Here is a 57,671-nt window from a genome sequence, read left to right on the forward strand (position 1 = left end):
TCAGTAAATGTATAGTCTGTGACTCGATCATTATTAATCAATAATTCATTTAAAATAATCTGTAAACAAAATATAAATAAAGACTCCTGATTTACTCTGGAGGCTTCTAATATTTAAGGTAACATCACTTTGATATGATCGGGATACAATCCCTGCATTCCATGAAAAGTCTGAAGTTACGCTATCGTTAAACTCCATACAGCGGGGTGCCATAATTATTCTTTCAAATGATAACCCCTTTCAAGTCACAGGTAAAAAATTATTTATCACTAAAACCTTCCTATGGACAAGGGTCGAAAAAAGCCATTAATGCAAGTTTAGAAAAACTTTTAAGCAAAATAAGTCAAAGATCAAAATGTACTTTACGGTCATTAAATATTTGATTTAGCAACAATCTCAATCAAATTGTTTCTTGAAAAGCTTTTTTTTAAACAATTGCTGATCACACTAGTTTTAACCTAACAGTTGAGAATATATAGAGAATACTTTCAACTACTTTTTTAATTTAGATTAAAACGAAAGACCATTTTTTAACTAACTTTTATACCTCATGTTATCACACATAGTTTACTTAAGCTCAAGAAAACCGAATTGTACTTCCGAAGAAATTGAAAAAATCCTTCAGTCATGTAATAAAAATAATAAAGACTTTGATCTAACAGGGGTCTTATTATATTCTGACAAGCAATTTGTGCAGTATTTAGAGGGAGATTACAACAACATTATTTCGCTATATGATAAGATCAAGGGCGATACAAGACATGATAAAATATTCATGATTGCCAGTGGACCAATTGAGAACCGAGCATTCCCAAGCTGGCAAATGGGATCTAAAAAGATTGATTTCCAATCCATTGAATTTAATACAAAAATGTCCCGGGAAGAGCAGGAAGATTTTAAAAACATCTTAAATGGCAAAGAAAATAATAATGCTATGTCCCTGGTAAAAAAGTTTTTTAAATAGGCTTATTGGCCTGGTGAGATTGGTTGTCCTGCAATTTGAAGTATTTCGCAGGACAACTTCAAACTTATCATGAAATGGTGAGTCAGTGACTCAGTCATTTTATACCAATTATTGATTTAGTAAAAATCAGTTTACAGAAATATCACTCTTCAGTAATTGTAATCCGGAAGCTTTATATATGGCTTTAAATTTATCTAAATAAAAAAAGGCCTTGTAGTTACACAAGGCCTTTAGTCGGGGTGGCAGGATTGCAACCCTACTCTTAAACCCGTTTATTTTCAATGACTTATAAACTTTTCAAAATACTAACTCACCGAATTACTCACTTATAATTTGATATTATTTGATATATCTAATTTAAATAGATGAGATTGATTATTAAAATTTAAGTTTAATTAAATATATCTTTCAAAAATCAAACTGAACAACAGAATAGCTAGATTTTTATTTTTATTACAACTATTCTCAAAACTGCCAAAAAAATTAATTCTATACTAATCTAATTATTTTAACCAGAAAAACTTTTCAATGATTAGTATTTCACTTGAATATATCACCAATTATACTGTCCAATGAGAGTAAATAAGTGTATTAAAAATCTCAATTAACCAAAATAAAACTTTTGATTTATAAATTACAATTTATCTAAGTGTTGACTTTTATTTCTTTGGTATTTACTGCATCCTAAATCAGAATACTGATTATCAATCACTTAACCAACCAAAGAGTCTTTTAGGAGTAAAAATTTCTACGATATTTCAATTTTAACTTCTGATTTATAAATACAAAAGCAGATTTAATAAAAGTTACCAATATTGTGGTTGCATTTTTATGTTTATTAAGGGTAAAGTCATTCAATTATTGAATGGCTTTTATTTTAACTCAATTGAAGATATGGAAACCACAAAAGAATTTAAGTATGTAGATTATTTATGGGATGACAAAAAAGCATATGCGCTAAAGTCTAATGAAATCGCATTACTACTTTATAGATCTAATATTCTTGGTGCAGATCTGAGAATCACAAATTATGGTGGTGGAAACACCAGTTGTAAAACAATAGAAAAGGATCCATTAACCGGTGAAGAGGTGGAAGTTATGTGGGTAAAAGGGTCTGGAGGAGATATCGGTACACTAACAAGAAGTGGCTTAGCAGGATTATATGTAGATAAGCTACGTTCTCTAAAAAATGTTTATCGTGGTTTAGAGTATGAAGATGAGATGGTTGAACTATTTAATCATTGTATTTACGATTTATCATCAAAGGCTCCATCAATAGATACACCTTTACATGCATTATTACCATACAAGCATATAGATCACCTTCATCCGGATGCTGCCATAGCCATTGCAGCTGCAAAAGATGGTGAAAAAATAATGAAAGAAATTTACGGGGAAGACTTTGCATGGATTCCCTGGCAGCGTCCAGGATTTGACCTTTCTCTTAAACTTGAAGAAGCAATAAATAAAAACCCAAACTTAAAAGGTCTATATCTTGGTGGCCATGGGTTATTTACCTGGGGTGAAACGAGTTATGAATGTTATCTCAATAGCCTGGAAGCTATAGAAAAAGCCAGCGAATATATTAAGTCGAAAGAAGGTAAAGAAAGGCCGGTATTTGGCGGAGAAAAGATTTTATCGATCGAAGAATCAAAGCGAAAAGATCAAGCTTCCAAAATTGCTCCTTTACTAAGAGGATTAGCTTCGGGATATAGAAGAATGATCGGTCATTTTACAGATGACGAGCGTGTATTAGAGTTCGTAAACAGTAATGATCTTGAAAAACTGGCACCTCTGGGAACAAGTTGCCCGGATCATTTTTTAAGGACTAAAATTCGACCATTAGTTCTTACCTTAGACAAAGATACCGACCTAAGTAATTTAGAAATTATAAAGCCTCAGATTGAAGAACAATTCAGAAGCTACAGAGAAATGTATAAGGACTATTACACTAATCACAAACGTGATAATAGTCCTGCAATGAGAGATCCTAATCCGGTAGTAATACTTTGGCCCGGAGTAGGAATGTTCACTTTTGCTAAAAATAAGCAAACAGCCCGTGTAGCGAGTGAATTTTATATTAACGCGATTAATGTAATGCGGGGTGCAGAAGCAATTAGTGAGTATCAGGCTTTACCTACTCAAGAAGCATTTGATATCGAATACTGGCTGCTGGAAGAGGCAAAACTTCAGCGAATGCCAAAAGAAAAACCACTCTCAGCAAAAGTAGCGTTAGTTTCGGGAAGTGCTGGCGGTATTGGGAAAGCGATAGCGGATAAATTAGCTGCTGAAGGAGCCAACGTTGTAATTACAGACATCGATGAACCCAGATTAATCGAAGCAAATAGCACCTTTGCTAAAGATGTTTCAACCTACTCAATTTTAGATGTTACTGATCCTGAAAGTGTGCAGAAAGCATTCGATAAAGCATGTCATGAATTTGGCGGTGTGGATATCGTCGTACATTCTGCAGGGTTGGCAATTTCAAAACCAATTGAAGAAACTACAGAAAAGGATTATGATTTATTGATGAATGTGTTGGCCAAGGGTCAGTTCAATTTGGCACAAAAAGCGGCTGAAGTGTTGAAAATACAAGGTTTAGGAGGTGATCTGATCAATATTGTCAGTAAAAATGCATTAGTATCCGGACCAAATAATGTCGTATATGGGTCAGCTAAAGCAGCACAAACCCATATGACTCGATTACTTGCAGCCGAATTAGGTGCAGCAAAAATCAGAGTCAATACGGTCAATCCTGATGCAGTAATTGAAGGGTCAAAAATTTGGGAAGGAAAATGGGCTGAAGGCCGTGCTAAAGCTTATGGAATTGATGTAAAAGACCTTCCTACTCATTACGCTAAAAGAACAATTTTAAATGAAATAATCTCAACAGAAGATATTGCAAATGGTGTGTTTGCTTTTACTAGTGGTCTGTTAAATAAAACTACTGGTAACATCATTAACGTCGATGGAGGTGTAGCAGCTGCGTTTCCAAGGTAAAAAAAACTCACTAAACCGAGTTTATAACCCAAAAACCTAAATAAATCATGAAAATAACTAGTGATCAAATTAATGATCTGAATAATAAACATGCGTCTCGTTTAAATGAGGAATATGATCAGTTGGCGAACCGACTGGTTAGTAGAAATATTGATTTAAATGATCTGGATGATAAATTATCAACCTTTCAGATTGCTATTCCCAGCTGGGCATTGGGCACCGGAGGAACACGGTTTGGTCGATTTTCAGGTGGTGGTGAACCAGGATCCCTGGAAGAAAAGATTAATGACATTGGCTTGTTACATAAATTAAATAATTCCAGTGGTTTTATTAGTCTTCATATTCCGTGGGATATTCCAGAAAACTATGACCATATTAATCAATTAGCAGCTGATCTTCATTTGAAATTTGATTCTGTTAATTCAAACACTTTCCAGGATCAACCCGACTCAATTCATTCATATAAGTTCGGTTCTTTAGATCATCATGATAATGACACTAGGCAACTGGCTGTTGATCACAATAAAGAGGTAATCGACCATGGTGAACGTCTGGGAGCTAAATCACTTACGGTCTGGCTGGCTGACGGAGCATCTTTCCCGGGACAAAAAAATTTCAGAAAGGCTTTTCAAAATTTATCCCTTTCATTGCAGGAAATATATAATCATCTTCCTGAAGACTGGAAACTATTAATTGAATACAAGCCTTATGAACCTAATTTTTACTCAATGACCATTCCTGATTGGGGAACCTCTCACCTACTGGCTCAACAACTTGGTAAGAAGGCATATTCATTGGTTGATTTAGGTCATCACCTACCCAATACAAATATTGAACAAATCGTTGCAATTTTAATGCATCAGAATAAATTAGGTGGCTTCCATTTCAATGATAGCAAATATGGCGATGATGACTTAACAGTAGGGAGTTTAAAACCCTATCAGTTATTCCTTATTTTCAATGAACTGGTTGAAGGCATTACTAATACAGATAATATCACTCCCGCATGGATGATTGATGCCAGCCATAATTTAAAAGATCCTCTGGAGGATTTGATTCAGTCTGTCGAAGCCATATTAATAGCCTATTGTAGGGCTCTCATTATTGATCAGAATGCATTAGCCTATGCTCAACAAAACAACGACGTAGCTGGCTGCCAGGAAATTCTTCAGGATGCCTTCATGACTGATGTCAGACCTTTAATTGCTAAAAATAGGTTGAATAATCATGCTTCAGTTAATCCATTAGAGGCATACCGAAATCTAAATGTCAGAGAAACTCTGATCAAAGAAAGAGGATCGAAGCAAATCAGTTCAGGCTTATGAGAATGGATGTAACTGCCATATTCGATATTGGGAAAACCAATAAGAAATTCTTCCTTTTTGATGAAAACCATATGGAAATTCATCATGAATACGCACGATTTGATGAGGTTGTAGATGATGATGGTTTTCCATGTGATGATTTGAAGGCGATTGAAAAATGGGTGGAAGAAACATTGAATAAATACCTGCTGAATGAAGATTTTAATATTATAAATCTGAATTTTTCCACTTATGGAGCTTCATTGGTTCACATCGATGAAAATGGCGACCTGGCTTGTCCATTGTACAACTATCTGAAACCGTTTCCGGAAGATTTATTGGAAAAGTTTATTTCTGATTATGGACCTGTTAATGAATTCTGCAAAAATACATCAAGCCCGATGCTTGGTATGTTAAACTCAGGATTGCAACTTTACTGGATAAAACATTGTAAACCAGAATTATATAATAGAATTAAATATTCTTTACACCTTCCTCAATATTTCAGTTATCGATTTACAGGTCAACCAGTATCCGACTTCACCAGTATAGGCTGTCATACATTTTTCTGGGATTATAAAAATAACGATTACCATTCGTGGGTGCAAAAAGAGGGTTTAATGCAAAAAATGGCGCCGACAGTTTCAGCTAACAAAAGTTTTAAACGAACTATAGGTGGACAGGAAGTAAACATTGGCGTCGGAATACATGACAGCTCTTCGGCACTTTTACCTTATATTAAATCAATAGAAAAAGAATTTATACTGATTTCAACCGGTACCTGGAGTATCAGTTTGAATCCTTTCAACAACTCATTATTAACAGAAAAAGAATTGCTCAGAGATTGTCTTCACTACCAATCTATTGAGGGAATCCCGATTAAAGCATCTCGGTTATTTTTAGGTGAGGAGTTTAAACACCAGGTAAAGAAATTACTGGATCGATTTGATAAACCTGCAAATTATCATAAAGAATTACTGTTTGATCCTGACCTCTATTCAAAATTAAATTCCATTAAATCATTTCAATTTGATTATAAATTCATCAAACTAAACCACTATAACTTTAAAAAGGACTCAACTGAAGTAGCTTCAGAATTTGAATCATTTGAGCAGGCATATTATAAACTTGTTGATGAACTGACCGATGTTCAAATCGCTAGTACCAAATTAATCATGACTGACAATATAAAAAGAATTTATGTTGATGGTGGTTTTGGATCAAATGAAATATTTATTCAAATGCTTACTCATAAATTGAAAGGATTCAAGATTTATACAACATCATTTTCTTTAGGAACGGCTTTAGGAGCAAACTTGGTTTTAAGTAATCAACAAGTAAATAAAAAGATATTAAAGAAAAAATATCAGCTTAAAAGACACTACCCTATGGAAAGAAAAGTCAACACTTAATCCATTTACAATATTTGTTATGAATGAATATAATAGAAATTACCCTGATATCCCTGATTTAAGGCTTAGAGCATCTAAGCGAGTACCTAAATTTGCATTTGAATACCTTGATGGAGGTTGTAATCAGGATATAAACCTGAAAAAAAACATGACTGATATTCAGGAAATTGAATTGATGCCAAAGTATATCGCAAATTTTGACTTTCCTGATACTAGTGTTGAATTGTTTGGTCACCGATATGACGCTCCGTTTGGAATTTCTCCAATCGGCCTACAAGGATTAATTTGGCCCAAGGCTCCTGAGATATTGGCTAAATCTGCTTTAGAACATAATGTCCCTTTTATATTAAGTACCGTTTCAACAGCCAGTATTGAAAATATTGCAGAAATCACTGAAGGTAGGTTTTGGTTTCAACTGTATCATCCGAAAGATAATAAACTACGTGATGATCTTCTTGAAAGAGCATGGGAATCCGGATGTAGGGTATTAGTAATTCTGGCAGATGTTCCGACTTTTGGCTATCGTCCAAGAGACATTAGAAATGGTTTGTCATTGCCACCGAAAATGACTCTTAAAAATGTTATGCAGATCGTCACCAAACCGACCTGGGCTCTTAAGACACTTTCTGCGGGTAAGCCTTCTTTTGCCTCTATTAATCCATATATACCAAAAAACTTAAATCTTTCCCAACTGGGTAATTTTATGAATTATACTTTTGATGGGCGATTGACAATGGATAAAATCAAAGAATTACGAGATAAATGGAAAGGGAAACTGGTAATCAAAGGATTAGTTAATGAAGAAGATATTGAAAGTTCGATAAGTATTGGCATCGATGGTGCAATCGTATCAAATCATGGCGGAAGACAACTTGATGCTGGACAATCTTCCATAAAGCCTCTTCAAAAACTTGCTCCTGAGTTTGGAGACAAAATAACATTAATGATAGATAGTGGTTTGCGATCCGGCCCTGATATCGCTCGATGCATTGCAGCCGGAGCTCAGTTTACTTTTATGGGAAGACCCTTTATGTATGGCGTAGGAGCTTTAGGAAATGAAGGTGGAAATCATACGATTGCCATATTAAAAACACAGTTTAAACAAGTAATGGAACAGCTTTGCTGTGAAAATGTAGCAGATCTACCCCAGCATTTGATTCAATAATTAATAATTGGAACTTTAATTTTTTTTTAGTGAGACAGATCAGACCAAAATTAAATTCACTTTATACATCCTCATTTGTATGTTTAACTGTTCTTACCATTTGGTTTTTAACTTCCTGTGATTATCAAAAACCTGAGGAAAAGGAAATACAATTAACAGATTATGTAGATCCTTTTATTGGCACTGATGATGAAGGAAATACCAACCCTGGTGCTGTATTACCCTGGGGACTCGTTTCTGTAAGTCCACATACCTTTGATTTTACCAGGCAAATAAGTCCTACCAGTTACCGAAGCGACTCAACCCACATCTATGCATTTAGTTTTATTAATTTATCAGGTATCGGTTGTCCGGCTGGAGGAAGTGTTCCGGTAAAGCTGGTCAAAGGAAGTTTTTCAACGGATGTGGACCAAGTGAAATCTACCTTCAGTGAGGAAAAAGCAAAACCAGGATATTACAGTGTTATTCTTGACAAGCAACGCACGAAAGTAGAGGCAACGAGTACATTACGATCTGGGATATTAAAATTTTCTTTACCTGCCGGTGAGTCTCATATTTATATTGATTTAACAGCCAACCAAGGTCATTTTAAAGGTGGGTTGGTAAACCTCGATGCATCCGGAGGTGTTTCCGGATTTCAGTTAGATGGTAATTTCTGTGGCTCACCAACAAAGCAAAAAATATATTTTTACGCCAAAACAGACCTGGAACCGGATTCCATTATGCTTTTAAATAATGATCCTCAGGATACGAAAGAAGTTAACAATAAATCCATTGGAAACAATGGAGCAGTGTTTAGCTTTAATTTGACTCAAGCTACGCAAATAAGTCTACGTGTTGGATTATCATTTGTATCAGCCGATAATGCTCGTGATAATTTAATGAAAGAACAGAAAGATCTCACTTTTGAAGACATAAAGCAAAATGCGAATGATCAATGGATCAAACAACTTGAAAAAATAAATGTATCAGGTAGTAATAAAAACAATAAAATAAAATTTTATACGGCACTATACCATTCATTGCTTCTACCCCAAACCTATTCGGACTACAATGGTCAATACAAGGTGATGGGATCAGACAGTGTTGCGTCAGCAGATTATACACGATACACCACCTATTCATTGTGGGATACTTATCGTACTGTCCATCCACTTTTAACATTAGTCTATCCTGAGATTCAAACAGACATGATGAAATCGATGATCGGGATGTATCAGGAAAGCGGATGGCTGCCAAAATGGGAACTTTTCGGACAGGAAGCCGGTGTAATGGTGGGTGACCCAGGCATACCAGTCATTGTCGATTCATATATGAAAGGTTTGACCGATATTGATGCAAATGTAGCATTGGAAGCGATGATCAAACATAGCGATCAGGAAATTGGAAATTTCATTCGCCCCGGTATAAGACAGTATAATCATTATGGTTACATTCCTATGGACGACCGAGGTGGTGACCCTATGAAATTCAAATGGTTTACGGATATGGTCTGGGGACCAGTAAGCACAACACAGGAATATAATCTTGCAGATTACAATATCAGTGTATTAGCTAATGCTCTTGGTAAAAAAGACGTAAGTAGTCGCTACCTTAATAAAAGCCATAGTTTTCTTACACTTTTTGATACGACAACACAATTTTTAAGGCCTAAGAATAAAGATGGCAGCTGGATGGATCCATTTAACCCAACTGACAGATACTTTGATATCAGATGGAAAAAAAGTGGTGGAAAAGGTTATGTTGAAGGAACAGCGTGGCAATATTTATTTTTTGTACCTCATGCATTGGATACATTAAAAAGTGTTATGGGAAAGGAAACTTTTTATAACAAACTAACAGCAGTATTTGATGAAGGTCACTTTGATATGACTAATGAACCGGATATAAGCTACCCATATATTTTCAATTATATTGAGGGAAAAGAAGATTTAACCGCTCAACATATCCATAAGTTAATAGAGGAACACTTTACCCTGGATAAAAATGGAATTCCTGGTAATGATGATGCAGGCACTCTGTCAGCCTGGCTGGTTTTTTCAATGATGGGAATATATCCGGATGTACCGGGGAAACCACATTACCAAATAACTACTCCAACATTTGACACAATTAAAATAAAATTAAACCCTGCCTATTACACAGGTGAATCACTAATCATAAACAAACAGGGAAATAATGTAACGTTGAATGAAATTTTATTTAACGGAGAATCACTGGATAGTTATAAAATTGATCACCAGACAATAACTAAAGGAGGCGAACTTATATTAAATACCGGAAAATGAAAGCATTAAGAGGCCTTATCCTACTAACTATATTCAGCTGTTCAGCAGATAAAGAAAAACATGAAATAACAATTTCGAATGAAAAGATCGTCATTACTCAATCATTGCAAAACTCTGCGATCACTGAATTACGGTTAAAAGATGATAGCCTTAATGTTTACAGTTGGTCTTTACCTATGGACCGAATGCCTGAAACCCATACAGTTCCATTTAAAGGTCATTTTATCGCGCTGGGCAATTGGGGTTTCCCAACTGAAAATGAACAAAAATCAGGTCAGGTATTTTATGGCGAAGTAAACACTAAAAATTGGGAATTATTAACTGCTGAAAATAAAACAGATTCGACTTTATCAGCTGAGGTTCATTTTAAAAGTGACATTTCAAAACTGGATGTATCTAGAGAAATAACTCTTTTTAAAACTAAAAATTATATTAAAATATCCGAAAAAATAACCAATACACTTCCGGTAATCAGGCCCTTCCAGCTTTTACAACATCCAACGCTGGGAACACCGTTTATCTCTGAAAAAACGATTGTTAATTCAAATGCCGGAATAGGATTCTTTAATAATGGTCCATTCAAGAAAGATACCTTCCCACCTGTCCAGACCTATTCATGGCCTGTTGCTATTCTTCCCACCGGATCATCGAACTTAAAACATACTGATAAAACCTTTGGTAAATACCTTTCATCGCACATCTTTCCGGATAGTGTGAAAAATGGATGGGTAACTGCTTATAATCCGGAATTTGATTTATTAATAGGATATTTTTTCTCCACAGACGATTATCCATGGATAAATTTTTGGCAAAGTATAAATGGCAGTGATTTAGAGGCAAGGGCATTTGAATTTTCGAATGTTGGTATATCGGAACCCTTAAATGAACTAATTCTTAAAGATCTTAGATTTAATGACGTAAATTCTTTTGAAATAATTGATGCAGAAAGCTCAATAAAGAAAGAATATTATGTCTTCCTGATCAAAGTGCCAGAAGACTTCAGTGAAACAACTACCATAAAAAAACACAGCAAGGGATTTTCTCTAAGATATGAATCACAATCTGGGAAAATTAAGGAATTAAATTTCTAAGCAACAACAATACTTTTTAAACAGGAATATTTCAATTTATAATACCGCTACTTAAAATTTGTAAACTAAAATTCGTGCTTATATTTTTTAGTAAATAAAGGAGGGGCATAATTGCCCCTCCCAACTCAACCAAACTATCAGGATTTATTACCCATCTAAACCCTAACCCTATTTATCATATTTTAATATCACTTCAACTGATTCGCTTTCTTTATAACCGTATCGTTGTGCTTTTATAACATTCATTGAATCACTTTTCTTCAAAGGCGTGGTATAGATATGCCATCGATCATCATTTGACTTCTGGTATGCGATGGTCGCACCAGGTGTCGATGATTTAAGAACCAGCTTATCCTGATCCAGCTGATATGTTGGTGTGGCCGTCACCGGTTGTTCACCACCGGGCCACATTTCCTCAGCCTGAATTGTTTCAGGTTTATTCTCAAGGTCACCTACCTCCTCTTGCCAGGTTAATAATGCCTGATGCATCTCTGATTTCACATTTTCATAATCAGAATCCATCGCCAGATTTATTAACTCGTATGGATCATTTTTAAGATCATATAATTCTTCCTTAGGTTTAGCATTTGCCAGCCAGCTACTTTGTTCATCAGTAAGGGTTCCTTTTTCATTCATTGACAAAATCTGTCTCATAAGCGGCATTTGCTCAAGAAAAGTAATTTGCTGCTGATAGGGTTTATCCGGATCATAATTATAAATGTATTTATAATCTTTACTTCTCACAGCTCGCCTTGTATCGTAGCGATTATCCATACGATCACGTGCTGCATATACATAATCACGAGGTTTGTCCTTTAATTCAGTGAAAATAGGTTTGCCATGCATCCATTCGGGCACTTCAACTCCTGCAAATTCTAACACGGTAGGAACCAGATCTATATAGCTAACCAGGTCTGTAATACGATGAGGTTGAGCCACATTTTCAGGTAAATATTTTTCAGGTATGTAAATAGCTAATGGTACTTTTATACCTGAGTCATATATCCATCGCTTGCTACGGGGAAGGCAGTCTCCGTGATCGGTCATGATAAATATTATTGTATTTTCCAGCAAATTATCTTCACGAAGATCCATCATTAACTCACCGATTTGCCTGTCCATTCTTGAAATATTATCGTACAATCGAGCGATATGCCCTCTGCTTATCTCTGTATCAGGCAAAAATGGCGGTACGGTAACATCCTTAGGGTCAACCATAAATGAAGAATCTAAAGGCGGTCTGTTTTTCACATCAGGAGCGACATTCTCCATATTAATACCAAATTCTTTAAAAAATCTTTCTTTGGTGCTGTCTGGCCAAATGTTTATTTCATGAGTAATCTCATAAGTACTGTAAATAAAAAATGGACGTTCTTTATCCTTCTCTTTTCTATTTCTCCAATGCGGATAGTAGGTTACTTCATCCCAAATAGTAAAAGGATCACCAAACTGATAATCTAATTTAGTATAACTGGAAGTCCAATATCCATTCGCTCTGAGCAACTCAGGAAAAGCCTTTACCTCAGGTGGAGGAACAGCATTATACATTGGAAAACCAGGCATGCTGATTACACTTTTCTTTTGACGCATATGTTGAGTACCAATACTACTCGGATAACATCCGGTAATCATGCTTGACCTGCTGGGAGCACATACACCGGAAACAGTAAAGGCATTATCAAAAACGATGGCCTTTGATGCTATTGAATCTATATTTGGTGTGTGTGCTAAGGAATCTCCATTAAATGAAAACCGCGGACCCAAATCTTCAGCAACCAACCAGATTATGTTAGGTGGTGTGTTTGGTTTCTGAGCTTCATTACCTTCATTATCCTTTTTAGCGCAGGCCATGAAGAGAATTAAAAATATTAAAAAAGTTATGTTAGATATTTTCATGAATTAAGGTTATTGAATGTGGCGGAATTACTAATATTTGTTCGCTTAAAGCCTCTTTATTGATGTTGATTGATCGGGCACCATTAATATATTCTGATAAAGGTGCAGAATATTGACTCATATTTCCGTTCGATATTCCTAATTCAGATAAATCAACGCTGGTCTCATCGTAACCATAATTTATAATTAATACTGACGTTTCTTCATTTTCATTAACCGTGACCCATCCGGATAGCGATGGAACTGAATTACCTCTGTCATCAATTAACATGTACTCAGAATCGAAGTTAAGATGACTAATTGTTGTATTATTTTTTATTGATTCAGCTGTAAATTTTGTTGCTAAACCCGCAGCTGATAGTTGCCAGGGAATAGATGAAACATTTTTAAATTTCACATGATTTAATCCTGTGGAATCTGTATAAATCAATGGGAATTTATCTCCGATTAAATTGTGAATCGTTACGACCTCAAAAGGATTTTCTAAAAACGTCTGGTAATACATCATTATATATAATGTATTTGCCCATGTTCCTCTGATCGCAGAATTATCAGCCCGCACATTAAATTCAGTACACCATATTGGTAAATTTCTATGAGGACCGATTTTGTCATAATTCAACACACTATTCCTGGCTGTGGTGAGCATGTTAGCCAATACGGCCTGATCATCTAATTGCTTTATTTCCCATACCTGCTTTTCCAATAGATCGTCCGGACTTTTTCTAAGAGCGGTTTTCGAATCAGTTGTCCCTTCCGTTCCGGCAGTGATTTTTTTCTTTTCCTGCTGCCCGTCAAGCCCAAAAGGACTGTATTTATGGTAAATTACTGCATCAGCATTTGAGCAATTACTCAATGCCCTTTCGGTCCAATCAGTATGTCGTGGATTTTTTCTAAGGTAATTTGCCAAAATAGCACATTTTGCCTCCGGAAAGGCTGATTTGATACTATCTATCCAGATTGAACAGGTCTTACCATAATCTTCGGGCGTAGGATAAACGCTCATTTCATAGGGTAACCCAAAATAGAGTTCATTACCTAATTCAATATATTTTATGTCAAGACCAAGTTCTTTTGCTCGTCGTAAGTTTCTCATGGTGTGATTCAGGTCTTTACTAAGCATATTGACCATAAATACAGGAGTAGTTCCTGTGGCTTTAATTCCTTTAGCAAAATTTTCCAAACTATATCGGTTCGGACTTTCCTTAAGATTATTAGCGACCACCCACTTGATCATCAGACTGTCCGGCACCTCACTATCAATCCAACCCTTATCCCAATCCCAGTAATTTCCAATGGTACCTCCGGGATATCGTATAGTTGATAAAGACAACTGGTTTACTGATTCAACTAAATCAGAATTGTCCCAGGGATTATCAATACCAACCAGATTTGCATTCGTCCCTAGAAAATGCTGGCTCAAAGGTTTAGCATTTAACTTACTGACTTTGATTGGTTTATTACCAGAAGAACCGCAACTTGTCAATAAAATTATCGCGAATATGTATATACAGTATTTCATGTTAGTTTTCATCAGGTTCATTAATAAGTACCTTTGGTTTTCCAATTAAAATGCTGATTTCTATCTTTTCTGACAGGAATGGCATTGCCCTCCGATTTATACATCCAGTTTAATAAAGCCGTATTTAAATTTTTCGCAACTTCCTGGTGTTCCTTATTCTTGATAAGATTATTCAATTCTTCGGGATCATTTTCAAGATCATATAATTCATTAAGATCCCATATCCCATGGTAACGGACGTATTTCCATTTTTTTGTCCGGATGGCATGTATTGTTGGAGTTTGAGGAAAAATACGCTCCCAATAATATTCATAATACATAGTATCTCTGTGAGTTGTAGCCTGGTCAGTATAAAGAATCTCTTTAAATGACTTTCCATCATAGTATTGAGGTATTTCCTTTTTAGCTAATGACAATATAGTAGGAGCAATATCTATGTTTAACAACATGTCATCTACTGTTTCTTTTCTGATGCCAGGTCCGGAGATTATTAACGGCACACGGATTGATGCTTCATAAGCTGTTCGTTTATCAATGAGTCCATGTTCACCCATCTGATAACCATTATCGCCCATGTAAATAATAATGGTATTGTCTATTAAGTTGTTTTCATAAAGAAACTTATACACTCTCCCTACACTTTCGTCAACGGATAGTAGCGTTTCAGCATATTGTTTATAAACCTCTTCAAAAGATATTCTGCCATGATACAACGAATCTACCCCGTGCCAGCTCTTCCTTTGTTCTTTTACCCATCGCGGAACTAATTCATAATTATACCCTGCATGCAGATATTTTTGATCGCCACTAAAACTTTTCGGGTAAACGACCTGTGCATCCCCATATTTATTTTCATGTCTTTTGGCTGGTTCAAACGGACTATGAACTCCCCAATGCGACAAGTATAAAAAGAAGGGATTTTCATTTCCCTTTTGTTCTTGTAAAAATTCTAATGAAAGGTCAGTCAGAATATCAGTTAAATAGCTGGAATCTGAATATTGAACTCTTTCTCCATCGATGTTAAGTAAAGGACTGTAATATTTTCCTTGTCCCTTAAAACTCACCCACTTGTCAAAGCCCTTTTTTGGTGAATCATCGTGTCCTCCCATATGCCATTTTCCCAAGAAAGCAGTGTTATATCCTACTTCTTGCAATAATTCAGGAAAAAACCTTAGCGTATCACTTAATGGAGACTTATTATCAATGATACCATGATTATGCATATATAATCCAGTCAATATTGACGCCCTGCTGGGTGAACAAAGGGAAGTAGTTACCATTGCATTTTTGGATACGACCCCATTTTCAGCAAGAAAATCAATATTAGGTGTTTCTAATTCAGGGATTTTATCAAGAAAACCTAAATAATCATATCGATGATCATCCGCTAAAATAAAAACGATATTTGGTCTTTCAGAAGATTTATTTTTTTGATCTTCAGGCGGTGAATTTTCAAATACCGAAAGAAATACGAAAATTAATATTGGCACGAAGTATTTCATTTCAACTTTCGATTAATCCAAAAAGGAGCGGTAAATAACCAGATCAGGGTTCCTGCTAATATTAAATTTTTATATTGCTGCATATCCATTATATCATAAAACACACAAAATGCAGGTATCAGAGTTAACATTAATCCCAAATAGGATAATGCCTTCAAAGAAATATATAGATGCTTGTTCATTGGTTATCGGGCTTAAAAGATTTAACAATAGACACTTCCTGCAGCTTAGCTAACAATGGATATGTTATGGCAGCGATAATCCAACCAGGAATAGCCATGAAAAAGTAAAAATCAGCATCAAAATACTTGTAGAGCAAATACGATGCGAGAACGGCAATAATCCAGGTAAATAACACTGCCCAGTTAAACCGAATATTTGTTTTTGATGCAATGTTCCTCGTCAGGCCTAATTTAGGGAATAGGTAAACATCGACTAAAACAACTGCTCCAACCGGTGAGGCAAGCAATGCATAAAAACCTAAAAATTGGTCAAGTTTACTAACAATTGCCGGAGAGCAAGCCAGTAGAGTAGCAGTAACACCAACGATAAGTGTAACTTTCCACCGTTTCACCCTCGGCATAAGGCCCTGTATGGCTAATCCGGCACGGTAAATCGTCGGGTTTGCGGTAGTCCACCCGGCGGTAACAACACAAATAGCTCCTGCTATTCCAGCACCCATAAAAGCAATTTCACCTGGTGAAGGATTTGAATTTCCGGCTTGCAAAGCCACTGCACATAAAATTCCTGAAGCTAACCACGCCATGAAATGACCGATAAACATTCCAAATGCACTAGCCAATCCGTAATTAGCTTTCTTAGCATAGCGGTAAATAGACATATCCGATAAACCAATATGCATAGCGCTATTACATAACCAGGCAAAGATCATTATGTGCCAGAATGTATATTTTGTTTGGCCATCAACAGGAACTCCTGTCCAGATCTTCTGCTTTGCGACTGTGCTAAAATCTGCCCAAGAGGTTACACCCAGTTCGGGTAACATGGCAATACCAGCTGCAAGAAATATGAGCGGCATCCAGGGGGCAAAAATGTTTGCAAACTTACTTACCCTGTCAAATCCAAAAGTTGCAACAATGGCGATTACCATCCCAATGACAATAATGATTAGCACCCAGGATGTACTGGAGGGATAAAGATCGGTCAGACCAGGGCCATTGATATCAAAAAGAAGCCCTACTGCCGAAGCAGATACACCAATCATCGCAGAAGCGGTAACGCAAAAAAGCAAACCATTAATTATATTGTATATACTTACCAACCCTACTCCACTTATTTTTTCGAGTTGATAAAAAATTGTCAATCGTGTTTTTACAGCAATGGGAGCACAAACGAAAGTCCAGCTTAATGTAGCCAGCAGATTACCAATTAGTAATCCCCACATCACATCATAGAATGCTGCACCATGAAGAACGAATAGTGGGCCGATTACAAACTCTGTGCCTGCAATGTGTTCACCCGCAACCATTCCTACAAAACTTCTAAATCCTTTTACCTTCGATTCGGGAACTTTCTCCCGTTCAAATTCATCAACTGAATTGAGCTTTTGGTTAATCTTGTTTTTCTGGGTCATGTTAAAAAATTTTTCAAAACCAATCTGCAAAATTTGACAATTGAAACACTTCGGTTTCATAAAAAAAGAGAATTTTGGTCTTTGAAAATTAAATTTCAAAGGTCATTTATCATTTCTTTGATAATTCAGATGGGTTAGGTATTATTGAGAAAATTTTTGATTCTTAATTTTAAAGAACCGGAGCAGCAGAGACGAATATGAAAGAAGCAATTTTTACCTGGGCGTTTATTCAAAGTTTTTTGGTTGGGGCAATAATATTTTTTGTAAAACGTGCCAAAATCAATACCTATCTTTCTTTATTATTTATTTCAATCGGGTTCAAAATTCTCACTCAATATTTAATGCGGTTTACCCCGCTTCGAGAAACTTTTCCTGAAATCATTTTCCTGCCAGATGTCTTTGATTTGATCGAACCGGTACTTCTGTTCTTCTATTTTAAAAGTATATGTGGAAAAAATATTGATAGATCGCAATACCTGTTTTTTCTCCCGGCTATTATCGTTCTTATTTCAGGGACTATCTATGTTTTATCGGGGAATTTCAATTCCATGTTTTCATATATTCACTCGTCATTACACCTGACCAATCTAACTACAATCCTAATTTGGAAAATAGGATTCTTTTATAAGATATTTTATGAATTCAAAAACATCAAAAGTGAAGTTTTAAAGCAGAAACAACAAAACCTGCTTAGCTGGCCTAAGATTTTGACTATTTTTATGGGATTTACCGTTTTTGTCGCACTTATTCTATGGATTTATCACATTTTGATTGTACCTAATTTCAATGTAGAGACAAAAGAATACATAAGAATCAGTTTCGAAATGATTTTTATATTATTTAATTGTTCGATAATCTTAATTACAGGTTATTTCTTCCTCAGAAACCCAAAAATATTTTCAGGAATACCACTAATTAAAACTGTCGATGAAAAGGATTTTCCAGAGGGTAAATATTATGTGGAAAAACTGGATAAGCTGTTAGCTGAGACAAATATCCATTTAGAAACAGATTTGAATGAGAAAAAATTAGCTGAAAAGTTAGAAATTCAACCTTATTTATTATCTCGTCTACTAAATGATTACCTTGGTAAATCATTTAGTGAGTTCATTAATGAAAAAAGAGTCATCCATGCAAAGGGGTTGTTACAAAATGAATCCTCCAAAAAATTAACTATTTTCTCTATTGGTGTTGACAGTGGATTTAATTCAGAATCAGTTTTTTATGTAAATTTTAAAAAACATACCGGATTTACCCCTGCTCAATATCGAAAGCATTATAATAAAAAGGATTAATCTAGTAAGTCAATCGGATTGTCTTTATTTCAAAGGGATTAAAATTTAGTTCAATCTCACTATTAGTAATATTTATTTTTTGATTCTCTGATTCATTTATTTTATTGAGTGATGCCGAAGTAAAACGCCTGTTCAATTTTAATTTAACCGTGGCTTTCTCCTTGTTCTTTTCTGACATTCTAACGATTATACCCTCTCCATCTTCGGCCATTTTAATTGACTCAATAATAATATCATCAGACTCTGAAAGGATTAAATATGGATCGATATCATCATTGCTGTTTTCTGGTATTAACCTTGCCCGTGTGATAGAATTGAGTGCTCTGGCTTTATTAATAATCTTTGATTTTACAAAATCAGCGGAATGAGGCATAAAGCTATAAGTAAAATTTTCTCCTCCTATATCCCCGGAGGCTTTTTGATTCCATTCTACATCTGCTAATTCCTGGTAGTTATGTTTTCTCAATCCATAAGCAAGATTTAGAAAAACACCTCCCCCTTTTATATCATATGCATATCTTCCATTATCGAGTAAGCTATACCCATAATTTTCACCTGAAATATTCACCCATTGATAGGCTGCGAATGGAATAAAAAGTGAATCATTCGGATTACTTATAGCTGTGGATAAAGAGTCAAAACCAAACTGGAGTCCATATGTTCCCATTTTATTTATATTGTTTATCGGAAAATCAACTCCTAATCGGTATTCTTCTTTCCAATCAACATAAGAATCGAATTTTATTTCTCTACTTCCTTTTTCTAAAATAATCTTTTGAACAATCCTGGAATCACCTATGCTTTTTTCAAATGTGAGCCCCCCGGTTAAATCGTTTTGAAAGGCATTAATAAACTTACTATCCAAAGTGATCAATTCTCTCTTATCATTTTTATAATCAACTTTATAGAAAACATTAAATTTCCTGCCGGAAGAAACAAGCTCTTTTTTTAATTCTTTATCAAATAAACTTATTATTTCTCCTTGATCATTTATTTTAAGAATTAAAAACTGGTTTTCTATTTCATTAGCAGATACATTTACACCTGTCTGAATTGATGAGGTATTATCACTCAAGTAATACTTTATAAAAGTAAAAGGTTTTAGATCATTAGCTTTTAAAAGCAGGTTACCCTCATCTGAATAAGTGAATTCAATTTCCTTATCCCCTTCATCAACTAAGCTTTTACCTTTAAGATCAATATTTCCTAAATCAATTACACCATTGAAATTTACCCCACTTGAATTAAAAAGCAACAGTCCATCACTTTTCATAGTTAACTTCTCAGCAATAAAATTCATTGCATCGGTTGAAATGATATCCACACTCAGGCTGATTGAATCCAGATCTTGCTTCGCTTTCATTAACACTTCCGGAACACCTTGACCAGTAATTATATCATGAAAATGCTGGATTAATAACTTTTTCCAAAGCGCCCTCAATTCTTCAGCAGGGTATTCAAATCCGTGTAAACTAGCAAAAGAGCACAGTGCTTCACATTCTTTAAGTTGAGATTCTACCATTCTGTTAGCCACCTTTAAGCCACTAGCCATCATAAATGTTTTTTGAATCCACTTTTCAGGCATAATCTTATGACTAAACCCGGGATAATTATCACTTACACTTTTCTGACTATTCACATAATCTACCAAATTAGTCCATTCCAGCTTCGGGATTCCTGGTAAGGATGCCCCATAATGCATTAACTCAAGATGATCTTCAGTAGCACCTCCCCCGCCATCACCCCAGCCAATAAGCATCAATTGATTGTCGGTAATATCTTTATTTTTAAATTGTTGCCAGGTACCAAAACTTCTTCGAGGCCCCGGGTCTGGTGCATTGTAAGTAGTTCTCAGGTATCCTTTTTTCCCTGCACCTCTGTGCATTTCATAAATGTATGGATATTCCCAGGCTGGCGTACTTAATCCAAAAACCAAAATTGAAGAACCATCAACACCTTTCCAATCGTAGATCGTCCGGTCAATTTCTGGTGTGTTGACACGCATGGCGATCAAATGATCTAATCCAAATTGTTTGACTATTTGCGGAAAAAATGCAGGGTAACCAAAAGTATCAGGAAGGAACAATGCATTTTCAGTAACACCTAATTCATTTTCATAAAAAGCTAATCCATACAAAAATTGACGAATAACACTTTCTCCACCCGGTAGATTCAAATCCCCTTCCAAATAGGTAGCACCATTAGCGATCCATTGTCCTGATTTAATTTTTTCCAGCACACGGTCGTACAACTTAGGGTAAAGCTTTTTTAAACGTTCATAATGATAGGGTGATGTAAATACATACCTAAGTTGAGGATAACGATCCATCAAATACAAATTATTTAAGACGAGTCGCTGAATTTTTTCATCAGTCTGGGTCAATGTCCACCTCCAAGCACTATCCAAATGTCCGTGGATAAGCACAGACAATACCGGATTATTTTTTGCTACCTTTTCAATTTCAAGGAAGTCTTTTCTCAAATTATCCAGGGTGATCTCTGCCTGACTTTGAAAACTCGTCGCGGAAGATAAATTCAGGTCGAGGGTATTCATGACCTTTTTTACTGCTGAACTTATAGGTTGATAACCACTCGAATCTTCTGGTAAGATTGATAAGGCTTCGATTAGCACTCTAACCCGCCAATAGAGTTCATCAATTATCGGATTTCTCTCGACGACACTAATTTCTCGATATCCACGGGGTTTATCAAATACACCAAAGCTCTTAAGACAGACTAATTTTGGTTCACTATCCTTTTTGATCTGGTCAAAAGACCAATAGAAATGTTGTCTGAGAAGTGCTGCTTTTGGCTGGTTGTCAATAAAAATAGTGGTTTCAGGCCACCCCACCAATGACATATCAAGTGGTTTTATACACAAAAATTTCTCCCTTTCTGATGTCAAATTGATGGCAGGCAGATTAAACCAAATGGTACTTTCAGTATGTCTTTTTCCAAATTTATGACTTGAAGGAACTTTTATAACATCTTTGGATTTTGGAATTTTTTCAGGGAAATCATCTTCCCAGCTATCAGAAAAATAAATACTATCAGCTTTCCAGATCACCTCATGCCTGATTTGACTCAAACGAAATAAATACATGATTTCATGAGGCTCGAAAAACATGTAGGGCATCACATGCCCATCAAGAGCCAGGTGTCCACCTTCTAAGGCTAAATGATCGCCTTCTGCTGCTTTTTTTATATATTCTATTGTTTGAGGATCTGTAAATTCCATTCCATCCTGAGCAGAACATAGGATAGTAATAGAAAAACACCCAACAAATACAAATAACCTCAAGTAATTAATGGCAATCATTCTCAATAGCTTAAAATAAATAAAGCCCATTCAAAACGAATTGAATGGGCTCATAACCTATATAAACATTAATAATTTGGATTCTGGACTAAATTCGGATTTCTCAAAATTTCTTCCTGAGGAATCGGTAAAAGTTCATTTTTACCTGCAACAAATCCTGGCATTTGAGTTGGTGAAGCGATATCAGGAGTATTCGCTCTGCGACCCCATCTTACAAGGTCGAAAAATCGTTGAAACTCAAAAGTTAATTCCAAACGTCTTTCAATTACGATTTGTTCAAAGAATTCTTCTTTCGATAGTCCTGCAGGAATATCAGATACTTGAGCCCTGGTTCTAACTTCATTGATTGCATCATATGCTTCAGCTGTCGGACCATTTACTTCATTTTCTGCTTCCGCGAAAAGTAACAATACTTCGGCATATCGCATTACTCTGAAATTCATTGGATCCTGAACAAAACCTACTCTTCCACCTGTATTATGCTTTCGACATCCTAAAAACACACCAGGTCTTTCTCCAGCCCGATCTCTCCATTGACCAGCTGCAACTGGATCAGCAGCAATCGGATCCCAATTACCCCAGGTATCTCCTGGTTTCGCAATTGTAAGAGGTCGTCTAACTGCTTCTTCTTCAGGAAACTGACTAAAAAAGTCATCTACCGCAACAGAAGGAACCGCATTGGCAAAACCTTGTCTTCCAGGGTTTACCGCTATAGACATCCAATTAGAAATTACACCACGAGGATCATCTTTATCAATAAACCCAGCACCGGAGCCTTGCTCAAACTGAACTTCAAAAATAGATTCTGCATTGTTTTCATTATCGACAAGAAAGTTCTGTTCAAAATCTGGTATCAGAGAATAAGTACCAAACTCGCCATTAATAACTCTTGCCAGAACATCTTTAGCTTCACTATATTCATTTTGATACAAATGTACTTTACCTAAAAATGCCTGAGCAGCACCTGCAGTAGCTTTCCCAGTATTATCACCATCCCAGGAATTAGGCAACATAGTTGTAGCCATTTCGAAATCACTCTCTATCAGGTCATAAACTTCTTCGACAGTGTTCCTTGCAGGCTGAAATTGATCACCATTTAAATCACCGTCAAACGGCTCAGTATAAATTGGCACTCCGCCGTATAATCTTACCAGGTTAAAGTAATACAACCCTCTTAAAAAATAAGCTTGGCCTAGTATATAATTCTTTTGTTCTTCAGAATCAAATAATCCCACTTCGATATCCGGAACACGCTGTAAAACGGTATTTGTACGGCCAATTCCAATATAACAAGCTTCCCATGCCTTCGGAATTAATTCAGAAGTGGTTGAGTTAAATTGAAAACCCGGATAGGCTGTTAATTGTCTTCCACCACTTGTGATATCAAAATCACCGCTCATATAATCAAGGAGATAACGTAGCCTTCTATAAAGCCCCTGGTATTGTAAAGGAGTGTAGGCAGCAATTACTGCAGCCTCAGCATGTTCGGCTGTTTGATAGTAGGTATCTGCATTCAGATCAGAGTAGACTTCAACATCTTCCAGAAAATCAGCACCGCAGGAAGACAAAGTCAATACCCCGAACATGATTATTGCAAACCAGCTGAAGTTTATATTTTTTATATTTTTCATGACTTATCTGTATTTTTTTAATTAAAATCCTAATTGAACACCTAATGTGTACCTTCTTGAAGGAGGATATCCAACACGATCTATTCCATTTAATCCAATTTCCGGATCATACCCAGAGTAATTGGTAAACGTCAATAAATTTTGACCAGCAAAATAAATTCTGGCAGACTTGAATACATTAAAATTATCCATAGATGAAACAGGAATTGAATAACCAACCTGCAAATTCTTTAATCTTAAATAAGAACCATCTTCGATGTAATAAGATGATACCAGATCATTATTACTAATGTCTGCAGGTATTGCTCTAGGATGAGTATTTGAGTTGTTTTCAGGTGTCCAGGCATTTAATACGTCTGTTGTCATATTATTGGTCAGGAAATATCCCTGAGTGAAAAATTTAGTTTCACTAAAAATATCTACACCATAAACACCTTGAAACTGTGCACTAAAATCAAAGTTCCGATAACCAAGGTTAAAAGAAAAACCTAATGTAATATCCTGGTTTGCATCACCGATGAAGGTTCGATCATTTTCATCAATTATCCCATCCGGAACGCCATCAGGACCACTTATGTCTTTATATCGGATATCTCCAGGCGCTGTATTTCCCGGAAAAGGTGTAGGACCATTATCAATTTCCTCCTGACTTTGGTAAATGCCATCTGCTACAAATCCATAAAAGGCAAATAGAGAATGACCAGGTTGAATTCGGTTTTTAGTTTGATTAGAAAGTTCATTGCTGGCAAAGCGTTCGATCGCTTCCAAACCATCAGCTAGTTTCGTAACCTCATTATCGTTAAACGCTATATTAAATGAAGCAAAGAAATCAAGTTCTCCAAATTGATTATTATAAGAGGTAGTGATTTCTATCCCCCTGTTTTCTACCTCACCAGCATTTATAAATATTGTAGACACACCCGTGGTCTGTGGAAGAGGGAAATTTAGTAATAGATCCTGCGAAGTTTTCACATAATAATCAATACTTGTATTCCACTTTCCTTCAAATAGTCCGAAATCTAAACCTAAATTAAGTTGTTCTTGCTTTTCCCAAACAAGATTTGGATTAGCGACCTGGCTACCCGGACCTACGCCAACCACAACAGTCTGAGGATTAGCTCCACCTAATACATACCTTGGGTTTATATCAAGAGTTGACACGGTTGCATTATTATCAATCTGGTCGTTACCTAAAAATCCGTAACTACCTCTTAACTTTAGATTACTAATCAAGGTAGCATCTTCCATAAATGATTCATTACTGATAACCCAGCCCAATGAACCTGAAAGGAAATCATCATAAAAGTTATCACGAGTAAATACAGAAGAACCATCACGTCTGTAATTAAATGTTGCCAGGTACTTAGCATCATAATCATAAATAATTCTTCCAAGATAGGATTCAGTTCTTTTTTCTACATAAGAACTTCCTAAACTTACTACATTATTTGAACCACCTGTAATTGGGAAATTTGGAGAAACATTTTGTCCTGATGTCACTAAACTTAATCTCGAATTTTCAACATGTTGTACAGTATAACCAGCTAATAAATCAAGGTTATGCTTACCGAATGTTCTTCTATAATTAAGTGTATTTTCTAATAGGCCGGATAAGCTTTCTCCTCTGGTTTCTGTTGCCTGAGGCTCGCCACTGGATCCTACAGGAAGTTCGCCATTACCTAAATCATATAATGGTTCGAAGATATAATTATCATAATTAGTCACATCAAAACCAGCATTTACCCGAAATGAAAACCCATCGAAAAACTCATATTCTGCATAGAGATTTCCAAAAACCCGATCAACGGTACTTTCATTATCGATTAATGTTTGTGAGGCAACTGGATTAAGTACTCTGTTATTCCCGTCTGCATCAGTTGGACCATTAAATCCACCAAGATTATTTGGATCTCTAACCTCAACAAGCGGTGAATTGGACAGAGCCCAGGCTACAGGACCTCTACCATTAGCGTTATATTCTTTATCATAATTAGCTCTGGAAACATTCAAAGTATTGCCAAAAGAAAATCTCTTCAAGTTAGTCTCAGTATTAACTCTGATTGACGTTCGATCAAATCCAGTTCCTAATACAGTTCCTTCCTCAGAATATCTGTTTACAGAAGCATAGTATGTTGTATTTTGGCCTCCACCTCTGACACTCAGGTCATAATTTTGAATAAGCCCATTCTGAAATATCTCATCTTGCCAATCTGTCGCAGTAGGTAGAGTTTCACTAGTATCTAAGTTTGAATATCTGGGTCTGCCGGCATTATCCTGGACTGTGTTATATACTGATTGGTATTGCGCACCATTTAACATATCCAGTTTTTTAGTCACCTCCTGAAATCCGACAAATGTATTAAAGTTGATTTGTGGCGCTCCACTTTTACCTTTTTTGGTAGTAATGATTATAACTCCGTTTGCACCACGAGCACCATATAATGCTGCTGCAGATGCATCTTTTAACACAGAAATTGATTCTATATCAGAGGCATTTATTGTTGCAAATGGATCACCTGCTCCACCAACACCAGTCTGAATGATATTACCATCAATTACATAAAGAGGTGAACTACCTCCAGTAATACTTCCTGTACCTCTGATTCTAACAGTAGTATTTCCACCTGGAGCACCAGAAGAATTTGTAATATTTAATCCGGCGACCTGACCTTGTAGTGCAGATTGGAAGTCTGCAACTGGACGGCCCGCTAAAGCTTCCTGATCGATACTCGTAATTGCGCCGGAGACATTACTTTTTGTTTGTGTTCCGTATCCAACAACGACTACTTCGTCTAATAAGCTAATATCGGTTACTAAAGAAATCTCAAGATAAGATTGGTTTTCAATTACTACTTCCTGTTTAGTAAATCCGATTACTGAAAAAACTAGGGTTTCTCCTTTGTCTACTTCAATTGAAAAAGTACCGTTGTATTCGGTTACACCCCCCCTGGTTGTTCCCTTTACAGATACCGTAGCTCCGGGTAGTGTTTGACCTTCTTCATCTTTAACAACTCCTGTTATTGTTTGTTGTGCCAAAGTTGTAAGATTAAAAAAGAGTCCAAATACTATGAGTTTGATAGTAAGTGTAAAACTTTTTTTCATGTTTTTAGGTTTTATTTGGATTTAAATTTTGATGGCATTTTAAAATCATATAGCCCATTACAGATTATAAAAATTTATAATGCGTTTCTTTTAAGTGAGTAATCCTGTCATTAATTAAATTTTTGACAAAAAACTCTTCACCAATATTTAATAATTCTTCACCGGAAGACTTTGAATTTGAAAATCTGAAATAAAAAAAGATTAAAACCTGCGTTTAAACGCTTCTATAGAGGTTTAAATAAATTCCGATTTAATTTTTAATTCCTTATAAAAAATCTTTGGAATCTTGATTTCAAAGCTTCGATATCTTCAAAATTGTAATTTCATAGAACTTTATTTGTCGGATTACACACCTTGGATAGTTCTTCACATAACTAAAAGTTCGAAAGATAAATAATTAATAATTACGGGCAATTGATAAAGGCTCAAATAATCCAGATTTAAACAAAACTTTTTAATTGATGAAAACCTTATCAAAAGAGTTGTACTATGATAAAATATTAGGGGGTTGGGTTGGAAAAAGTGCAGGAGGTATTTTAGGTGCTCCAATTGAAGGATATAAACGATTTAATCAAATCAATATATCAAACGATCTCTTTAAAAATAATTTCCCAAATGATGACCTTGATTTGCAAATACTGTGGTTGGATATGGCTGCCAGAAAAGGCCCCAATATAAGGGAAAATGATTTTAGTCAGCATTGGATTAACCATGTTCTGTTTCCCTGGAACGAGTACGGTATTGCAACAAGAAATTTAAAGGCTGGACTTAATATTCCTGAAAGCGGTAAACACAACAACTGGTATTGGAATCAAAGTATGGGATCACCAATCAGAAGTGAAATCTGGGGTATGTTGTGTCCGGGTAATCCGGAAATGGCATCCTTTTATGCAAAGATTGACAGTTGTCTTGATCACGAAGGGTTTTCGGTAGAAGCAGAGCAATTCCTGTCTGCATGCGCTGCAATTGCTTTTTTTGAGACTGACTTAAAAGCGATCTTTAATGAAGCAATTAAATATGTATCTCAGGATGGTTCTTTCATATCCTTGTTTAATAATATCTCTTTATGGTTTGAAACCCATGGTGAAGAAATAACCGCTGGTAAAATAAAAAGCATGTATGGTGATGCTGACTTTACCTCCGCACCAATGAACGTAGGATTTACTCTACTGGCATTGCTTAGTCAGGGAGATTCCTTCGATAATATTACCCGGTCTTTAAATTACGGTCATGATAGTGATTGTATTGTTGCTACTGCTGCTGCATTGATCGGAATTATTCATGGTTATTCAAACATCCCGCAAATCTGGAAAGACAGAGTGGGAAATGACCTTGTTGTGAGTCCTGAAATAAAGGGCATCACAATACCTGAAAACTTAACTGAACTAGCGCAACTTACGGCTGAAACCGGCGCGAAATTTTCATCTGTATTCGGAACTACCACTATTGAAAACATTGATAATTTTTCTGAAAATACGTTTGAGGAATCATCTTTTCATGTAAGTTATAATTACGATTCTTACGGGGATTTCTTAAAAGATGAACCAGTTAAAATATCTGGTAAAATAGAGATTTTTAATGAAACGCAAGTCAATACATTTCGGGTAGTATCAAATGTTTTTAATTGTGAAATAGAATTCAACAAATCTACTTTTGAATTTACCATTCTGTTGCAATGGAAAGATCATATAAAAGGTGATCTATTAAATGGTCAATACACTAAGCCAAATTTCCCGTTTACTTTAATTGTTGATGATAAACCTATAGATGGAGGTTTACCTTACTATGGAAAATGGAAATTAATAGGTCCTTTTGTTTCAGACAATCCTGAACTTGAACCGATGGATCCGACCTATCCTGATCATGGCTTATCGACTATGCCTGGTGTACAATATATGAATCACGATAAGGTCGATTATGAATTGATCCCCCAAATTTCATCAATTCCAGAAGTTGTAACTCGTCAGGATACTCCCTTTTGTATTCAAAATGTTTTTCCAGGAGAATTTGTTATGAACCTGAAGGAATACTTCTATGGACTTGGGGAAAAATCTCTTGTACTGTACTCCCAAATTAATTGTGACCGGGAAATGAAAAAGTGGTTATCAATTGGCTGTACGGCACAGATCAAATTGTGGGTTAACGAGAAAGAAGTTTATACCTCCGATTGGGTAAAAAGGTTATGGCCGATGAGTCACAATACAGAACTTTTTCTGGACAAAGGGACAAATCATATCGTAATACAGCTAGGTTTTAATACTGATGATTACCTTATTTCTATAGGATTAAAGGACCATAACGAAAAACATCCTCATCAAAGTCAATGGGATGCTGAAACAGTCTTTACAGTACCGGAATAGATCAATTACGATAATCTTTTAAATAAAAATGACTGATTAATTCTCTTTTGATTTAGAAAAAAGAAAGAATTCTAAAATTATCAAAAGCAATTTAACTCAGATACCAAATAATTCATGAATCTACATTATAATGAAAAACTTTTTAATACTCATACTTGTAGCGATTGCCGTATTGAGCTGTGATTCGGGTCAGAATGATCCACTCAAAGATCACCTGGAACTCAATTCACCAGATAATACGATTACGTTAAAAACATTCATAAATGAAAATGGAGAAATATTATATTCTCTAACACATAATACGGTAACAAAAGTCTCGGATTCGAGATTAGGCTTAATCACAACTACAGATTCGTTGACTAAAAACTGGAAACTGGTTGATAGTCGTATAAGCAGCCATAAAAGTCAATGGCATCCTGTTTTAGGCCGCCTCGATACTGTTAATTGCGAATATTCCGAATTAGCTTTAAAACTTCAAAAAGAAGATAATAATCAAAAACAAATAACTATACGTTACAGATTATTTAATGATGGTTTAGGATTCAGATACGAAATTGATTCATGGGACGCTCTTGACTCACTTTATATTACAGATGAGTTTACAGAATTTAATATTGCAGAAGATGTTGATGCGTTATGGGCACGTTCGCATTATAAGCAATACCAAAAACCGTATAACAAAACTAAGGTCTCTGGGATAGATTCAGCACACACACCTGTTACTTTTCAATTTACTGATCGTAGTCTGATGGCAATTCATCAGGCGTCACTCTGGGATTATGCTGATATGAAATTAAACCGTCTGAATAAAACCACCCTAAAGTCAAAACTTGTTCCATGGAGAAACGGAAATGCGGTAAATGCTAAACTTCCCTTAATCACTCCCTGGCGAACCATCCAGGTAGCTGATGACACACAGGAACTTCTTAGTTCATATCTCATTGAAAACCTCAATGAAAAATCGAAAATTGATAATACTAATTGGATAAAACCTTATAAATACATGGGTATTTGGTGGGAAATGCACATTGGCACCCACGAATGGAATTATGGAGAGAGACATGGTGCAACTACCGAAAGAACTAAAGAATTAATTGATTTTGCGTCAGAGAATAATATCGATGCAATTGTGGTTGAAGGATGGAATATAAAAAATTCTATTTTTGATGAGGATCCTGCAAACCCAACCTTCAGTTATCTTGAAGCAACCCCGGATTTTGACCTGGAAGAAGTAGTGAATTATTCAAAAAATAAAAATGTAGATTTTATAATTCATAATGAGACCATCGGAGCTATACCGACACTTGAAAAAGAAATCGATTCGGCCTTTGCCTATTATAACAAGTTAGGAATTACCGGAGTTAAAACGGGATATTCCGGTCGATTACCAAATGATGAATGGCGACATGGTCAATTCATGAATATCCATCATCAAAAGGTGATTGAAGCTGCCCGAAAGCATAAAATAATGTTAAATGTTCATGAGCCAATAATACCTACTGGCTGGGACAGAACCTACCCTTTTTATGTAACCAGTGAAGCAGTTAGAGGATCTGAAGTTGAGGCCTGGTCTGAAGGTAATCCGATAGGACACCCTGTACACCTGGCTTATACAAGATTACTTGCCGGGGCGATGGATTATACTCCGGGAATATTTGATATTCGTCTTCAAAGATTTGCTGATAATAAGAAGATCTGGCATCCGCGCGATGATGGCACTCCTAAACGAATTCATACTACGCTTGCTGCTCAATTGGCCTTATATGTTGTATTATACAGTCCATGGCAAATGGTCGCCGATTTACCACAAAATTATGAAGGAAACAAAGCTTTTAATTTCATAAAAGAGGTGCCAACGGTTTGGTCGGATATAAAGGTTTTATCTGATAATTTTGGTGAGCATATTGTTATCGCTAGAAAAAATAAAAAAAATTGGTATGTTGGTGGAGTAAATGGAGAAAATAAAACAACAGTATCATTAGACCTTTCCTTCCTGGATGACAATAAGGAGTATTTAATGACAATCTATTCTGATAGTGAAGAAACAAATTATGAAGATTCTCCTGAAAAATATTCCATTCAGGAAAGAACTGTTACAGCTAATGAAAACCTATCTATAACGATGGAAAAAGGGGGTGGATTTGCAATTTCGATTATTCTATCAAATAAACAGATAACAAGTATACAATAATGTTTCAATCGAAGATTTTATATTTTTTATTCTTACTGGTTATTTTAGTTTCGTGCAATACCAAAGATCAGGATAAGACTGAGAATATTGCGCCCAGTGTAGATAATCGACCGAACATACTATTTGTGTTGGCTGATGACTGGTCTTTTCCCCATGCAAGTGCTTATGGAGATAAAGTGATTAACACTCCGCACTTTGATAAAATAGCTCAGAACGGAATTTTATTTACAAATGCCTATACTCCCTCACCTTCGTGCACTCCCGCCAGAGCTGCAATTTTAACTGGCAGGTATCCACATGCACTTGAACAAGGCGGTAATTTATGGGGCACACTACCCAAGAAATATCCAAACTATGTTGACTTACTGGAAGAATCCGGATATGTAGTTGGTTTTCAGGATAAAGGATGGGCCCCCGGGAATTATGAAGATGGAGGATATACCCGAAACCCTGCAGGTAATGAGATTTCGAATTTCAATGACTTTTTCGAAAACCTGGATGAAAACAAACCGTTTTGCTTCTGGTATGGCACCAGAGATCCTCATAGACCCTACACTCAAGGTATCGGTCAGGCTTCGGGCTTAAATATTGATAACGTAGAAATGCCTGATTACTGGCCGGCAGATTCGGTTATTAATTCAGATATATTAGATTACTATTATGAAATCGAACGTATAGATTCTGACCTGGATAGATTAATGTTCAGATTGGAACGGACAGGATTACTCGAAAACACAATTATCATTGTAACCAGTGATAATGGAATGCCGTTTCCTAGAGCAAAAGCCAATTGTTATGATCTGGGAACTAAAGTGCCTTTAGCGATTACGTGGGCAAAAATGGCAAATAAATCAATCAAGCATGAGGGTTTTATTAATCTTATTGACCTTGCGCCGACTTTACTTGAAATAGCTGGTTTAGATGTTCCTGAAGAAATGCAGGGTAAAAGCTTTGCTAGCTTAATAATAGGCGAAGCCTCGGATTACAACCATCAAAAAGAGGTATTTATGGAACGGGAACGGCATGCTCATGCTCGATTTGAAAATTCGTCCTACCCTATTCGAGCGATCAGAGACAGCACCTTTCTTTTTATTCATAATCTAAAACCTGACAGATGGCCAGCTGGAAATCCACTGCCCAAGAGTAAAAAAAGCTTTATTGATATTGATGATGGCCCTTCAAAGTCACATATGATTAGCATGAGAGACAAATCAATAGAGTTTGCCAGGTATTTCGAACTTTCAACTGGTAAAAGACCTGAATTCGAATTATATAATATCCTTGATGACCCGGATCAAACGATAAATCTTGCGGGAATGACAGAATATAAAAATATAGTAAACGAGTATAAGAGTAAAATAAACAAGTGGCAGGAAGAAACCGGTGATCCAGCTATAAAAAATCTATCACCCTATCCATTTGATGAATATAAATATTACGGCAGATTATTGGATGAATTAACCATCGAATCCAGATAACTTTTCTTTAACCACTTATTAATTCCCTAATGAAAAACTCAATATTTTTTCTAGTTATACTAATCGTAATGTCAGCCTGTAATAGTCAAAAGGCCGAAACTGACAAGAAAACACAAAAAAAGCCAAACATAGTTTTAATTGTAGCTGATGACCTGGGGTACATGGATCTGGGTTCTTATGGAAATACATATTTTGAAAGCCCAAACTTAGATCGGCTTTCCGATAAAGGCATTCGCTTCACAAACACTTATTCAGCTTCTCATGTTTGTTCCCCTACCCGATCAAGCTTCTTAACCGGTCGCTATCCGGCAAGAACTGGTGTGACAAATTACATTTATGGTACTAAAACAGTAGAATCCTCACCAGTATTGCCTGCGAAATCAGCAGACAGACTTCCCCTGGAGGAAATTACTATAGCTGAAGAGCTAAAAAAGCAAAACTATGTAACTGGATTAATGGGGAAATGGCACTTAGGCGAAAATACATCTTTTGGCGAATCTGATCCTGAATTTCAGGGTTTTGATCATACCATAGGTTTTGATTTCGAATTGCTACCTGTTAATGGAGGATATGAGTGGTACAAAATCGGTGATACCTCTAAAATATATAAACTACCAGAAATCACTCAGAGTATTACTAAAAATTCTGTTGAGTTCATAGAACAGCATAAAGATACTTCGTTCTTTTTGATGGTTAGTCATTTTGCGGTACACCTCCCACTTCAAGGCGACTCCACTGAAATTGAATATTTTAAGAATAAAACAAACCCAAAGCCTGATGAATATAATCCGGTTTATGCTTCTATGATCAAACAGTTGGATACCTCTGTTGGTGATATTATGAAAAGTCTGAAAGCAAATAACCTTTTAGAAAACACAATTGTGATATTTATTTCTGATAACGGTGGTCTTGCTATGGGTGAGGCAGGTTCACAACCCACAACAAATGCCCCTTATAGATCTGGAAAAGGAACCATGTATGAAGGTGGCATCAAAATCCCTATGATCGCCTTCTGGAAAAATCATACTGAGACAGGGGTAATTAACAATTCAATAATTTCAACTGTTGACATTTTTCCTACATTGCTCTCATTTGCCAATGCTGAAGCCTCAAATGAGAAGGTAATTGATGGTGAAAACATGAAATATGCTTTTTTAAGTGATACGCTAATTAATAGAGATGATATATATTTTCACTATCCTCATTTTAGTAATCAGGGAGGAAGACCAGCCAGTGCTATTAGAAACTCCAGATATAAATTAATTGAGTTTCTTGAAGACGGGAAGTTAGAACTATACGACATTATTGAGGATCCATATGAGACTACTAATATTGCTTCAAATCAAAAAGAGATCACCACTGCATTGCATGAAAAACTGCTTGATTGGAGAGAAAACGTAAATGCAAATATGCCGATTAGAAAAGATGAAAAATAGTAAGCTACTACCTGGGATTTTCTTTTTATTGAGCCTTGTTTTTGGTTGTAATGAAAACAAAACGGAGGAACCTGATTTTTCACCTATTATTGATGAATACCTGGCTGACCCTTTTATAGTTAATGTCGATAGTGGATATTTTCTGTATGCCACTGGTCAGGCAAAAGATGAAAAGTTCATTCCCATTTACTTTTCCAGAGATTTAAATTCCTGGGAGTTTTTAAACGGAGCTGTTTCAAAAGGCGATACTTCAGATTGGAATTTCAAAAACTTTTGGGCACCGGAAGTTTTTGTTTATGATAACCAATTTTATCTGTATTATACTGCGTCGCCAAAATATTCACCCAAAAACAGCGGCAATCGGGTTGGTGTTGCGGTATCAAGTCATCCATCGGGTCCTTTTAAAGATTTAGGACCAGTAATAAGCGAACCTTCATTAGATGGCCATCCTTATAAACTTGAGGATGGAACATTATTAATGTATTATGTGGCAGAAAATGGTCATTCTCAATTTAAGCCGGGTATTATTTTAGTTGACACCCTAAAAACTCCTACAGAAACAAAAGATAATCCAAAAATAATAATGGACGAGCTAGGATGGCAGGAAGGACCTTTTATAACCCAATCAGATCAGGGGTATATTTTGACTTATAGTTCAGGCGGCTGGAAAAAACCAACTTACCATGTACGGCAGAGCTATTCTTCTTCTCCACTAGGTCCTTTTAAAGATCAAAATGACACGATCATTTCTCAAAATGATGAGATGTTTGGTCCGGGACATCATGCTTTCTTTAATGACAATGAGGATAACCTTATTATGGTCTTTCATGCCTGGGATACTGCAATGACTAAAAGGTATCCCCGAATGCTCCCTGTTAAAAAAGAGAGTAATAAAATCACACTAATCGATCGCTAATTCTCAAATCACTTATTACAGATTCAAATTAGTCATTCTTATTTCTATGGATTTAAAAATATGAACCTTTAAAGTCCAGATTTTTAATAATTTATGAATGATTACCTCTCCCAAATGAGGTGATAATTAGTAAACCCAAACATGAAATAATTATGAAAAATCTCAAAGCAATTGCGCTTCGGCAATTGGTATTTTACTGTGCCTTTATCTTAATATTTTACCAAATTCCGTTGACATCTTTCGGTCAAAGTAATTGGGAAAATTTAGCCCCCGGGGCGGGTGGTCAAGTACAGGATTTGTATTTTGACCCGCATGTAGAAAATCGTATCTGGTTGTCTAGCGATCAGGAAGGAAGTTATGTTTCAGATGACCTCGGACAAAGCTGGGATTTCATTGGCAGGGATTTCAGCCATGGAATGTCATTTATAATAAGGAAATCCAATAACCCTAATGGCCGAATATACCAGGGAGGCCTCTGGGGGGCGCATTATTCTGATAATGGCGGAACAAACTGGACTCGAATAGAAACCACCAAAGCTGATGCAATTGCAGCCATTGCAATTAGCCCTGACGATTCGACTGTTGTATTAGCTCCCAGCTGGCACACAAAAGATCCTCAGAAAATCCAGGCCAGTATATCTGATCCAATTCAGGAATTAACCGGTGAACGATATGTTTATATTTCTACAGACGGTGGAAATACCTTTACTAAAAGTGTATACGAACCTATTGATGGTTATGACCATGTTTATGAGGTATTTATTCATCCAACAACAGGAATTATATATTTGGGTGCTGCATCAGGTGTGTATTATTCAAATAACTCACAAGGAAGCTCCTGGACTCGGGTTGATAACCCTACAGACGCTTATTTAGGGGTTGATGGAGGAATAACAACCTTCACACTTTTTAAAAGTGATGGAATTACAATCGATCCGAATGGATATAAATTCAGTGGTGGATGTACCGGGATAGGGTTTTCTCCTTCCGGTGACAGAATCTATGCCGTATTTCAAACTGCGGAAAGAGAATGGGCCATTTACAGTACCCAGACAACTTCTTTAAGTTCCTCAAATCCAGGTTGGACTAAAATCAATAATAATTTACCGGTGGAACCTCAATGGCACATTCCGGTAATAGATCCTAGATCATCATCAACTGAGCACAAAATCTTACTGGGAACCACATTTCTTGGAAGCAACAATAGAGTGGGATTGTATGAAGGTACAATCACGCTGGATGGATCAAATAATATCACCAATAACAACTGGCAACAAATTATAAAAAAACCTGATGGAAATACTTTTACTTTCGAGGAAGGATGGGAAACAGCAAGTTTAATCTCCAGGGCATATAATTATACCCCAACAAGCTGGTCTAACCGATTGATTATCACTGCCGGAGGAAATAACTATTTTCTGAGTACAGATCCTGCCGCTCCCGGATGGCCAGGTAATCCAGATAGCTGGTTACCCATTTATACTAATGTTTCCAGTCAAAATTTTGGCCCTGAACATACATATTTCTCTACCGGATTTACCAACACGGTTTCTTATGATATAGATACATATGAAAATTATGCAGTCCAGGGTAATGCAGACCAGGGAACCCTGGAAAGTTGGGATTTTGGACTTAGCTGGACAAAAAACACAGTACCAAGGGGCATAACTAATAGTCAGTCGGTAGCTATTTCTAATACCAACCCTCCTTTAGTTTTAATTGATTCCAGACCAGGTTTTGGAATAGCCAGTAAAACAATTGGAAGGTTATATGCAAGAGAATTGACTAACCTAAACCTACAACCAGAAGCTGATGACTGGAAATTAATCGGAGGCGGATCAGATAAGTCCAATATAGTCAATGGACTACCAAATAGACAAATACAGGGAATAGCCCTCGATAACTTTCATCCCAGCAGGGTTTATGTTGGTTTGCGCACAGAATTTGGTGTTGGAGGAATCTATTCTACAGAAGAATTGGAAAGCATTTTTGATGGCGATGCCAATTGGGTGGAAATATCCACTGCTTCAATGTCAACTGAGCCACAGTTTAACGACATTCATATTGACCCAAATAACTCCAATGTAATTTGGGCCGCTGGCAATAACTTATACAAGGGTACCCGAACAGCACCATATACCTGGCAATGGGAGGAAATGAATTTAACTATCGACGATATGTATGTTTGGGATGATAATGGCAATACTCGGGTAGCAGTAGCCGGAACTGTCTCAGGAAATTATGAAGTGTACTTAATCGATAACCCTGATTCTACCGGATGGAATTCAACCGGAAGATTTATACCAACCGGACTAACAATAGAAGAAACCCTGAACCTGAGACCACAAGTTTGGGTAGAACCTGATGAGACTATTACTTTCGGGCTAATGGCCGGATATAGTAATCAAATATTTATCGGAACAGAAAATACCCAGCATAAAAAGGGGCTTGGTGTATTCAAAGGCACTATTGCTGCTAATGGAACTGTAACCTGGGAAGATTTTACAGGCGATGACCAAAATATGGATTTTATTTACTCCAGGGATAACTCGGCAGATTCTAAAATTATCCGGGAGTCTAATGGTGATATCAACTATTATATACCCACTTTCGGTACAGGTGTCTGGCGAAGAAACATCGATACGAACGCTCCTGATCAATCCTTTAAGGTGGAGACCAGTTCTTTGCGATTTGGCAAAGAGGCTAATGAAAGTAAAAACTTCGGAATTGCTTCCAATTCGGGATGGACAATTTCTAATATTCCTTCCTGGATCACTGCCTCGCAATCTTCAGGTACTGGCAATGACACAATAACATTAACAGTAAATTCACCCAATATTGATATTGCCAAAAGAACAGCTACAATTGAAATCACTTCTAATGGTCGATCTATTGAAGTATTAATTACGCAGGAAGGAACTCCCATTCCTATAGATTATTTGAACTCAGAAATTCTAATTGATGGTTTGCAGGATGATCATTGGGACTCTTTAGATTGGTACGATATCACTGAAAATGTATTTGGAACGACCACCGATTCGCAAGATCGGTTCAAAATAGCATACGACCGTCAGGGGTTATACATTTTAGTAAGAGTTCAGGATTCAACCCCGAACAATTATTTACAAGGAGACACACTTTACCTTGGTGATGACATTGTTGTGGGAATAGATATTGGTAATGATAAAAATAGCATTATCACATCGTCTGACTTTTTATTCAGAGTTAGAAATGATGGATTTGTAGAAGCGCTAGGTGAATCTGAAAGTTTAGGCGTAACTACATCAGTAAACAATATATCTGCCGGTTATGTGTATGAACTATTCATTGACTGGAATGATCTGGGCACTGTTCCAACGAATCAAGCTGAATTAGGATTTGAAATTTCAGTATCTGACAATCAAACAGGAACAAATGTTGATCAGGTAAATCAATGGTTTACCAGCATAAATATAAATACCAGTAACCCATTTCAATGGGGAAATACTGTTTTAACCGGACCCGACATCCCCTGGTTTGAAGAGTTTAGTTTACCGGTAAATACACTGGAAGATTCAGGGACGACAGCCTGGTCGATCGATTTAAGTCAAGCCTCGCTGGCTGATGCAAATGATTATTTTAAAGTAATCGAAGGAGGAGTTGTTGAAGCAAGAGATTTAGATGGAGAAGCTGTCCTCACCACTGAATTTATTGACATTTCACAGGCTACGGACCTCAAAGTATCCGTTCTGGCAAAAGAAAAAGGAGATAATTTCAGGGAAGAAAATTCAAACTACATCAAACTATTTGTTAAAATCGATGATGGTGAAGAAATTCTGGTTGATCAATTAGTAGGAGATGCTGAAGTCGATGATGAGTTCATTATATTGCAAAAAGATGGTTTATCAGGCGATTCACTCCAGGTTATTGTAAAAGTAGCCAATGATCGAGGTGGTACCTTCCATACAATCGACAACCTGCTAGTAGATTTCGGTTCACCAGAAGTATGTAGTGAACCCCAGGATCTTCAGATTACCAGTTTAACGAGTGAATCAGTCTTTCTCGAATGGACAGTACCTCAACAAGGACTCTCAACTTTTGAAGTTCAGATCAAGGAACAAAATGATTCAATCTGGACATCTGAAATCGTACAATATGAAACTGAAACCAACATCGTTGATCTAAATTCTGATCAGCAATATAACTGGAGAGTTCGACAAACATGTATTACATCAAATTCAGATTGGGTTGATGGAAACGATTTTAAAACACTTTTACCAGTTAATCTGGTTACAATTTATAGAGAAACATTCGATAAGGATAGTTGCTCCAGCTCATTTGATGATGTGGTTAATTATGAATGCTATGTTGATTCAATAGTGAATTATTCTGGCACAGCATTTATTGATGATAAATTTAATAATGGAACATATGAAAATGCATCAAATTTAAACCACGTATTTTTAGGTGATTCACTCCAGGATTTTTCCATATCAGGTTTAAATACCACAGGATATACCAATCTGATTCTTCAATTTGGAATTCAGAAAAATGGAAATAATCAAGATGGATCAGATTTAGGAGTTTTTATCTCTTCAATAGACACGGGATTCAATGCAATTCCAATAAGCCTACCGACAGGAGATAGTACTTCTTCTTTCTGGTATCAATTAACTTTAGATAGTCCCGACCTGATCGAAAATGACTCCTTAACAATTATATTTCAGGCATTGGGAGGTTCAAAATATAGAATTGATGACATCGAAATTCTGGGAGAATCAACCCAATCAGTTACTTGTGATAACCCACAGGAACTCATTTCATCCGGTATCGGATTTAATTCAGTCAATTTATCCTGGGCACAAATTTCTACTGCCACTCAAGGGTATGAAATTAGAGTGTTTGAATCAGGAAGCAGTCAGTATCTATTAGATACAATGCTTACTGAAGAGAATATATCGATTGATGGCCTGACACAAAATACAACCTATACCTGGGAAGTAAGATCTAATTGTAGTGCAAATACCCAATCATCATGGGTAAGTAGTAACTTTACTACCCTGGCAAATCAGGAACAGGATTTATTCAAAGAAACATTCGATCAGCAATCATGTAGTTCTTCATCTAGTGATGTCGCTAATTATACCTGTTATTCCGAATCAAATGCTACACATTCAGGTACGGCTGTTATCAATGATAATTTAAATAATGGCACTTATAGTGGAGCAACGAATGGCAATCATGTTTTCTTGAATTTTCAGGGAGCCACGTACCAAATCGAAGATATCGACCTTACTGGCAATACCAACCTTCAGTTAAACTTTGGTATCCGCAAAAATGGAAAGAATGAAGATGGATCTAACTTGTCATTAGAGATTACAAGCGACGGTACTAATTGGCAAACGTTAAGTGTTACCCTGCCTACAGGTGATGGCACCAACGACCAATGGTACTTAATCGAAGTCCCAATTTCATTGGCTGCATCATCTGATTTTGGAGTAAGATTTACCACATTGGGAAGTCCTAAATTCAGGCTAGACGATATATCATTCACTGGGACACTAAATCTATCAAGTCGATTGCTCAACACTGAAGACGATCTGGAGGAAGAATTATCTGTAGATATCGACCGACTTAAGGTTTATCCTAATGGGTTTAATGACCAATTAAATATTTTAATACCCAATGATATGAATGTTGATCAAATAGTAATTTATGATTTGACGGGTAGGATGTATTTTAAAAGTTCAGGAAATTCAACTGAAAAAATTCAGATAAATACATCAAACTGGAAAAATCAACTTTACTTGTTGCAGTTAACCGACCAAAAAGGTGAACTTTCACATATAAAACTGATTAAATCAAATTAAATAATTAATATCCGGGATAGTTTGATGACTATCCCGGAATTTTTTAACATAATAAATAATGATTAAGCTATTTTTAAAAAGTCCTTTCATCTTACTCTTTCTTTTGGTATGTCAATGTAATACAACCAGTGAGAATGATAATGCTGAGCATAAATCGGTTCAGAATAAAAATCCAAATATAATATTGATCCTTGCCGATGACCTGGGATATGGTGATATTGAAATTTATAATTCCAATTCTAAAATCCCCACACCCAATCTTAATAAACTGGCAGAATCCGGAATAAGGTTTACCGATGCCCATTCTTCCTCATCGGTTTGTACTCCGAGCAGGTACAGCATTTTAACCGGTGAATATGCATGGCGTAGCCCTCTTAAAAAAGGAGTAACCTGGGGATATTCTCCATCACTAATTGATACGACTCAGTCAACTATTGCCTCGTTACTTTCTGACTATGGATATAATACAGCAGCAATTGGAAAATGGCATCTCGGATTAAACTGGCCTGTGAAAGATGGTCATGATGCCCAGTGGGAAAATCCTGAAATTCACCCGGCAGCATACACAGGAGAATCAATTGATTTTAATTCACCGATAAAAGTAAGTCCTGTTGATCACGGGTTTGATTATTTCTTTGGTATACCTGCATCACTAGATATGAAACCCTATTGCTTCATTGAAAACAGAAGTGTGGTGGATTTACCGATGAAAATGATTGAAGAAAACAAGGAAGAAAATGGATTGATCAATTGGAGAAGTGGATTGGCTGCTTCAACATTTTCTCATCAGGATGTATTACCGACCCTTCAGCAAAAAACCCTTCAATATCTTAATAGCCAAAAAGATAGCACAAAACCATTTTTTTTATATTATGCCTTAACAGCCCCTCACCTGCCAATTCTCCCTGAACCTGAATATAAAGGTAGTACCCCGGTAGGTGATTACGGAGATTTTGTCTATAATATTGATCAACTTCTTGGGGAGATTATGAATACCCTGAAAGAAAATAATCAACTGGAAAATACCATCGTTATTTTCACTAGTGATAACGGTGCATATTTAAGGTATTTTGACCCAGAATCAATGCACCAACCCAATGCCTACTTGCGTGGTCAAAAAGCAGATATTCATGAAGGCGGACATCGGGTTCCATTGATTATTAGTTGGCCAGGTAAAATTGAATCAAATACAAGTTCCAATGCCCTTGTTGGTCTTACAGATTTCTACTCGACATTTGCTGACATAGTATCAGCGTCCAAGACTAGTAATGAGGCTACCGACAGTTATTCACTTTTGCCGGTTTTGTTGGGCAAGGCAGATAAGGTAACAGGAAGAGAATTTATGATCCATCATTCTTCTCGTGGCGTTTTTGCCTTGAGAAAAGACTCAATAAAACTTATCGAAGGCCTCGGTTCCGGAGGGTTTACCCTACCCCATACCATTGTAAATGAAAATAAATTTGAGAAATATCAGCAATATAACTTAGCTCAGGATTCAACAGAGCAACATAATATACATTTAAACACGAATTCAAACCAATTGATTAATGAACTGGAGGAATTTGTAGAGCAAGGAAGAGATTCGAATGAATAATGACATATTACCTGGTGAAAAGATAATCTGACAAAGATCGAATTAATTGTATAATTCTAAATACAGTATGATTTGCAGAAAAATATCGTGCCATGTACTATGAATACGGATTACAAATCCGATGATAACAGTCCGACATAGCAAATGTCGAACAGCGAATTTATTTAATAGAGAAGTCTTCAAAAATTTGAACATCCTCCTGGCTCAAGCGTCGCGCTTGGGCCATATAGTCCATTGTAAGCAGGATTACCTGACGGCGATCCTGCTCTGGGATCGATGCTAATGAAAACCCATCCTGCTATCGCAGGAATTGTTTTATTGCTTATAGCTTCCTGGCTCAAGCAAGCTTGGTATCATATAAAATTGTTCCATCAGTAATCTATTGTCCATGGTTCAAGCGTCTCGCGTGGGCCGTATACTCATTTGTAAGCAGGATTGCCTGACGACGATCCTGGTGTGGGGTTGGTGCTAATGAAAACCCGTTTATTTTCAATGTCTTACAAACTAATTATAATATTAACTCACCGAATTACTCAGTTATAATTTGATGTATTATGATAAGTACAAGCAAATTGATTTGAATCCAAACTCACAATTTAAATTTTAGCAATGACTATCACCTCAAAATAATAAAATAGCTATTCTACTTATTGCTAAATAATCTTGAGCAATAAAAACCATAAAAGATAATATACAAATAACAGATAAATGGTATTATAAACGATTGTTGCAGAGTATAGTAATCGGCGATAACCCCTTGAATTAAAGGTAAAACAGCTGCTCCTAAAATAGCCATTACTAATAATGATGAACCCTGACTGGTATATTTACCCAAGCCTCGTATCCCTAAAGTAAAAATATTAGACCACATAATCGAATTAAATAGTCCAGCTCCAATTAATGCCCACATGGCTACCTCACCACTGGATAGAATAGAGACTAATACCAATAAACAATTGACTATTCCAAACAACCATAATGTTCTGGAAGCCAAACTTTTGCCTAACAAAAAGAATAGATAATTTAAAACTAAAATTATCAAGAATGGTGTTATTGCAGTAAAGGGTAAATCGGATATAAAATAAATTACAACAAACGAAAGTATAGCAGAAATAACCATGTAGAAATTCTTTTTAAGCATGGGCAAATTACTCAAAGATAATGCTCCAAGAAAACGCCCGATCATTGCACCTCCCCAATAATAAGCTAAATAATTTTTGGCTAAAGACTCTTCTAATCCTGCGATATGATCTAATCCGGTAAAATTTATTAAAAAACTTCCTATAGAAACTTCTGCACCTACATAAACAAAAATTGCAAGAGTCCCATAGTTTAAATTTGGGAATTTAAGTGCACCAATACTATCAGATATTTCCTCATCATTTTTAAAATCTGGCAGCTTTAAAAACTTAAAAATTATCGCCATCAGGATAAATATCGATCCGAAAATCAAATAGGGAATTTTGGTGGAATTTGAATTATCTCCATCGTTGAAAAAGTATTCAAATATCAAAAAGCCTCCAACGATTGGAGAAATAGTTGTACCCAAAGAATTAAATGCCTGAGACATATTTAATCTAGCTGAAGCAGATTCCGGACTTCCTAAAATTGATACATAGGGGTTTGCAACGATTTGCAAAAGTGTAAAACCTAGACCCAATATAAATAATGCTGATAAAAAAAGGACATATAATTCAAGGTTAGCCGCAGGGTAAAACAACAAACATCCCGTACCGGAAATGATTAATCCTAAAATAATTCCATTTTTATAACCAATTCGATTTATTGGATCACCCTTTTTTAATGAAAGTATAAAATATCCAAGAGATCCTAAAAAATAGGCCATAAAAAAACAAAACTGAACCAACATTGCTTGCCAATATTTTAGTGTAAATATCTCTTTAAGATGAGGAATTAAAATATCATTCATACAAGTCATAAAACCCCATAAAAAAAATAAGACTGTAACTGCCACCAGACTTCCAGAGAAATTTTGCTTTGCCATTGATTTTTTCTTCATTAAAAAATTTAATAATCCTTTAAAGTAGAGGAAAGCTATGTTATTGATATCTTGATTTAAGAATCAAAAGTTTAATCTGTCTTTCAATTATATTCTTACATAGAAAATTATACTTTTTTATGACATACAAATCAGACAAAGCTTGTCATTATATTGGTATTGATCTTGGAGGAACGAAGATCGAGGGAATCTTAATAACCAAAAATGAATCAATCTATGAGGTAAAACGAAGAATTCGAGTACCTACAGAACGTGAAAAGGGATATGACCATATACTTAACCAAATAAGCTACCTGGTTAATAAACTTCGGAAAGAGAGTCCGGAAGCCATAAATAAAATTGGGATTTGTACTCCGGGCACATTTGATCCTGATACAGGAAGTTTAAACAATAGTAATACAACCTGCCTGAACGGGAAAAATATCAAACATGACTTAAGTACCTCTTTAGACATTGAAGTCCTTATCGAAAATGATGCGAATTGTTTTACGCTCGCTGAAGCAACTATGGGTGCTTTATCAAAATTAGAAAAAAAACCCAACGTGGTATTTGGTGTCATATTAGGCACAGGAGTTGGTGGAGGAATTTTTATTAATGAAAAATCATTGAGTGGCAAAAATGGAATTGCAGGAGAATGGGGTCATAATTTTTTAGATAATTCCGGAGGAAGTTGCTATTGTGGGAAGGTTGGTTGCGTTGAAACAGTAATTTCTGGAGTAGCTCTGGAGTCCTATTACCATTCAATTAGTGGAAAAATAAAATCGCTTGCTGAAATTGTTCAGTTGCATGATAATGAAACCGATCAACAAGCAAAACAAACAATAAAACGATTGACTACCTATTTTGGCAAAGCTCTTGCTCAGGTTATAAATATTTTAGATCCTGATGCGATTGTTCTTGGCGGAGGCGTTAGCAATATTCCTTATTTATATACTGATGGTGTAAATGAAATCAAAAAGCATTTGTTTAATGATGATTTAAAAACACCAATTCTAAAACCGGAATTAGGAGATAGTGCTGGCGTTTTTGGTGCTGCAGCCTTGACAATGATGTAATTACCTTTTCCTCTAAATAGAGTTGATTTACCATATTAACAAATAGATTAATTTAAATATGAAAATCCTGATTTCACTTTTTTATTTAATAATTCCGTTTATTGTTTTTTCTCAGACAACTACTAAAAAGCCAAATGTAATTTTCATCATTACTGATGATCAGCAAAAGGGTTTATTAGGAATTGAAGGTAATGAATATTCTAAAACCCCGAATATTGATCGTATAGGTGAGGAAGGAGCTATTTTCAATAATGCATTTGTAGTGACACCACTTTGTTCCCCAAGCAGAGCTAGTTTTTTGACCGGGAATTATGCGCACAATCATAATGTAATCAACAATGACAAGTTAGGCAATGATGTTGTAAGTCATACTTTATTGACCTGGCCCAGACAACTTCGAGAATCTGGTTATCATACAGCATTTATCGGTAAGTGGCATATGGGACTTGATGATTCCAGACTGCCAGGATTTGACAGATGGTTCAGCTTTAAAGGACAAGGTGATTATATCGATGGAGTAGTTATTGATGAAGATTCACGAATTCAAACTACCGGATACATGACAGATATAATCAATGAAAAAGCAATACAATATTTGAATAATCACAATGAGGAAACTCCATTCGCTTTGATTGTTGCCCACAAGGCTGTTCATTGGCCATTACTTCCAGCAAAACATCATGAATCTGAATTTGAAAAATATAGTTATGATTCCTCCTTATATTCATTTAATGACACCGTAAATAAACCGCATTTAAACAGAAAATTTACTAGAAAGAAATTCTATGAATATCAGAATGTGCTACCCGAACCTCCTGAGTCAAGAAGATGCAGAGGAAGAAACCCTACTGCTGTAATAGGTGATCAATTGCGATGCCTGATTAGTGTCGATGAAGGGGTCGGTAAAATTTTTGACATACTTGAGCAAAAAAACATGCTCCGGAATACCATAATCATTTATGTGAGTGATAACGGTATGCTAATGGGAGAACATGGTGAATTTAATATGAAAAGATGGCCTTATGACCCTGTTTTAAAAATCCCAATGCTTATTCGATACCCTGATTTAATAAAACCAGGAAGTGTAAATAATCAATTAGTATTAAATATTGATATTGCTCCTACTATATTAGAACTGGTAGGTGTAAAGTCCTTGGAAAAAATGGATGGTATTAGTTTAATCCCAGTACTAAAACAAGAAAAAACCGAATTAAGAAAGGCATTTTTAGCGGAATATTACCATGAAAAAGTAGCGGCAAGAGTACCAGGATGGAAGGCGGTTAGAACACATAAATGGAAATACATCAAATATGATGATCCGGAAATACAATCAGAGCTCTATGACTTAGAAAATGATCCGGAAGAAAAGAATAATTTAATTGACAAAAATTTCTCTGCTCAAATATCCAAATTAGAAGTGACTTTAAATGAATTACTCAATAATCAGGATTAAAACATAAGATGTTTTGTTGGTTTATATAATGAAGATAGAATAATTGCAATTAAATGTCCCTGGCTCGAGCAAGCCTCGAAATATCAATTCACTAAAATCAATATCCACTGGCTCAAGCGTCTCGCGTGGGCCGTATACTCATTTGTAAGCAGGATTGCCTGACGGCGATCGTGGTCTGGAGTCGGTGCTAATGAAAACCATTTCGCTATAGCGAAATTAATTTAAACTATAAATGAATAATATAGCAGGATTACCTAACGGCGATCCTGGACAGGGATGGGGCGCAAATGAAAACCATTTCGCTATCGCGCAATAATTTTTTGTTAGCACTGTCCAAATTCAAGCGAGCTTGACTTGTCCAGTGCAAACAAAAAAACCTTGCATGGAAATGCAAGGTTTTCATTGTCGGGGTGGCAGGATTCGAACCTGCGACCTCCTGCTCCCAAAGCAGGCGCGATGACCGGGCTACGCTACACCCCGATAAATTTCTTTGATACTTCTAATTGTATCTGCAAGCTATTTTTGCCTCTGCGATCTTCCCGACACTCAAGTCGGGACGCTTTGACCGGGCTACGCTACACCCCGATAAATTTCTTTGATACTTCTAATTGTATCTTCAAGCTATTTTTGCCTCTGCGATCTTCCCGACACTCAAGTCGGGACGCTTTGACCGGGCTACGCTACACCCCGTGGCGGAGAGAGGGGGATTCGAACCCCCGGTACGGTTTCCCGTACGCATGTTTAGCAAACATGTGGTTTCAGCCACTCACCCACCTCTCCGGGTTTTATTCTGAATTAATCCTTTCAAAGTAACTGCCTCGTTCGGCTTTTTCCCTCAAAAGTGATGCAAATATAAACGATTGTTTTTTACTTCTTCAACCCCAAACCAAAAAAAAATTTAAAAAAGTTTTTAACACCATTTAACCCCTTACAGGTTTCCCTCTTTGACTCACTTAGTTATATTTGTTTTCTAAATTATTTTTATAATATGAATTGGTACGTCGAACCTGATAATACGGTTTACATTTTTATCGGACTCTTTATCCTGATCTATCTGCTATATATTGTCCGTGTATCTGTCATATCCCGAAAAATGGGTGTCCCCTACTATGGTATCGCTTTTAAGGTGATTCTCAGAACTGTCTACTTCTCTCTGTTTATTATAGCCCTGTTAGGTCCTTCCTTTGGACAGGCAAAAGATGAGATTCAGGCGGTTGGTAAAGACATCTACTTTTGTGTCGATTTATCTGAGTCAATGAATGCCAATGATATCGAGCCTACCCGTCTTTCCAACCTAAAACATGAACTGGTGGAAATTGTAAATGCATTTAGTGGAGACAGAATGAGTCTGATAATCTTTTCTGGTGAGGCATTTATTCAATGTCCTTTAACTTATGACCAATCAGCACTCAGTCTATATATTGAAACACTTTCTACAAGCCTGGTGCCGGAAACAGGAACTAATTTTGGACCACCTCTTGAAATGGCCATCTCCAAAATGAATGAAAATGAGGATGTTGCCGGGAAGGAAACAAACAAAGTGATTGTATTGATGTCTGATGGAGAAGATTTTGGTGAAAAAACTAATGAAGCGGTTAAGAAGATCAAAGACGAAGATATTTCGTTATATACTTTAGGTATTGGAACAAGACAAGGCAGCAGAATTCCTCAAGGAAGCTCTTACAAAGCTGATAAACAAGGACAACCTGTAATCACCAAATTAAACCCTGAAGACCTAATCAGTCTTGCAGATGAAACAGGCGGAAAATATTACGAAATATCTGACCAAAAGAATGAAACTGACCAGCTTATTCGTGATATACGAGAAGTTGAAGGACAAATTCAAGCTACGAGGGTTATTGATGTTAATCAAAACAAATACTGGATATTCCTGGCAATAGCAATGGGTCTATTTATTCTTGATATGTTAGTTCCGGTTAAAACATTACAATTGAAATGAGATACTTATTACTATTTATATTTTCAGGTTTATTCATCGCTCAGTTATCAGCAAATGATATAGCGGAGATCAATAAATTAAAGAAAGAAGCAACCGAAGCTTTTAATAATGAAAATTATGAGGTGGCTATTGAAAAATTCATCCTTTTAAAAGATTCATTTAATGTAAAAGAGGAAACGCTCCTTTTAAACCTGGCTCACTCCTACTGGAATTCTGGAGACACAACCCAAGCTCAAAGCAGCTATTCCAACCTTCTGGATGCTAAAGATAAAGAGATCCGTTCAATAGCTTATCAGCAAACCGGCAGCATAGCATTTCATAAAAAGAACTATGACTCCGCAATTGCCATGTATAAACAATCCCTCCTGGCTAATCCATATAATGAACAAGCTCGGTATGATTTTGAGTTGGCAATGAAGAAAAAGAAAGAGGAAGAAGAAAAGAAAAAGCAGGAACAACAAAAAGATCAGCAAAAGAACAAGGACGAGCAGAACAAAGACGAAAAGAACGAGGATCAAAAAAATAAAGATCAGAAAAACGATCAAAATAAAAATAAGAGCGGGGAAGAAAAAGAAGATAAGTCTAAGCAAGAAGAGCAAGAAAAAGCTGACGAAGAAAAAGCCGACCAGAAAAAGAAACAGGAAAATGACGGAAAGGCTGAAAAAGACAAAGAGGATAAAGAACAAAACGACGAAACTGATAAAGAGAAGCAAGAAAAAATGAAAAAGCTTCGTGAAAAACTTCAGGAGATGAATATGTCTGAAGAAAAAGCCCAAATGATTCTCGAAGCACTTCAAAACAACGAAGTTCAATATCTGAAACAGATGCAGCGTAAGTCAACAAAACAAAAAGACAGTGATAAACCAGACTGGTAAAAAAGAAGCCACCATTAGAGTGGCTTTTTTTATAATAGTCGACCCTAACATTTGTTCGCTGTAACGTGATTTTAATTTCTTATTTAATTAAGTTGCAAGTGAATAAACAATCATTAATCTAAAGAGAGATTTGTCTCTTTTAAACATTAATAAATTCATGAAAGAAGTATATATCGTATCGGCTGTCAGAACCCCAATTGGCAGTTTCAATGGAACTTTAGCAAATATCCCTGCTACAAAACTAGGTACTATTGCAATAAAAGGCGCACTTGAAAAAGCTGGTGTTTCTGCAGAACATGTACAGGAAGTTTATATGGGTAATGTGGTTTCAGCCGGTTTAGGTCAGGCTCCTGCTCGTCAGGCTGCACTTGGCGCAGGAATCGGAACCAATGTTCCATGTACGACTGTAAATAAAGTTTGTAGTAGCGGATTAAAATCTGTTATGCTGGCTGCTCAAAGTATCATGCTTGGCCATAATGACGTTGTGGTTGCCGGTGGTATGGAGAACATGTCTTCTATTCCTTACTACCTGCCAAAAGCTCGCTGGGGCATGAAGTATGGTCATAGCCAGGTTATCGATGGTCTTATGCACGATGGTCTTTGGGAAGCATATAACGGATTCCCAATGGGTAACTGCGCAGATAATACTGCTAAAGAAATGGCTATAACTCGTGAGCAGCAGGATGAATATGCTATAAGAAGTTACAAACTATCAGCAGAAAGCACTGAAAAAGGTTACTTCAAAGAAGAAATCGTTCCTGTAGAAATCCCTCAGCGTAAAGGTGATCCAATACTTATGACTGAAGATGAGGAATATAAAAACGTTAACTTTGATAAGATTCCTTCATTAAATCCTGTATTTAGCAAAGACGGAACAGTAACTGCTGCTAATGCAAGTACAATTAATGACGGTGCATCTGCGCTTGTAGTTATGAGCAAGGAAAAAGCTGAAGAGCTTGGTGTTAAGCCAATAGCTAAGATTTTAGCCTTCGCCGATGCAGCACAAGATCCAATATGGTTCACAACTGCTCCTTCGTTAGCTATTCCAAAAGCGCTTGAAAGAGCAGGCCTTTCAATCGGTGAAGTTGACTATTTTGAAATAAATGAAGCTTTCTCTGCTGTAGCATTAGCAAACAACCAAAAACTAGGTCTTGACACTGATAAAGTAAACGTATTTGGTGGTGCTGTTGCATTAGGTCACCCACTTGGAGCTTCTGGAGCTAGAATCCTGACTACTCTAACTTCAGTATTGAAGCAAAAAGATGCAAAAATAGGAACTGTGGGTATTTGTAATGGTGGTGGCGGTGCCAGTGCCATGGTTATCGAAAAACTATAATTCTAACCATACTAAAAAACTGAGCCTTACGTTATACGTAGGGCTTTTTTTTTATGTTTAATACAAACAAAGCCCTTAATTTATCAACTCGATCCATCTATGCTCTTTAGCATATTTTGGGTTTAATAATGTATATTTACCCTATGCTCAAACAATTATTATTAGTCACAACGCTACTATTCTTTAACTTCCTGATAACGGCTCAGGATTCTTATGGTAAAAAAGTCATTACACGGTATAGTAATGGAGATGTCAAAGAGGAATATTATGTAATGGGAAAAGACCAGAACATGATGAATGGCCCTTACGTCACCTATTATGTCGGAGGACAAATAGCCGGAGAAGGCCAGTTTAAGGACGGTAAAAGAGAAGGTACATTCACTTCATACTATGAAGACGGTACCACAATGCGTGTGATCAATTATAAAGAAGGTGAAAGACATGGTTCTTTTAGCATTTATAACAAGGAAGGGATCAAAATTCAAGAGGGTGAGTATGTAATGGGTAATATCGTTGGAAAGGTATCTGTATACCTCGAAGAAGGAATATTAAAAAGCGAAACTCAATTTCAAAATGGAATGCCAGAAGGAAGTGTAAAGCAATACTATGAAAATGGTAATGTCAAACAAGACATTGTCTATAAAAATGGTAAGCAAAATGGTGTTTCAAAGCAGTTTTATAAAGATGGTCAACTTAAAACAGAGGCCAATTATGAAGATGGATACCTCACCGGGTTTTTTAAAACTTATTATCCAAATGGCAAATTAGAGACTGAAAGCTACCTGGTAGATGGAAACAGGCATGGTGAGTTCAAAACATATAATATGGAAGGTAATCTTATAATGAAGGGAGAATTCAAAGACGGATTACTTGATGGACCTAATCTAGCCTATTATAATTCAGGTAAAATAAAACATGAACTTGAATACAAGAAGGGCTCAAGACAGGGTACCGCTCATTATTACTTTGAAAATGGTGATACCGAACGTGAAGTAACCTATAAAAGTAATGAGGAATACCAGGACATTACCGAATACTATCCTAACGGGAAAGTAAAATATAAGCATTTCATTCGTGAGGGTCAGAAAAATGGACTGTGGAAGTATTTCTATGACAATGGGCAATTGCAAAAAGAAGTTCCTTATGATAAAGGCAGACCTCATGGCACTTTGAAAACTTATTATGAAAATGGTAATCAGGAAACTGAAGCAAATTATGCAACAGGGTTTCTGCACGGACAATATACTTCATGGTATCCTGATAATACAGTTAAAATAAAAGTAGGCTACCAGTTAGGGAAACGTAAAGGATCATATGTAGAGTATTACCAAAATGGCCAGATAAAGGCCAAAGGACAATATTATGATGATAAACAAGTGGGAGATTGGAAGTTTTATGATGAAGAAGGAAATCTACTTGCAGGAGAAAAAATCCTTGATTAACAATTTTTATTTATAAGGTATCCTTTGAAGCAATAAACACTTTCTTATTTTTGCATTCATGAATCAACAAGCACTAAAAGAAACCAATTTTAATTTCCCTGGTCAGGATAAATTTTATCGTGGGAAAGTAAGGGATGTTTATACATTTGGAGACAAACTAGTAATGGTAGCCTCCGACAGAATCTCAGCTTTCGACGTTGTGTTACCAAAACCAATACCATTTAAAGGACAGGTTTTAAATACTATCGCTGCAAAGTTTCTTGAAGCTACAAGTGATATTGTTCCTAACTGGGTGATTAATGTTCCAGACCCGAATGTTACCATCGGAAAAGCTTGTGATGCATATCCTGTTGAAATGGTTATCAGAGGTTACCTTGCTGGTCATGCCTGGAGAACTTACAAATCCGGAAAGAGAGAACTTTGTGGAGTCACTCTTCCAGAGGGCTTAAAAGAAAACGATAAACTCCCGGAACCAATCATAACACCTACTACTAAAGCACATGAAGGCCATGATGAGGATATAAGCAGAGAAGAAATTCTTGCTCAAGGCCTTGTTTCTGAAGATGAGTATCTTCAGTTAGAAGATTATACAAGAAAGTTATTTCAGCGTGGTACTGAGATGGCAAAAGAGCAAGGACTAATCCTTGTCGATACAAAATACGAATTTGGAAAATTCGAAGATAAAATATACCTTATAGACGAAATTCATACTCCTGATTCATCCAGATATTTTTATTCTGATGGATATGAAGAAAGACAAAATGCTGGTGAACCTCAAAAGCAATTGTCAAAGGAGTTTGTCAGACAATGGTTACTGGAAAATGATTTCGCAGGGAAAGATGGACAGACAGTTCCGGAAATGACTCCTGAAAAAATAAATGAGATTAGTGACCGGTATATTGAATTATATGAAAAAGTTACTGGATTACCATTTGAAAAAGCAGATAATGATAATATGGTAGCCAGAATTGAAGAAAATATTAAAAACGCATTGTCCCTATGAAATACGAATTAGAAGAACAAGATAAATATACAGTAATAACAATCAAGCAAGAAAAGGTTGATTCATCTATCGCCCCTGATGTAAAATCAAAATTGGTTAAAATGCATGCTGAGGGTGTAGGAAATCTTGTGCTTAATTTAAATGATGTGAAGTATATGGATTCATCAGGATTAAGTGCTCTTTTAGTTGGTAACAGATTGTTTACTGAAGATGGTGGAGATTTTATTTTATGTAATATCTCTGATCATGTTATGAAACTTATAAACATTTCTCAGTTAGATAAGGTTTTGACTATAGTTCAGAATATCGAAGAGGCTGTAGACCTTGTTTATATGAATGAACTGGAGCGGGAATTCAAAAATGAAAACCCTGAAGAATAGACAGTTAGAATTGTAAGTATTTATTTTTTAAACTTTATTGGTTTGGCTTTTTATATAACAATTTTAGGCTCAAATGCCTCTACTCCGGCTTATGGCAGGAATCAGACGTCGCAGTATATTAAGCTGCATGGTCATAATTTTTTGATGGATTGTGGTGAGGGCACCCAGTTGTTACTTAAAAAGAACAGACTAAAGCTTCAGCGAATAAATAAAATTTTCATAAGTCATTTGCATGGTGATCACTACTTTGGTCTTATAGGCCTGGTTTCCACCATGCATTTGTTAGGAAGAAATTCACCTTTAGAGATTTATGGACCTAAAGGTCTTGGTGATATTCTTACAATCCAGTTTAAATATTCAGACACGAAACTAAGATACGATCTTAAATTTCATGAATTAACATACGGCGATAGCGGAATAATTTTTGAAGATAGCAAAATCCAGGTTGAGCATTTTCCGTTGAAGCACCGAATAGATTGTCATGGGTATATTTTTAGAGAAAAACCAAAGCCAATCAGAATAAACAGAGAAGCAATACCTGAAAATTTATCTGTTGATGAGGTTTCTACTTTGAGACAAGGCAAATCTGTTCTAAATGAAGATGGTAGCATCAAATATGATAAAAAGGACTTCACCTTACCTCCTAGAAAATCATTTAGTTATGCATTTGCATCAGATACAATTTATGATCCTGAAATAGTAAATTATATCAAAGATGTAGACGTGCTCTATCATGAATCTACGTTCTTGAAAGACGAGGAAGAAAGAGCTGCTCAGACATATCATTCAACGACAGTACAGGCAGCAGATATTGCAAAAAGAGCTAATGTGGGGAAATTATTATTAGGTCATTATTCTACCCGTTACCGAAACCTCGGACCTTTTGCTGATGAAGCTAAAGAAGTTTTCCCTAATGCTGAACTTTCTGTTGAAGGCAAAGTTTATGAACTAAAAGAATAACATAGTGGCAATAAGCGGTAGCAAGAAAAAAAGAAATCTATTCTTCATATTATCAGGCATCTTTCTGACAAACGCACTGTTAGCTGAAGTAATTGGTGTAAAGATCTTCAGCCTGGAAAAAACATTTGGTGCAGATCCTGTAAATCTTAAATTATTTACTGAGTCACTTATGAGCTTTAATCTTACAGCGGGTGTTATTTTATGGCCTGTTGTATTTATTACTACTGATGTGATAAATGAATACTTCGGCCGTGAAGGAGTAAAAAAAATAAGTATAGCAACCGTCGTTTTTATTTCATATATGTTTGTAATCATTTTTTTGATCACAAAACTATCTCCTGCTGACTTTTGGCTCGAAACAAATGGCAAAACACCCGATGGCAGGCCATTTGATGTAGACTACGCCTTCAATAAAATTTTCCTACAAAGCGGCGGAATAATAATTGCTTCTTTAGTTGCCTTCTTAATTGGTCAATTTTTGGATGTTACCGTTTTTCATTATTTAAGAAGATTTACCGGATCAGATAAAATATGGCTAAGGGCTACTGGCTCTACCCTGGTATCTCAATTAGTTGATAGTTTTGTGGTGCTGTATATTGCATTTGTATTATTTCAGTCACCTCAATATAAGTGGTCGATGGATCAATTATTAAATGTAGGTATGATGAATTACATTTATAAATTTATAATTGCCATTGTACTCACTCCATTGCTATATGTAGCACATTGGGTTATTGATAGATATCTTGGTAAAGAAGAAGCAGAGAAAATAATGGAAGAAGCGGCTGCAAGCAGCCGCTAAATTATTATCTGTTTGGATTTGAGATATTAGATTTCTTCTTTTCGTATAATTCAACGATTGTCTGTTGCCTTCTTATCTCAGCTTTTTTCAGGAATGATTTATTCAGATTTTCCTTGATTTCATGCTCAAGCTCCATTATCTCCTGCTCATATTCTACAATATCTGAATGTAGATCTTTGTTATCATCCTGCAATCTGTCTTTATCTCTTTCCAGCTTCTTTATTTCCTTTTTAATATTCTTTTCTAAATCATCATTATCAGCAACTTTCGCATCATATTGATCATTTTTTAACTTAGCTATTTTCTCACCATTTAATTCAATAGTACGCTTATTCGTTTCTATATCTTGTTTAGAATGTTCAATATCTACCTCATTTTTCTTAACATTCTTACGGAATTTTTCCAGATCCTTATTCAGATTATTTAATTCCTTTTCTTTATCCTTTAATATGTCCTTTTCTCTATCAATCTCGGTATCAACATAATCCTGATATGCCTCTTGAGCAAAAGATCCAACATATGCTTTTAATCTGTCAAAAGCCCTGGCGTCAGCATCTGAATTTAAAACCTTTAGAGAATCAGCTACATAAGTTTCAATTTTTACTCCACTATCCACCTGATCAATTTTCGCATATAGACTTAATTCATTATCTCCAAAACCATCGATTTTTTCATTCTCGATATAATATAGATTACCTTCATTGATAACCTTGCTCTTAAAGATTGAAAAGATATTTTCGAGCTCCTTTTCCCATAATTTTGAAACTCTTTCAAGTTCAGCCTCAGGAATAATTACCATAATCCCCTGATCCTTCCCCCTATTCAAATCAACTTTTTTAACTTCAAATTCAAATTTCTCAGGTTCGTCTATCCCTTTTAGTTCAGAATAGTCATTTATATCTTCCAGTAACATTTTATAGTTTTCAGGAAGTTCTCTTTCAACTTCTACATAAACAGTATCAGTAATTGTTCTGATAGTTGAAGGGTCTTGATCTTTTGCTTGTTGTCCCGAAATCAATACAGGTGAAAAAATCAGGACGAATGCTAAAAATAATTTCGTTTTCATAATATATCTAGTCCTATCCAAATTCATAAATATTAAAAAATAACTACAAAGTTAATTAAAATGAGCAAAAAGAAACTGTCATTACTAAATTTGAGTACAACATAACCTCCTTACCATGGAAAGTATTTATCGATTACATATACCTGAGAAGATAAAATATCCAATTTTAGTTTCAATACCACATGCTGGTACAATAATCCCTGATGAGATTAATGCTAGAATGAATCAGGATGTTATATCAATTCTTGAAGATACAGACTGGTATGTTGACAGATTATATCAATTTTGTCATCATGAAGGTATACCCATGATTATTGCAAATTATCATCGATGGGTAATCGACCTTAACAGAAATCCCGATAATCAATCTCTTTACAATGACGGAAGAGTAATTACAGAACTTTGCCCTA

Annotated in this window: 38 protein-coding genes and 2 tRNA genes (1 of these 40 only partly in view); 26 read left to right on the forward strand and 14 right to left on the reverse strand. The window is 36.0% G+C overall.

Annotated elements, in window-relative coordinates; translation table 11 throughout:
* Positions 1 to 45: 45 nt before the first annotated feature.
* Positions 46 to 213 carry a hypothetical protein gene (locus HH304_RS08035; protein WP_169679986.1) on the reverse strand — a complete coding sequence of 56 codons (168 nt, stop codon included), beginning with the start codon at positions 211 to 213 and terminating at the stop codon, positions 46 to 48.
* 337 nt (positions 214 to 550) lie between these two features.
* Between HH304_RS08035 and HH304_RS08040 the strand changes: the two genes are divergently transcribed.
* From HH304_RS08040 to HH304_RS08070, 7 genes are all read left to right on the forward strand, one after another.
* Positions 551 to 964: a BLUF domain-containing protein gene (locus tag HH304_RS08040; RefSeq protein WP_169679988.1), complete on the forward strand. Its 414-nt coding sequence runs from the start codon at positions 551 to 553 to the stop codon at positions 962 to 964.
* Positions 965 to 1,858: 894 nt separating this feature from the next.
* Positions 1,859 to 3,964: a bifunctional aldolase/short-chain dehydrogenase gene (locus tag HH304_RS08045; protein ID WP_169679990.1), complete on the forward strand. Its 2,106-nt coding sequence runs from the start codon at positions 1,859 to 1,861 to the stop codon at positions 3,962 to 3,964.
* A gap of 47 nt (positions 3,965 to 4,011) precedes the next feature.
* Positions 4,012 to 5,289, forward strand: a complete 1,278-nt coding sequence (locus HH304_RS08050; RefSeq protein ID WP_169679992.1) for a TIM barrel protein — start codon at positions 4,012 to 4,014, stop codon at positions 5,287 to 5,289.
* Complete coding sequence (locus tag HH304_RS08055) at positions 5,286 to 6,680, forward strand: FGGY-family carbohydrate kinase (protein WP_169679994.1); 1,395 nt, start codon at positions 5,286 to 5,288, stop codon at positions 6,678 to 6,680. Before HH304_RS08050 ends, HH304_RS08055 begins: the two co-directional genes overlap by 4 nt.
* 19 nt (positions 6,681 to 6,699) lie before the next feature.
* Positions 6,700 to 7,845: an alpha-hydroxy acid oxidase gene (locus tag HH304_RS08060; protein WP_169679996.1), complete on the forward strand. Its 1,146-nt coding sequence runs from the start codon at positions 6,700 to 6,702 to the stop codon at positions 7,843 to 7,845.
* A 29-nt stretch (positions 7,846 to 7,874) separates the two neighbouring features.
* Positions 7,875 to 10,133 carry a GH92 family glycosyl hydrolase gene (locus HH304_RS08065; RefSeq protein WP_169679998.1) on the forward strand — a complete coding sequence of 753 codons (2,259 nt, stop codon included), beginning with the start codon at positions 7,875 to 7,877 and terminating at the stop codon, positions 10,131 to 10,133.
* Positions 10,130 to 11,224, forward strand: coding sequence for an aldose epimerase family protein (locus HH304_RS08070; protein WP_169680000.1), 1,095 nt, complete (start codon positions 10,130 to 10,132; stop codon positions 11,222 to 11,224). Before HH304_RS08065 ends, HH304_RS08070 begins: the two co-directional genes overlap by 4 nt.
* A gap of 168 nt (positions 11,225 to 11,392) precedes the next feature.
* Here the strand turns inward: HH304_RS08070 and HH304_RS08075 are convergent, their stop codons facing one another.
* The 5 genes from HH304_RS08075 to HH304_RS08095 are packed head-to-tail and all read right to left on the reverse strand — an operon-like array spanning position 11,393 to position 17,738.
* Positions 11,393 to 13,120 carry a sulfatase family protein gene (locus HH304_RS08075; protein ID WP_169680003.1) on the reverse strand — a complete coding sequence of 576 codons (1,728 nt, stop codon included), beginning with the start codon at positions 13,118 to 13,120 and terminating at the stop codon, positions 11,393 to 11,395.
* Positions 13,107 to 14,642, reverse strand: a complete 1,536-nt coding sequence (locus tag HH304_RS08080; protein ID WP_169680006.1) for a hypothetical protein — start codon at positions 14,640 to 14,642, stop codon at positions 13,107 to 13,109. The genes HH304_RS08075 and HH304_RS08080 overlap by 14 nt, the downstream gene beginning before the upstream one ends.
* A gap of 20 nt (positions 14,643 to 14,662) precedes the next feature.
* The gene (locus HH304_RS08085) at positions 14,663 to 16,144 is read right to left on the reverse strand and encodes a sulfatase family protein (RefSeq protein ID WP_169680008.1); all 1,482 of its coding nucleotides are present in this window, start codon (positions 16,142 to 16,144) and stop codon (positions 14,663 to 14,665) included.
* Positions 16,141 to 16,326: a hypothetical protein gene (locus HH304_RS08090; RefSeq protein ID WP_169680010.1), complete on the reverse strand. Its 186-nt coding sequence runs from the start codon at positions 16,324 to 16,326 to the stop codon at positions 16,141 to 16,143. Before HH304_RS08090 ends, HH304_RS08085 begins: the two co-directional genes overlap by 4 nt.
* Complete coding sequence (locus HH304_RS08095) at positions 16,323 to 17,738, reverse strand: purine-cytosine permease family protein (RefSeq protein ID WP_169680012.1); 1,416 nt, start codon at positions 17,736 to 17,738, stop codon at positions 16,323 to 16,325. Before HH304_RS08095 ends, HH304_RS08090 begins: the two co-directional genes overlap by 4 nt.
* Before the next feature lie 197 nt (positions 17,739 to 17,935).
* On the opposite strand from HH304_RS08095, the gene HH304_RS08100 reads away from it, so the two are divergent.
* Complete coding sequence (locus HH304_RS08100) at positions 17,936 to 19,033, forward strand: AraC family transcriptional regulator (protein WP_169680014.1); 1,098 nt, start codon at positions 17,936 to 17,938, stop codon at positions 19,031 to 19,033.
* Position 19,034: 1 nt separating this feature from the next.
* Here HH304_RS08100 and HH304_RS08105 read toward each other — a convergent pair whose 3' ends face one another.
* Genes HH304_RS08105 through HH304_RS08115 form a run of 3 tightly spaced genes read right to left on the reverse strand, consistent with a single transcriptional unit; the run spans position 19,035 to position 27,085 of the window.
* A complete protein-coding gene (locus tag HH304_RS08105) occupies positions 19,035 to 22,382 on the reverse strand; it encodes an alpha-mannosidase (RefSeq protein ID WP_169680016.1) in 3,348 nt (1,115 codons plus the stop codon).
* Positions 22,383 to 22,420: 38 nt separating this feature from the next.
* Positions 22,421 to 23,983, reverse strand: coding sequence for a RagB/SusD family nutrient uptake outer membrane protein (locus HH304_RS08110; protein ID WP_169680018.1), 1,563 nt, complete (start codon positions 23,981 to 23,983; stop codon positions 22,421 to 22,423).
* A gap of 21 nt (positions 23,984 to 24,004) precedes the next feature.
* Positions 24,005 to 27,085, reverse strand: coding sequence for a SusC/RagA family TonB-linked outer membrane protein (locus HH304_RS08115; RefSeq protein WP_169680020.1), 3,081 nt, complete (start codon positions 27,083 to 27,085; stop codon positions 24,005 to 24,007).
* Between the two features lie 461 nt (positions 27,086 to 27,546).
* On the opposite strand from HH304_RS08115, the gene HH304_RS08120 reads away from it, so the two are divergent.
* The 7 genes from HH304_RS08120 (at position 27,547) to HH304_RS08150 (ending at position 42,909) form a co-directional block, all read left to right on the forward strand.
* A complete protein-coding gene (locus HH304_RS08120) occupies positions 27,547 to 29,445 on the forward strand; it encodes an ADP-ribosylglycohydrolase family protein (RefSeq protein ID WP_169680023.1) in 1,899 nt (632 codons plus the stop codon).
* A 130-nt stretch (positions 29,446 to 29,575) separates the two neighbouring features.
* A complete protein-coding gene (locus HH304_RS08125) occupies positions 29,576 to 31,636 on the forward strand; it encodes a glycoside hydrolase family 97 protein (RefSeq protein ID WP_169680025.1) in 2,061 nt (686 codons plus the stop codon).
* Positions 31,636 to 33,114, forward strand: coding sequence for a sulfatase family protein (locus tag HH304_RS08130; RefSeq protein ID WP_169680028.1), 1,479 nt, complete (start codon positions 31,636 to 31,638; stop codon positions 33,112 to 33,114). Before HH304_RS08125 ends, HH304_RS08130 begins: the two co-directional genes overlap by 1 nt.
* 29 nt (positions 33,115 to 33,143) lie before the next feature.
* Positions 33,144 to 34,550, forward strand: coding sequence for a sulfatase (locus HH304_RS08135; RefSeq protein ID WP_169680029.1), 1,407 nt, complete (start codon positions 33,144 to 33,146; stop codon positions 34,548 to 34,550).
* On the forward strand, positions 34,540 to 35,466 hold the full coding sequence (locus tag HH304_RS08140; protein WP_169680031.1) for a family 43 glycosylhydrolase: 927 nt from the start codon (positions 34,540 to 34,542) through the stop codon (positions 35,464 to 35,466). Before HH304_RS08135 ends, HH304_RS08140 begins: the two co-directional genes overlap by 11 nt.
* A 152-nt stretch (positions 35,467 to 35,618) precedes the next feature.
* On the forward strand, positions 35,619 to 41,315 hold the full coding sequence (locus HH304_RS08145) for a sugar-binding protein (protein ID WP_169680033.1): 5,697 nt from the start codon (positions 35,619 to 35,621) through the stop codon (positions 41,313 to 41,315).
* Between the two features lie 58 nt (positions 41,316 to 41,373).
* Complete coding sequence (locus tag HH304_RS08150; protein WP_169680035.1) at positions 41,374 to 42,909, forward strand: sulfatase family protein; 1,536 nt, start codon at positions 41,374 to 41,376, stop codon at positions 42,907 to 42,909.
* 179 nt (positions 42,910 to 43,088) lie between these two features.
* Here HH304_RS08150 and HH304_RS08155 read toward each other — a convergent pair whose 3' ends face one another.
* Complete coding sequence (locus tag HH304_RS08155) at positions 43,089 to 43,250, reverse strand: hypothetical protein (RefSeq protein WP_169680037.1); 162 nt, start codon at positions 43,248 to 43,250, stop codon at positions 43,089 to 43,091.
* A gap of 302 nt (positions 43,251 to 43,552) precedes the next feature.
* Complete coding sequence (locus HH304_RS08160) at positions 43,553 to 44,929, reverse strand: sugar MFS transporter (RefSeq protein WP_169680039.1); 1,377 nt, start codon at positions 44,927 to 44,929, stop codon at positions 43,553 to 43,555.
* Between the two features lie 119 nt (positions 44,930 to 45,048).
* Between HH304_RS08160 and HH304_RS08165 the strand changes: the two genes are divergently transcribed.
* Together HH304_RS08165 and HH304_RS08170 are read left to right on the forward strand one after the other, a co-directional pair.
* On the forward strand, positions 45,049 to 45,984 hold the full coding sequence (locus HH304_RS08165) for an ROK family protein (protein WP_169680041.1): 936 nt from the start codon (positions 45,049 to 45,051) through the stop codon (positions 45,982 to 45,984).
* 58 nt (positions 45,985 to 46,042) lie between these two features.
* On the forward strand, positions 46,043 to 47,437 hold the full coding sequence (locus HH304_RS08170) for a sulfatase-like hydrolase/transferase (RefSeq protein WP_169680043.1): 1,395 nt from the start codon (positions 46,043 to 46,045) through the stop codon (positions 47,435 to 47,437).
* Positions 47,438 to 47,842: 405 nt separating this feature from the next.
* Here HH304_RS08170 and HH304_RS08175 read toward each other — a convergent pair.
* Positions 47,843 to 47,917 (reverse strand) — tRNA-Pro (locus tag HH304_RS08175).
* Between the two features lie 210 nt (positions 47,918 to 48,127).
* Positions 48,128 to 48,217: transfer RNA gene (locus HH304_RS08180), tRNA-Ser, on the reverse strand.
* Positions 48,218 to 48,425: 208 nt separating this feature from the next.
* Here HH304_RS08180 and HH304_RS08185 point away from each other — a divergent pair.
* The 8 genes from HH304_RS08185 (at position 48,426) to HH304_RS08220 (ending at position 56,195) form a co-directional block, all read left to right on the forward strand.
* Positions 48,426 to 49,397: a vWA domain-containing protein gene (locus HH304_RS08185; RefSeq protein ID WP_169680046.1), complete on the forward strand. Its 972-nt coding sequence runs from the start codon at positions 48,426 to 48,428 to the stop codon at positions 49,395 to 49,397.
* Entirely contained in the window at positions 49,394 to 50,272 is an 879-nt protein-coding gene (locus tag HH304_RS08190; protein ID WP_169680048.1) for a tetratricopeptide repeat protein, read from the forward strand. The genes HH304_RS08185 and HH304_RS08190 overlap by 4 nt, the downstream gene beginning before the upstream one ends.
* Positions 50,273 to 50,429: 157 nt before the next feature.
* A complete protein-coding gene (locus HH304_RS08195; protein WP_169680050.1) occupies positions 50,430 to 51,608 on the forward strand; it encodes an acetyl-CoA C-acyltransferase in 1,179 nt (392 codons plus the stop codon).
* 128 nt (positions 51,609 to 51,736) lie between these two features.
* Positions 51,737 to 53,050 carry a toxin-antitoxin system YwqK family antitoxin gene (locus HH304_RS08200; RefSeq protein WP_169680052.1) on the forward strand — a complete coding sequence of 438 codons (1,314 nt, stop codon included), beginning with the start codon at positions 51,737 to 51,739 and terminating at the stop codon, positions 53,048 to 53,050.
* A gap of 58 nt (positions 53,051 to 53,108) precedes the next feature.
* Complete coding sequence (locus HH304_RS08205; RefSeq protein WP_169680054.1) at positions 53,109 to 54,053, forward strand: phosphoribosylaminoimidazolesuccinocarboxamide synthase; 945 nt, start codon at positions 53,109 to 53,111, stop codon at positions 54,051 to 54,053.
* Positions 54,050 to 54,433 (forward strand): STAS domain-containing protein, encoded by a 384-nt coding sequence (locus HH304_RS08210; protein ID WP_169680056.1) that lies wholly within the window; start codon positions 54,050 to 54,052, stop codon positions 54,431 to 54,433. The genes HH304_RS08205 and HH304_RS08210 overlap by 4 nt, the downstream gene beginning before the upstream one ends.
* A 42-nt stretch (positions 54,434 to 54,475) precedes the next feature.
* A complete protein-coding gene (locus HH304_RS08215; RefSeq protein WP_169680058.1) occupies positions 54,476 to 55,393 on the forward strand; it encodes a ribonuclease Z in 918 nt (305 codons plus the stop codon).
* A gap of 1 nt (position 55,394) precedes the next feature.
* Positions 55,395 to 56,195 (forward strand): queuosine precursor transporter, encoded by an 801-nt coding sequence (locus HH304_RS08220; protein WP_169680235.1) that lies wholly within the window; start codon positions 55,395 to 55,397, stop codon positions 56,193 to 56,195.
* Between the two features lie 4 nt (positions 56,196 to 56,199).
* Here HH304_RS08220 and HH304_RS08225 read toward each other — a convergent pair whose 3' ends face one another.
* Positions 56,200 to 57,261: a coiled-coil domain-containing protein gene (locus HH304_RS08225; protein ID WP_169680060.1), complete on the reverse strand. Its 1,062-nt coding sequence runs from the start codon at positions 57,259 to 57,261 to the stop codon at positions 56,200 to 56,202.
* A gap of 115 nt (positions 57,262 to 57,376) precedes the next feature.
* On the opposite strand from HH304_RS08225, the gene HH304_RS08230 reads away from it, so the two are divergent.
* Positions 57,377 to 57,671, forward strand: the 5' end (the start) of a protein-coding gene (locus tag HH304_RS08230; RefSeq protein WP_169680062.1) for an N-formylglutamate amidohydrolase. It continues 545 nt past the right edge of the window; only the first 295 of its 840 coding nucleotides appear in the window; it begins with the start codon at positions 57,377 to 57,379; its stop codon lies off the right edge, out of view.

The organism is Marinigracilibium pacificum, from assembly GCF_012926615.1.
GTDB classification, from domain to species: domain Bacteria; phylum Bacteroidota; class Bacteroidia; order Cytophagales; family Cyclobacteriaceae; genus Mangrovivirga; species Mangrovivirga pacifica.

Bases quoted from the DNA above. Each gene is read 5' to 3' on its own strand.
- HH304_RS08110 (WP_169680018.1), bottom strand. From the start codon at position 23,983: ATGAAAAATATAAAAAATATAAACTTCAGCTGGTTTGCAATAATCATG.
- HH304_RS08145 (WP_169680033.1), top strand. From the start codon at position 35,619: ATGAAAAATCTCAAAGCAATTGCGCTTCGGCAATTGGTATTTTACTGT.
- HH304_RS08100 (WP_169680014.1), top strand. From the start codon at position 17,936: ATGAAAGAAGCAATTTTTACCTGGGCGTTTATTCAAAGTTTTTTGGTT.
- HH304_RS08210 (WP_169680056.1), top strand. From the start codon at position 54,050: ATGAAATACGAATTAGAAGAACAAGATAAATATACAGTAATAACAATC.
- HH304_RS08205 (WP_169680054.1), top strand. From the start codon at position 53,109: ATGAATCAACAAGCACTAAAAGAAACCAATTTTAATTTCCCTGGTCAG.
- HH304_RS08125 (WP_169680025.1), top strand. From the start codon at position 29,576: ATGAAAAACTTTTTAATACTCATACTTGTAGCGATTGCCGTATTGAGC.
- HH304_RS08225 (WP_169680060.1), bottom strand. From the start codon at position 57,261: ATGAAAACGAAATTATTTTTAGCATTCGTCCTGATTTTTTCACCTGTA.
- HH304_RS08170 (WP_169680043.1), top strand. From the start codon at position 46,043: ATGAAAATCCTGATTTCACTTTTTTATTTAATAATTCCGTTTATTGTT.
- HH304_RS08165 (WP_169680041.1), top strand. From the start codon at position 45,049: ATGACATACAAATCAGACAAAGCTTGTCATTATATTGGTATTGATCTT.
- HH304_RS08120 (WP_169680023.1), top strand. From the start codon at position 27,547: ATGAAAACCTTATCAAAAGAGTTGTACTATGATAAAATATTAGGGGGT.
- HH304_RS08200 (WP_169680052.1), top strand. From the start codon at position 51,737: ATGTATATTTACCCTATGCTCAAACAATTATTATTAGTCACAACGCTA.
- HH304_RS08060 (WP_169679996.1), top strand. From the start codon at position 6,700: ATGAATGAATATAATAGAAATTACCCTGATATCCCTGATTTAAGGCTT.
- HH304_RS08045 (WP_169679990.1), top strand. From the start codon at position 1,859: ATGGAAACCACAAAAGAATTTAAGTATGTAGATTATTTATGGGATGAC.
- HH304_RS08095 (WP_169680012.1), bottom strand. From the start codon at position 17,738: ATGACCCAGAAAAACAAGATTAACCAAAAGCTCAATTCAGTTGATGAA.
- HH304_RS08040 (WP_169679988.1), top strand. From the start codon at position 551: ATGTTATCACACATAGTTTACTTAAGCTCAAGAAAACCGAATTGTACT.
- HH304_RS08055 (WP_169679994.1), top strand. From the start codon at position 5,286: ATGAGAATGGATGTAACTGCCATATTCGATATTGGGAAAACCAATAAG.
- HH304_RS08195 (WP_169680050.1), top strand. From the start codon at position 50,430: ATGAAAGAAGTATATATCGTATCGGCTGTCAGAACCCCAATTGGCAGT.
- HH304_RS08090 (WP_169680010.1), bottom strand. From the start codon at position 16,326: ATGAACAAGCATCTATATATTTCTTTGAAGGCATTATCCTATTTGGGA.
- HH304_RS08050 (WP_169679992.1), top strand. From the start codon at position 4,012: ATGAAAATAACTAGTGATCAAATTAATGATCTGAATAATAAACATGCG.
- HH304_RS08150 (WP_169680035.1), top strand. From the start codon at position 41,374: ATGATTAAGCTATTTTTAAAAAGTCCTTTCATCTTACTCTTTCTTTTG.
- HH304_RS08035 (WP_169679986.1), bottom strand. From the start codon at position 213: ATGGCACCCCGCTGTATGGAGTTTAACGATAGCGTAACTTCAGACTTT.
- HH304_RS08105 (WP_169680016.1), bottom strand. From the start codon at position 22,382: ATGGGCTTTATTTATTTTAAGCTATTGAGAATGATTGCCATTAATTAC.
- HH304_RS08185 (WP_169680046.1), top strand. From the start codon at position 48,426: ATGAATTGGTACGTCGAACCTGATAATACGGTTTACATTTTTATCGGA.
- HH304_RS08070 (WP_169680000.1), top strand. From the start codon at position 10,130: ATGAAAGCATTAAGAGGCCTTATCCTACTAACTATATTCAGCTGTTCA.
- HH304_RS08130 (WP_169680028.1), top strand. From the start codon at position 31,636: ATGTTTCAATCGAAGATTTTATATTTTTTATTCTTACTGGTTATTTTA.
- HH304_RS08115 (WP_169680020.1), bottom strand. From the start codon at position 27,085: ATGAAAAAAAGTTTTACACTTACTATCAAACTCATAGTATTTGGACTC.
- HH304_RS08135 (WP_169680029.1), top strand. From the start codon at position 33,144: ATGAAAAACTCAATATTTTTTCTAGTTATACTAATCGTAATGTCAGCC.
- HH304_RS08160 (WP_169680039.1), bottom strand. From the start codon at position 44,929: ATGAAGAAAAAATCAATGGCAAAGCAAAATTTCTCTGGAAGTCTGGTG.
- HH304_RS08075 (WP_169680003.1), bottom strand. From the start codon at position 13,120: ATGAAAATATCTAACATAACTTTTTTAATATTTTTAATTCTCTTCATG.
- HH304_RS08085 (WP_169680008.1), bottom strand. From the start codon at position 16,144: ATGAAATACTTCGTGCCAATATTAATTTTCGTATTTCTTTCGGTATTT.
- HH304_RS08140 (WP_169680031.1), top strand. From the start codon at position 34,540: ATGAAAAATAGTAAGCTACTACCTGGGATTTTCTTTTTATTGAGCCTT.
- HH304_RS08080 (WP_169680006.1), bottom strand. From the start codon at position 14,642: ATGAAATACTGTATATACATATTCGCGATAATTTTATTGACAAGTTGC.
- HH304_RS08190 (WP_169680048.1), top strand. From the start codon at position 49,394: ATGAGATACTTATTACTATTTATATTTTCAGGTTTATTCATCGCTCAG.